Source organism: Streptomyces alboflavus, assembly GCF_000716675.1.
Classification (GTDB): Bacteria; Actinomycetota; Actinomycetes; order Streptomycetales; family Streptomycetaceae; genus Streptomyces; species Streptomyces alboflavus.
In genome coordinates this window covers 55,808-106,104 of the sequence record NZ_JNXT01000045.1, presented here as the reverse complement: position 1 = coordinate 106,104, position 50,297 = coordinate 55,808, and the positions used below count along the sequence as shown (strand labels likewise).

Annotated in this window: 45 protein-coding genes, 2 tRNA genes and 1 pseudogene (1 of these 48 cut by a window edge); 34 read left to right on the top strand and 14 right to left on the bottom strand. The window is 71.9% G+C overall.

Annotation, left to right across the window (positions count from 1 at the left end; all coding sequences use genetic code 11):
- The 5 genes from OO63_RS29400 to nudC form a co-directional block, all read left to right on the top strand.
- Window positions 1–1,933 (top strand): UrvD/REP family ATP-dependent DNA helicase (locus tag OO63_RS29400; RefSeq protein ID WP_033264576.1); only part of this gene is annotated, 1,933 nt, incomplete at its 5' end.
- Between the two features lie 122 nt (window positions 1,934–2,055).
- On the top strand, window positions 2,056–2,754 hold the full coding sequence (locus tag OO63_RS29395) for a hypothetical protein (protein ID WP_030359812.1): 699 nt from the start codon (window positions 2,056–2,058) through the stop codon (window positions 2,752–2,754).
- Between the two features lie 99 nt (window positions 2,755–2,853).
- On the top strand, window positions 2,854–6,564 hold the full coding sequence (locus OO63_RS29390; protein ID WP_031192737.1) for an ATP-dependent DNA helicase: 3,711 nt from the start codon (window positions 2,854–2,856) through the stop codon (window positions 6,562–6,564).
- A 10-nt stretch (window positions 6,565–6,574) separates the two neighbouring features.
- Window positions 6,575–7,996, top strand: a complete 1,422-nt coding sequence (locus tag OO63_RS29385) for a dipeptidase (protein ID WP_030359814.1) — start codon at window positions 6,575–6,577, stop codon at window positions 7,994–7,996.
- 88 nt (window positions 7,997–8,084) lie between these two features.
- Window positions 8,085–9,032: an NAD(+) diphosphatase gene (gene nudC, locus OO63_RS29380; protein WP_030359815.1), complete on the top strand. Its 948-nt coding sequence runs from the start codon at window positions 8,085–8,087 to the stop codon at window positions 9,030–9,032.
- 27 nt (window positions 9,033–9,059) lie between these two features.
- On the opposite strand, the gene OO63_RS29375 is transcribed toward nudC, so the two are convergent.
- On the bottom strand, window positions 9,060–9,302 hold the full coding sequence (locus tag OO63_RS29375) for a mycoredoxin (protein ID WP_030359816.1): 243 nt from the start codon (window positions 9,300–9,302) through the stop codon (window positions 9,060–9,062).
- Between the two features lie 168 nt (window positions 9,303–9,470).
- On the opposite strand from OO63_RS29375, the gene OO63_RS29370 reads away from it, so the two are divergent.
- The 5 genes from OO63_RS29370 to OO63_RS29350 all read left to right on the top strand — a co-directional run bounded on the left by OO63_RS29370 (window position 9,471) and on the right by OO63_RS29350 (window position 13,518).
- Window positions 9,471–11,687, top strand: coding sequence for an ATP-dependent DNA helicase UvrD2 (locus OO63_RS29370; protein WP_199819515.1), 2,217 nt, complete (start codon window positions 9,471–9,473; stop codon window positions 11,685–11,687).
- A gap of 162 nt (window positions 11,688–11,849) precedes the next feature.
- On the top strand, window positions 11,850–12,200 hold the full coding sequence (locus OO63_RS29365) for a hypothetical protein (RefSeq protein ID WP_030359818.1): 351 nt from the start codon (window positions 11,850–11,852) through the stop codon (window positions 12,198–12,200).
- Window positions 12,201–12,366: 166 nt separating this feature from the next.
- Window positions 12,367–12,735 (top strand): WhiB family transcriptional regulator, encoded by a 369-nt coding sequence (locus OO63_RS29360; RefSeq protein ID WP_030359819.1) that lies wholly within the window; start codon window positions 12,367–12,369, stop codon window positions 12,733–12,735.
- Complete coding sequence (locus tag OO63_RS29355) at window positions 12,732–13,055, top strand: hypothetical protein (RefSeq protein WP_030359820.1); 324 nt, start codon at window positions 12,732–12,734, stop codon at window positions 13,053–13,055. Before OO63_RS29360 ends, OO63_RS29355 begins: the two co-directional genes overlap by 4 nt.
- A gap of 229 nt (window positions 13,056–13,284) precedes the next feature.
- Window positions 13,285–13,518 carry a hypothetical protein gene (locus OO63_RS29350; RefSeq protein WP_033264575.1) on the top strand — a complete coding sequence of 78 codons (234 nt, stop codon included), beginning with the start codon at window positions 13,285–13,287 and terminating at the stop codon, window positions 13,516–13,518.
- A gap of 39 nt (window positions 13,519–13,557) precedes the next feature.
- On the opposite strand, the gene OO63_RS29345 is transcribed toward OO63_RS29350, so the two are convergent.
- Genes OO63_RS29345 through OO63_RS29335 form a run of 3 tightly spaced genes read right to left on the bottom strand, consistent with a single transcriptional unit; the run spans window position 13,558 to window position 16,633 of the window.
- Window positions 13,558–14,061, bottom strand: coding sequence for an NUDIX hydrolase (locus tag OO63_RS29345; RefSeq protein ID WP_030359821.1), 504 nt, complete (start codon window positions 14,059–14,061; stop codon window positions 13,558–13,560).
- The gene (locus tag OO63_RS29340; RefSeq protein WP_030359822.1) at window positions 14,058–15,455 is read right to left on the bottom strand and encodes an ABC1 kinase family protein; all 1,398 of its coding nucleotides are present in this window, start codon (window positions 15,453–15,455) and stop codon (window positions 14,058–14,060) included. Before OO63_RS29340 ends, OO63_RS29345 begins: the two co-directional genes overlap by 4 nt.
- 41 nt (window positions 15,456–15,496) lie before the next feature.
- On the bottom strand, window positions 15,497–16,633 hold the full coding sequence (locus tag OO63_RS29335) for a TOMM precursor leader peptide-binding protein (RefSeq protein ID WP_030359823.1): 1,137 nt from the start codon (window positions 16,631–16,633) through the stop codon (window positions 15,497–15,499).
- Window positions 16,634–16,842: 209 nt separating this feature from the next.
- Between OO63_RS29335 and OO63_RS29330 the strand changes: the two genes are divergently transcribed.
- From OO63_RS29330 to OO63_RS29315, 4 genes are all read left to right on the top strand, one after another.
- Window positions 16,843–17,436: a M48 metallopeptidase family protein gene (locus tag OO63_RS29330; RefSeq protein ID WP_033264574.1), complete on the top strand. Its 594-nt coding sequence runs from the start codon at window positions 16,843–16,845 to the stop codon at window positions 17,434–17,436.
- A 114-nt stretch (window positions 17,437–17,550) separates the two neighbouring features.
- Entirely contained in the window at window positions 17,551–19,332 is a 1,782-nt protein-coding gene (locus tag OO63_RS29325; protein ID WP_030359825.1) for a TerD family protein, read from the top strand.
- Between the two features lie 11 nt (window positions 19,333–19,343).
- Window positions 19,344–20,024 (top strand): AIM24 family protein, encoded by a 681-nt coding sequence (locus OO63_RS29320; RefSeq protein ID WP_030359826.1) that lies wholly within the window; start codon window positions 19,344–19,346, stop codon window positions 20,022–20,024.
- Between the two features lie 16 nt (window positions 20,025–20,040).
- The gene (locus tag OO63_RS29315; RefSeq protein ID WP_030359827.1) at window positions 20,041–20,796 is read left to right on the top strand and encodes an AIM24 family protein; all 756 of its coding nucleotides are present in this window, start codon (window positions 20,041–20,043) and stop codon (window positions 20,794–20,796) included.
- A 102-nt stretch (window positions 20,797–20,898) separates the two neighbouring features.
- On the opposite strand, the gene OO63_RS29310 is transcribed toward OO63_RS29315, so the two are convergent.
- Both OO63_RS29310 and OO63_RS29305 read right to left on the bottom strand, forming a co-directional pair.
- On the bottom strand, window positions 20,899–21,423 hold the full coding sequence (locus OO63_RS29310; RefSeq protein WP_030359828.1) for an NUDIX hydrolase: 525 nt from the start codon (window positions 21,421–21,423) through the stop codon (window positions 20,899–20,901).
- On the bottom strand, window positions 21,420–22,892 hold the full coding sequence (locus OO63_RS29305; protein WP_030359829.1) for a zinc-dependent metalloprotease: 1,473 nt from the start codon (window positions 22,890–22,892) through the stop codon (window positions 21,420–21,422). The genes OO63_RS29310 and OO63_RS29305 overlap by 4 nt, the downstream gene beginning before the upstream one ends.
- A gap of 193 nt (window positions 22,893–23,085) precedes the next feature.
- Between OO63_RS29305 and OO63_RS29300 the strand changes: the two genes are divergently transcribed.
- From OO63_RS29300 to OO63_RS29285, 4 genes are all read left to right on the top strand, one after another.
- Window positions 23,086–24,297 (top strand): SDR family oxidoreductase, encoded by a 1,212-nt coding sequence (locus OO63_RS29300; RefSeq protein WP_397622211.1) that lies wholly within the window; start codon window positions 23,086–23,088, stop codon window positions 24,295–24,297.
- A 150-nt stretch (window positions 24,298–24,447) separates the two neighbouring features.
- Window positions 24,448–24,909, top strand: coding sequence for a molybdenum cofactor biosynthesis protein MoaE (locus OO63_RS29295; RefSeq protein ID WP_030359831.1), 462 nt, complete (start codon window positions 24,448–24,450; stop codon window positions 24,907–24,909).
- Between the two features lie 130 nt (window positions 24,910–25,039).
- On the top strand, window positions 25,040–25,222 hold the full coding sequence (locus OO63_RS29290; RefSeq protein ID WP_030359832.1) for a hypothetical protein: 183 nt from the start codon (window positions 25,040–25,042) through the stop codon (window positions 25,220–25,222).
- An 88-nt stretch (window positions 25,223–25,310) separates the two neighbouring features.
- A complete protein-coding gene (locus tag OO63_RS29285; protein WP_030359833.1) occupies window positions 25,311–26,405 on the top strand; it encodes a YlbL family protein in 1,095 nt (364 codons plus the stop codon).
- 110 nt (window positions 26,406–26,515) lie between these two features.
- Here OO63_RS29285 and OO63_RS29280 read toward each other — a convergent pair whose 3' ends face one another.
- Window positions 26,516–27,073 carry a PPA1309 family protein gene (locus tag OO63_RS29280; protein ID WP_030359834.1) on the bottom strand — a complete coding sequence of 186 codons (558 nt, stop codon included), beginning with the start codon at window positions 27,071–27,073 and terminating at the stop codon, window positions 26,516–26,518.
- A gap of 124 nt (window positions 27,074–27,197) precedes the next feature.
- On the opposite strand from OO63_RS29280, the gene OO63_RS29275 reads away from it, so the two are divergent.
- The 4 genes and pseudogenes from OO63_RS29275 to OO63_RS29260 all read left to right on the top strand — a co-directional run bounded on the left by OO63_RS29275 (window position 27,198) and on the right by OO63_RS29260 (window position 32,541).
- Window positions 27,198–30,134: a UPF0182 family membrane protein gene (locus OO63_RS29275; RefSeq protein WP_030359835.1), complete on the top strand. Its 2,937-nt coding sequence runs from the start codon at window positions 27,198–27,200 to the stop codon at window positions 30,132–30,134.
- A gap of 77 nt (window positions 30,135–30,211) precedes the next feature.
- Window positions 30,212–30,285: transfer RNA gene (locus tag OO63_RS29270), tRNA-Met, on the top strand.
- Window positions 30,286–30,627: 342 nt separating this feature from the next.
- Window positions 30,628–32,487 (top strand): annotated as a pseudogene (locus OO63_RS44010) (tetratricopeptide repeat protein); the annotation flags it as partial.
- A tRNA-Met gene (locus OO63_RS29260) sits at window positions 32,468–32,541 on the top strand. The pseudogene OO63_RS44010 and the gene OO63_RS29260, both read left to right, overlap by 20 nt.
- A gap of 130 nt (window positions 32,542–32,671) precedes the next feature.
- Here the strand turns inward: OO63_RS29260 and OO63_RS29255 are convergent.
- Window positions 32,672–33,091 carry a Fur family transcriptional regulator gene (locus OO63_RS29255; RefSeq protein ID WP_031192735.1) on the bottom strand — a complete coding sequence of 140 codons (420 nt, stop codon included), beginning with the start codon at window positions 33,089–33,091 and terminating at the stop codon, window positions 32,672–32,674.
- Window positions 33,092–33,235: 144 nt separating this feature from the next.
- Between OO63_RS29255 and OO63_RS29250 the strand changes: the two genes are divergently transcribed.
- Window positions 33,236–34,687 carry a catalase gene (locus tag OO63_RS29250; RefSeq protein WP_030359838.1) on the top strand — a complete coding sequence of 484 codons (1,452 nt, stop codon included), beginning with the start codon at window positions 33,236–33,238 and terminating at the stop codon, window positions 34,685–34,687.
- 133 nt (window positions 34,688–34,820) lie between these two features.
- Here OO63_RS29250 and OO63_RS29245 read toward each other — a convergent pair whose 3' ends face one another.
- Both OO63_RS29245 and hisN read right to left on the bottom strand, forming a co-directional pair.
- Window positions 34,821–35,219, bottom strand: coding sequence for a CBS domain-containing protein (locus tag OO63_RS29245; protein ID WP_030359839.1), 399 nt, complete (start codon window positions 35,217–35,219; stop codon window positions 34,821–34,823).
- A gap of 211 nt (window positions 35,220–35,430) precedes the next feature.
- Window positions 35,431–36,231, bottom strand: a complete 801-nt coding sequence (gene hisN, locus OO63_RS29240; protein WP_030359840.1) for a histidinol-phosphatase — start codon at window positions 36,229–36,231, stop codon at window positions 35,431–35,433.
- A gap of 147 nt (window positions 36,232–36,378) precedes the next feature.
- On the opposite strand from hisN, the gene OO63_RS29235 reads away from it, so the two are divergent.
- Window positions 36,379–37,029, top strand: a complete 651-nt coding sequence (locus OO63_RS29235) for a TetR/AcrR family transcriptional regulator (protein ID WP_051811301.1) — start codon at window positions 36,379–36,381, stop codon at window positions 37,027–37,029.
- Here OO63_RS29235 and OO63_RS29230 read toward each other — a convergent pair.
- The 4 genes from OO63_RS29230 to OO63_RS29215 all read right to left on the bottom strand — a co-directional run bounded on the left by OO63_RS29230 (window position 36,995) and on the right by OO63_RS29215 (window position 40,674).
- Window positions 36,995–37,318 carry a DMT family transporter gene (locus OO63_RS29230; RefSeq protein ID WP_030359842.1) on the bottom strand — a complete coding sequence of 108 codons (324 nt, stop codon included), beginning with the start codon at window positions 37,316–37,318 and terminating at the stop codon, window positions 36,995–36,997. The genes OO63_RS29235 and OO63_RS29230 overlap by 35 nt on opposite strands.
- 165 nt (window positions 37,319–37,483) lie before the next feature.
- On the bottom strand, window positions 37,484–38,494 hold the full coding sequence (rsgA, locus tag OO63_RS29225; protein WP_030359843.1) for a ribosome small subunit-dependent GTPase A: 1,011 nt from the start codon (window positions 38,492–38,494) through the stop codon (window positions 37,484–37,486).
- A 15-nt stretch (window positions 38,495–38,509) separates the two neighbouring features.
- Window positions 38,510–39,826: a 3-phosphoshikimate 1-carboxyvinyltransferase gene (gene aroA / locus OO63_RS29220; protein ID WP_030359844.1), complete on the bottom strand. Its 1,317-nt coding sequence runs from the start codon at window positions 39,824–39,826 to the stop codon at window positions 38,510–38,512.
- Between the two features lie 125 nt (window positions 39,827–39,951).
- Window positions 39,952–40,674, bottom strand: coding sequence for a M50 family metallopeptidase (locus tag OO63_RS29215; protein ID WP_030359845.1), 723 nt, complete (start codon window positions 40,672–40,674; stop codon window positions 39,952–39,954).
- Between the two features lie 49 nt (window positions 40,675–40,723).
- Here OO63_RS29215 and OO63_RS29210 point away from each other — a divergent pair, with 49 nt between their 5' ends.
- The 10 genes from OO63_RS29210 to OO63_RS29165 all read left to right on the top strand — a co-directional run.
- Window positions 40,724–41,539: an SOS response-associated peptidase gene (locus OO63_RS29210; protein WP_078619430.1), complete on the top strand. Its 816-nt coding sequence runs from the start codon at window positions 40,724–40,726 to the stop codon at window positions 41,537–41,539.
- A gap of 1 nt (window position 41,540) precedes the next feature.
- A complete protein-coding gene (locus OO63_RS29205; protein WP_030359847.1) occupies window positions 41,541–42,227 on the top strand; it encodes an alpha/beta hydrolase family protein in 687 nt (228 codons plus the stop codon).
- A gap of 221 nt (window positions 42,228–42,448) precedes the next feature.
- Window positions 42,449–43,123: a sigma-70 family RNA polymerase sigma factor gene (locus tag OO63_RS29200; RefSeq protein WP_030359848.1), complete on the top strand. Its 675-nt coding sequence runs from the start codon at window positions 42,449–42,451 to the stop codon at window positions 43,121–43,123.
- The gene (gene rsrA / locus OO63_RS29195; protein WP_030359849.1) at window positions 43,120–43,428 is read left to right on the top strand and encodes a mycothiol system anti-sigma-R factor; all 309 of its coding nucleotides are present in this window, start codon (window positions 43,120–43,122) and stop codon (window positions 43,426–43,428) included. The genes OO63_RS29200 and rsrA overlap by 4 nt, the downstream gene beginning before the upstream one ends.
- Before the next feature lie 185 nt (window positions 43,429–43,613).
- The gene (locus OO63_RS29190) at window positions 43,614–44,969 is read left to right on the top strand and encodes an HD-GYP domain-containing protein (protein ID WP_051811300.1); all 1,356 of its coding nucleotides are present in this window, start codon (window positions 43,614–43,616) and stop codon (window positions 44,967–44,969) included.
- Window positions 44,966–46,306, top strand: a complete 1,341-nt coding sequence (locus tag OO63_RS29185) for an HD-GYP domain-containing protein (RefSeq protein WP_397622213.1) — start codon at window positions 44,966–44,968, stop codon at window positions 46,304–46,306. Before OO63_RS29190 ends, OO63_RS29185 begins: the two co-directional genes overlap by 4 nt.
- 164 nt (window positions 46,307–46,470) lie before the next feature.
- Window positions 46,471–47,451 carry a tetratricopeptide repeat protein gene (locus OO63_RS29180; protein WP_030359852.1) on the top strand — a complete coding sequence of 327 codons (981 nt, stop codon included), beginning with the start codon at window positions 46,471–46,473 and terminating at the stop codon, window positions 47,449–47,451.
- A gap of 106 nt (window positions 47,452–47,557) precedes the next feature.
- Window positions 47,558–48,208 (top strand): peptide deformylase, encoded by a 651-nt coding sequence (gene def / locus OO63_RS29175; RefSeq protein WP_030359853.1) that lies wholly within the window; start codon window positions 47,558–47,560, stop codon window positions 48,206–48,208.
- Between the two features lie 427 nt (window positions 48,209–48,635).
- Window positions 48,636–49,751 (top strand): terpene synthase family protein, encoded by a 1,116-nt coding sequence (locus tag OO63_RS29170; protein WP_031192732.1) that lies wholly within the window; start codon window positions 48,636–48,638, stop codon window positions 49,749–49,751.
- A protein-coding gene (locus OO63_RS29165) for a bifunctional albaflavenone monooxygenase/terpene synthase (protein WP_030359855.1) crosses the window boundary here: on the top strand, window positions 49,748–50,297 show its beginning. The gene runs 824 nt beyond the window's last position; the window shows 550 of its 1,374 coding nt (coding positions 1–550); the start codon lies at window positions 49,748–49,750; its stop codon lies beyond the right edge, outside the window. The genes OO63_RS29170 and OO63_RS29165 overlap by 4 nt, the downstream gene beginning before the upstream one ends.

Below are 50,297 nucleotides of genomic sequence, written 5' to 3'. Positions count from 1 at the left end.
GGAGTCCACCGCCCCGTCCCCCCCCCCCTCCCGCGAAGCCGAGCCCACCGTCCCCGCCTGGCTCGACACCGAGACCGCCCTCACCCTGCTCACCTCCCCCCTCGCGGCCATGGACGCCGCGGACCTGCGGCGCCTCGGCCGGGCCCTGCGCGAGGAGGAGCGGGCCGCGGGCAACCACGTCCCGCCGCCCTCCGACGAACTCCTCGCCCGCGCCCTCGCCGAGCCGGAGCGGCTGATAGCGCACGACCCCTCGTACGCGAAGGGAGCCCAGCGGCTCGGCGAGCTCCTGAGCCGGGCCAGGAAGCGGCTGGCGGACGGCGGCACCGCCGAGCAGGCGCTGTGGGACCTGTGGGACGGCACGCCCTGGCCGAGGCGTCTGGAGCGCGCCGCGCGGCGCGGCGGCGCGGCGGGCCGCAACGCCGACCGCGACCTCGACGCGGTGTGCGCCCTGTTCGCGACCGCGGCCCGCGCCGAGGAGCGCACCGGCGGGCGCGGCGCCCTGAACTTCCTGGACGAGATCGAGGCGCAGGACATCGCCGCCGACACGCTGACGCGCCGCTCGGCGCGCCCCGACGCCGTACGCCTGATGACGGCACACCGCTCCAAGGGCCTGGAGTGGCGGCTCGTGGTGGTCGCGGGCGTCCAGGAAGGCCTCTGGCCAGACCTGCGCCGCCGCGGCTCCCTCCTGGAGGCCGACCGCATCGGACGCGACGGCATCGCCGAGCCCCTGACCCCGGGAGCGCTCCTCTCCGAAGAGCGCAGGCTGTTCTACGTGGCCGCCACGCGCGCGCGGGAGCGCCTCGTCGTCACCGCCGTCAAGGCGCCCGCCGACGACGGTGACCAGCCCTCCCGCTTCCTCACCGAACTCGGCGTCGAACCGAAGGACGTGACCGGCCGCCCGCGCCGCCCCCTTTCGGTCTCCGCGCTCGTCGCGGAGCTGCGGGCCACCACCGTCGACCCGCACGCCTCGGACGCCCTGCGCGCGGCCGCCGCCCAGCGCCTGGCCCGTCTCGCGGCGCTCACCGACGCCGACGAGCGCCCCCTGGTGCCGTCCGCGCACCCGCACCGCTGGTGGGGGATGTTCGAGCCGACGGCGAGCGCGGTGCCCCTGCGGGACCGCGACAAGCCCGTCGCGCTGTCCGGGAGCGCGCTCGACCAGCTCGCCAACACCTGCGCCCTGCAGTGGTTCCTGGGCCGCGAGGTGAAGGCCGACGCGCCCGCGACGGCCGCCCAGGGCTTCGGCAACGTCGTGCACGTCCTTGCCGACGAGGTCGCGTCCGGGCGCACGCCCGCCGACCTCGACGTCCTCATGGAACGCCTCGAATCCGTCTGGGACGCCCTCGTCTTCGACGCCCCCTGGAAGTCGGACCAGGAGAAGGAGCACGCGCGCGTGGCGCTCGAACGCTTCCTCCAGTGGCACGTCAGCGGCGCCCACACGGGCCGCACCCCGGTCGCCAGTGAGCACGACTTCGACGTGACGCTCGAAGCGGGCCCCTACGAAGTACGCGTACGCGGTTCCATGGACCGCGTCGAACGCGACGGCGAAGGCCGCGCCTACGTAGTCGACTTCAAGACCGGCAAACAGGCCCCGAGCGCAGCCGACGTCGAGCGCCACCCCCAACTGGCCGTCTACCAGCTCGCCGTGCGCGAGGGCGCCGCGGACGACGTCTTCGAAGGCGTACGTCCCGACGTGGGCGGCGCGGAACTGGTCCAGCTGCGCCAGGGCGCGGCCAAGAAGGACGGCGGTGACGCGCTGCCGAAGGTCCAGGCCCAGGAGCCGCTGTCCGGCGACTGGGTCGGCGACCTCCTCGCCACGGCGGCGGGCAAGGTCCTCGACGAGCGGTTCACCCCGGTCACGGGCCAGCACTGCACGCACTGCGCCTTCCGCGCCTCGTGCAGCGCCCGCCCGGAGGGCAAGCAGGTCGTGGAGTGAGAGGCCACGCGGAAGCGGTACGAGTGGCCGACCTCACGTCCCGGACCGACGCGCCCATAGCAGCCGCACCGGCCTTCTAGAGTCGCCGTCAAGCTGAACACCCTTCCTAGGAGACAAGAGACATGGCAGCCAACCGGAACCTTCTGGCGGCCGCAGCCGCCTGTGCCGTCGCGGTCGTCGGCATCACGGGCTGCAACGACGACGGCGACAAGGACCCCTTCGAGGGGATGAGCGCCGACAAGATTGCGCAGAAGGCCATCACCGCCTCGAAGGGCGCGGGCTCCTTCAAGGTGTCCGGCACCGGCAACGAGAACGGCAAGGCGGTCAAGGTCGACTTCGCGGTCGCCAAGTCCGAGGACTGCCAGGGCAAGACGCGCTCCGCCACGGGGGGCACCGGCGAGATCATCGTGTCCGGCGGCACCTCGTACATCAAGGGCGACGACAAGTTCTGGGAGAACGCCACGCGTGGCTCCTCCATGGGCGACAAGGTCGAGGGCCGCTGGATGAAGCTCCCGGAGGGCCAGCAGAACAAGACCTGCGACAAGGACGTGATGTTCGAGTCGACGAAGCTCAAGGGCCTCAAGCGGGAGAAGGACGCCGAGGTCGACGGCGACAAGGTGGCCGTCCTCACCCGAGCCAAGAACGGCAAGACTGTCACGTACTACGTCGCCATGGACGGCAAGCCGTACTTCCTGCGGATCGACAAGAAGGACAGCGAAGGACCGGCCAAGATGACCTTCACCGACTATGGGTCCCCCGTCACGGTCAAGGCCCCGCCGGCCGGTCAGGTCGTCGAGCAGAAGGACCTGATGGGTTCCTGATCCGACGGGCCCCGGCAGCGGCGGCCACGGACACACGCGGCGGCGACGGACGAACCCGTCCTGCCCCGGATGTCAGTGGCCGCCGCTAGCCTCTCTGACGTGTCTGATCGCCTCACCGACCCCGAGCAGCTCAAAGAGCTCCTCGGCATCCCGTTCACCCCGGAGCAGACGGCCTGCATCACCGCGCCGCCCGCCCCGCAGGTGATCGTGGCCGGAGCCGGGTCGGGGAAGACGACGGTGATGGCCGCGCGCGTGGTGTGGCTGGTCGGCACCGGGCAGGTCGCCCCGGAGCAGGTGCTCGGCCTGACGTTCACGAACAAGGCGGCGGGCGAGCTCGCCGAGCGGGTGCGCAAGGCGCTGATCAAGGCGGGCGTCACCGACCCGGAGACCGTCGATCCGGACAACCCTCCGGGCGAGCCGGTCATCTCCACGTACCACGCGTTCGCGGGCCGCCTCCTCACCGACCACGGCCTGCGCATCGGCCTGGAGCCCACCGCCCGCCTCCTCGCCGACGCCACCCGCTTCCAGCTCGCCGCCCGCGTCCTGCGCGAGGCCCCGGGGCCGTATCCCGCGCTGACCCGCTCCTTCCCCGACCTCGTCAGCGACCTGCTCACGCTCGACGGCGAGCTGGCCGAGCACCTGGTGGCACCCGACCGCCTCCGGGCGCACGACGTGGACCTGCTCCGCACCCTGGCGGGCGCCAAGCTCACCAACGCCGACCTGCGCAAGGTCCCCGAGACGGCCACCGCCCGCCTCCAGCTCGCCGAGCTCGTCGACCGGTACCGCACGGCGAAGCGCGCCCGCGACCTCCTCGACTTCGGCGACCAGATCGCCCACTCCGCGACCCTCGCCCGCACCCGCCCCGAGGTCGGCGAGATCCTGCGCGAGGAGTTCCGCGTCGTCCTCCTCGACGAGTACCAGGACACGTCGGTGGCCCAGCGCGTCCTCCTCGCGGGCCTGTTCGGCGGCGGCACCGGCCACCCCGTGACGGCGGTCGGCGACCCCTGCCAGGCGATCTACGGCTGGCGCGGCGCCTCCGTGGCCAACCTCGACGACTTCCCCGACCACTTCGCGCACGCCGACGGCCGCCCCGCCACGCGCCACGCCCTCAGCGAGAACCGCCGCAGCGGCGGCCGCCTCCTCGACCTCGCCAACGGCCTGGCCGCGCCGCTGCGCGCCCTGCACGCGGGCGTGGAGGCCCTGCGGCCCGCCCCGGGCGCCGAGCGCGACGGCAGCGTGTGCTGCGCCCTGCTGCGCACCCACAGCGAGGAGATCGACTGGATCGCCGACTCCCTCGCCCACCTCGTGGCCACCGGCAAGGCCCCCGGTGAGATCGCCGTCCTGTGCCGCACGGCCGGTGACTTCGCCGAGATCCAGGCCGCCCTCGTCGCCCGCGACATCCCCGTCGAGGTCGTCGGCCTGTCCGGCCTGCTGCACCTGCCCGAGGTCGCCGACCTCGTCGCCGTCTGCGAAGTCCTCCAGGACCCTGGCGCCAACGCCTCCCTGGTGCGGCTCCTGACCGGCCCCCGCTGGCGGATCGGCCCGCGCGACCTCGCCCTCCTGGGCCGCCGCGCCCGCCTCCTCGTGCGGCACAGCGCGCCCGAAGGACCCGAGGACGCCGACCGGCGGCTCGCCGAGGCCGTCGAGGGCGTCGACCCGTCCGAGGTGATATCGCTCGCGGACGCCCTCGACACGTTTCTGGAGGCCCCCGCCGACGGCTCCGGAGACGACGGGCTGCCGTTCTCCGCCGAAGCCCGGGTGCGGTTCGCGCGCCTCGCCACCGAACTGCGCGACCTGCGCCGCTCCCTGGCCGACCCGCTCCTCGACGTCCTGCACCGGGTGCTCGCCGTCACCGGCCTGGAGGTCGAGCTCTCCGCGTCCCCGCACGCCCTGGCCGCCCGCCGCCGCGAGACCCTGTCGAACTTCCTGGACATCGCCGCGTCCTTCGCCGCCAACGACCCTTCGGCCTCCCTGCTCGCCTTCCTCGGCTTCCTGCGCACCGCCGCCCAGTACGAGAAGGGCCTCGACAACGCCCTGCCCGGCGGCGAGAACACCGTCAAGGTCCTCACCGCCCACAAGTCCAAGGGCCTGGAGTGGGACGTCGTCGCCGTGCCCGGCCTGGTCACCGGCACGTTCCCGAGCGCGCAGGGCCGTGAGAAGTGGACGGCCCAGGCCAAGGTCGTCCCGCACACCCTGCGCGGGGACGCCGACACCCTCCCCGACGTCGGCGCGTGGGACGCCAAGGGCATGAAGGCCTTCCACGCCGAGATGAAGGACCACCAGCACACCGAGGAACTGCGCCTCGGGTACGTGACGTTCACCCGCCCCCGCAGCCTCCTGCTCGGCTCCGGCCACTGGTGGGGCCCCACCCAGAAGAAGCCCCGCGGCCCGTCCGACTTCCTCACCGCCCTGTACGACCACTGCGCGGCGGGCCACGGCGAGATCGAGGCCTGGGCGGACGAGCCCGAGGAGGACGAGGAGAACCCGGCGCTGCACGAGAAGGCGGCCGACCACGCCTGGCCGCTACCCCTCGACGCCGACTCCCTGACCCGCCGCCGCGCCGCCGCGGACACCGTCCTCGCCCACCTGGACCGCCTCACGGCCGACGACGCCCGCTCGCACGAGGAGCCCCACCCCGCCGCGGGCGACCCCGTCTCCGCGTACGCCGCCGAGCCTCCGGAGTACGCGACGGACCCGGACTGGCCGCCCCCGCCGGACGACGACGAGATCGACGCCTACGAAGGCCGTGCCGACGGCTACGAAGACGATGCCGACGTCTACGAAGGCGATGCTTTCGGGGACGACGCCGCCCACGGAACGGGCGCCGAGGACCCCTCGGAGTGGGACTCCTGGTCCACGGAGCGCCCGACGTCCCCGGGGCACCCGACGTCCCCGGGGCACCCGACGTCCCCGGGGCACCCGGCATCCGCGCAGCGCCCCGCGTCCACGGAGCCCCCGACCCCGCCCCACCCCAGGCACACCACGTCCGACGAGACAGCCCTCACCAAGGACGCCATCCCGCACGCCCGCACCCCCCAGGCACCCCCGCGCCTCACCCCGGAGGAATCCCGCACCCTCGCCTCCTGGGACCGCGACCTGGACGCCCTGACCGGCGAGCTGCTGCGGGCCCGCGAGAGCGTCCGCGACGTCCTCCTGCCGACCACGCTCACCGCCTCCCAGCTCCTTCGCCTCGCCGGTGCCCCGGACGCCCTCGCGCAGGAGCTCGCGCGGCCCATGCCCCGGCCGCCGCAGCCCGCGGCCCGCCGCGGCACCCGCTTCCACGCCTGGGTGGAGGCCCGCTTCGAGGAGCTGCGGCTGCCCATGCTCGGCCCGGACGAGCTGCCGGGTGGCGGCCCCGGCGAGGCGGAGATCGCGGACGAGCGCGACCTGGAGGCGCTCAAGGAGGCCTTCGAGCGCACCGAGTACGCCCGTCGCACCCCCCACCGCGTCGAGTACCCCTTCCAGATCGCCCTCGCGGGCCGCGTCATCCGCGGCCGCATGGACGCCGTGTACAAGAACGGCGACGGCGACGACACCACGTACGAGATCCTCGACTGGAAGACCGGCCACACCCAGGACGCCGACCCCCTCCAGCTCGCCGTCTACCGCCTCGCGTGGGCCGAGCAGCACGGCCTGCCGCCTGAGTCCGTGCGAGCCGCGTTCCTCTACGTGCGCAGCGGCGAGACCGTCCGCCCGGCGAACCTGCCGGGCCGGGCCGAGCTGGAGCGGATCCTGCTCGGGGATGCTGCCGGGGCCGCCGGACAGTGGGGTGACCGGCCGCCCGACCGGAGCACTCCCGCGGGCCGATAGGCTCGTGACCATGAGCAAGACCGTCAACAGCTCTGACAGTGTCGTCAGCGCCGTCCGCGCGTACCTGGACGACCACCGTGCTGCCTTCCTCGACGACCTCGCCGAGTGGCTGCGCGTCCCGTCCGTGTCGGCACAGCCCGACCACGCACCCGACGTGCGCCGCAGCGCCGACTGGCTCGCCGCGCGGCTCACCTCGACCGGCTTCCCGACGGTCGAGGTGTGGGAGACGGCCGACGCCCCCGCGGTGTTCGCCGAGTGGCCCTCCGGAGACCCGGACGCGCCCACCGTCCTCGTCTACGGCCACCACGACGTGCAGCCCGCCGCCGTCGAGGACGGCTGGGACACCGACCCCTTCGAGCCCGTCGTCCGCGACAACCGCCTCTACGCGCGCGGGGCAGCCGACGACAAGGGCCAGGTCTTCTTCCACACCCTCGGCGTCCGCGCCCACCTCGCCGTCACCGGCCGCAGCGCGCCCGCGGTGAACCTGAAGCTGCTCGTCGAGGGGGAGGAGGAGTCCGGCTCCCCGAACTTCCGCGCCCTGGTCGAGGAGCGCGCCGAGCGTCTCGCCGCCGACGCGGTGATCGTCTCCGACACCGGCATGTGGTCCAAGGACACCCCCACGGTGTGCACGGGCATGCGGGGCCTCGCCGAGTGCGAGATCGAGCTCTCGGGACCCGACCAGGACATCCACTCCGGCTCCTTCGGCGGCGCCGTGCCCAACCCGGCGACGGCCGCCGCCCGCCTCGTGGCCGCCCTGCACGACGAGCACGCGCGCGTGGCCGTGCCCGGCTTCTACGAAGGCATCGTCGAGCTGACCGACCGCGAGCGCGAGCTCTTCGCCGAGCTGCCGTTCGACGAGGCCGAGTGGCTGCGTACGGCTAAGTCGCACGCGCCCTACGGAGAGGCCGGGCACAGCACCCTGGAGCGCATCTGGGCCCGTCCGACCGCCGAGGTCAACGGCATCGGCGGTGGCTACCAAGGCCCCGGCGGCAAGACGATCATCCCGTCGAGCGCCTTCCTGAAGCTCTCCTTCCGGCTGGTCGCCGGCCAGGACCCGGAGCGCGTCGAGAAGGCCGTCCGCGCGTGGGTGGCCGACCAGCTGCCCGCCGGCATCGGGCACACGATCACCTTCAGCGGGGCCACGCGCCCCTGTCTGACGCCGCTGGACCACCCGGCGCTGCAGTCCGTCGTCCGCGCCATGGGCCGCGCCTTCGAGCAGGACATCCGCTTCACCCGGGAGGGCGGCTCGGGACCCGCCGCCGACCTCCAGGACGTCCTCGGGGCGCCCGTGCTCTTCCTCGGCATCTCCATCCCCTCGGACGGCTGGCACGCGCCGAACGAGAAGGTCGAGCTCGACCTGCTCCTGAAGGGCGCCGAGACGAGCGCCTACCTGTGGGGCGACCTCGCGGAGCACTGGCGCGGCGCCCACTGAACCGGCGAAACGCGTCGCGCACCGCGATGCACACTGAAGAGACCCGCTCGCTGAACCACCCATTCCATCGGGGGAGTTGGAAGCACCAGTGACCACCTGGACCGACCGCGCAGCTGACCGTCCCGTCTCGCTCACCGCGCCGAGCGGCATCGACCGCGCGGCCCATCACCGTCTCGACGAGGCCTGGCTCGCCGCCGCGTGGAGCCACCCCTCGACCCGGGTCTTCGTGGTGTCCGGCGGCCAGGTGCTCATCGACGAGACCTCCGACGGCCGCACGGAACTCGTGATGACCCCGTCGTTCGAGGCGCCCCTCACCGAGGCGCACCGCTACTTCCTGGGGACCGACGACGACGGCGTGAGCTACTTCGCGCTCCAGAAGGACGCGCTGCCCGGACGCATGGACGCCTCCGCGCGCGCGGCGGGCCTCCGCGAAGCGGGCCTGCTGCTCTCCCCGCGCGACGCGGGCCTGATGGTGCACGCCGTGGCCCTGGAGAACTGGCAGCGCATGCACCGCTTCTGCTCGCGCTGCGGCGAGCGCACCGTCATCGCGGCAGCCGGCCACATCCGCCGCTGCCAGGCCTGCGGCGCCGAGCACTACCCGCGCACCGACCCCGCCGTGATCATGCTGGTGACGGACCACGAGGACCGCGCGCTCCTCGGCCGTCAGGTGCACTGGCCCGAGGGCCGCTTCTCGACCCTCGCGGGCTTCGTGGAGCCGGGCGAGTCGATCGAGCAGTCCGTGCGCCGCGAGGTCTTCGAGGAGGCGGGCGTCACGGTCGGCGACGTCGAGTACGTCGCGAGCCAGCCCTGGCCGTTCCCCTCCAGCCTGATGCTGGGCTTCATGGCGAGCGCCACGTCCTCGGAGATCGACGTCGACGGCGAGGAGATCCACGAGGCGCGCTGGTTCTCCCGCGACGACCTGCGGGCCGCCTTCGAGTCCGGGGAGGTCCTGCCTCCCTACGGCATCTCGATTGCGGCCCGCTTGATCGAGCTCTGGTACGGCAAGCCCCTGCCGAAGCCCGGCACGCTCGCCTGAGCCGGGCGCGCCGCCCGGCCCGCCGGGTCAGGCGGCGAGCTTCTGCTTCACCTGGGCCAGCGAGGGGTTGGTCAGCGTCGAGCCGTCCGGGAAGAGAACGGTGGGAACCGTCTGGTTGCCGCCGTTCGCCTTCTCGACGAAGGCCGCGGAGTCCGGGTCGTGCTCGATGTTGATCTCTTCGTACGTGATGCCCTCGCGGTCCATCTGGCTCTTCAGCCTGCGGCAGTAGCCGCACCACGTGGTGCTGTACATCGTCACAGTGCCCGGCATGTCTCTCGCGCTCCTTAAGCCTCGGGGTGCGTCACCGCACGTCGTGTGCGTAGCCGCACTGACTCGAACGTACGCGACCCGGTCACCATTCCCGCATTAGTACGACTGCGAGCGCCCCCCTGTGGACAACCGGCACAGCCGCCTCGTGGGACCTGGCAGCATGGCGGGGTGACAGCAGCAACGCACTCCACCCTCTTCCCCCGGGTCCCGGACACGGCCGACGCGGTGCTCGACGGGCTCGACCCGGAGCAGCGCGAGGTCGCCACCGCCCTGCACGGGCCGGTGTGCGTGCTCGCGGGCGCGGGCACGGGCAAGACCCGCGCCATCACGCACCGCATCGCCTATGGCGTGCGGGCCGGGATCCTCCAGCCGAACAGCGTGCTCGCCGTCACGTTCACCAACCGCGCGGCCGGGGAGATGCGCGGCCGCCTGCGCCAGCTGGGTGCCACGGGCGTCCAGGCGCGCACGTTCCACTCCGCCGCCCTGCGCCAGCTCCAGTACTTCTGGCCGAAGGCCGTCGGCGGCTCGCTGCCCCGCCTCGTCGAGCGCAAGGTCCAGCTCGTCGCCGAGGCCGCGGCGGCCTGCCGCGTCCGCCTCGACCGCAACGAGCTGCGGGATGTGACCGGCGAGATCGAGTGGTCCAAGGTCACCCAGACCGTCCCCGCCGACTACGCCGCCGTCGCGGCCAAGTCCGGCCGCGACACCCCCCGCGACCCCGCCGAGATCTCCCAGCTCTACGCGGCGTACGAGGACCTCAAGCGCGACCGCTCGGTCATCGACTTCGAGGACGTCCTGCTCCTGGCCGTCGGTATCCTCCAGGACCGCCACGACATCGCCGACCAGGTCCGCTCCCAGTACCAGCACTTCGTGGTCGACGAGTACCAGGACGTGAGCCCGCTCCAGCAGCGCCTCCTGGAGCTGTGGCTCGGCGACCGCGACAACCTCTGCGTCGTTGGCGACGCCAGCCAGACGATCTACTCGTTCACCGGCGCCACCCCCGACCACCTGCTGAACTTCCGCACCCGCCACCCGGGCGCCACCCTCGTCAAGCTCGTCCGGGACTACCGCTCGACGCCCCAGGTCGTCCACCTCGCCAACGGCCTGCTCTCCCAGGCCGTCGGCCGTGCCGCCGACCACCGCCTCGAACTGGTCTCGCAGCGCGAGCCCGGCACCGAGCCCGTCTACACGGAGTACGCGGACGAGCCCGCCGAGGCCGAGGGCGCCGCCCGCCGCATCCGCGCCCTGATCGCCGACGGCGTCCCCGCGGGCGACATCGCGATCCTGTTCCGCACGAACTCCCAGTCGGAGATCTACGAACAGGCCCTGGCCGACCTGGGCATCCCCTACCTGCTGCGCGGAGCCGAGCGCTTCTTCGAGCGCACCGAGGTCCGCGAGGCGGGCGCGGCCCTGCGCGGCGCCGCCCGCTTCGGCGGCAACGACACCCTCCTGGACGACATGGTCGACCTGCCCTCGCAGGTGCGGGCCGTGCTCTCCACCAAGGGCTGGACGACCAAGGCGCCCGCGGGCTCCGGCGCGGTCCGCGACCGCTGGGAGTCCCTGGCCGCCCTGGTGCGCCTCGCCGAGGACTTCGCCGCGGCCCGGCCCGAGGCCACCCTCGCCGACCTCGTGGCCGAGCTGGACGAGCGCGCCGCCGCACAGCACGCGCCCACCGTCGAGGGCGTCACGCTGGCCTCCCTGCACGCGGCGAAGGGCCTGGAGTGGGACGCCGTGTTCCTCGTCGGCCTGGCCGAGGGCATGATGCCGATCACGTACGCCAAGACCGCCGAGCAGGTCGAGGAGGAGCGCAGGCTCCTGTACGTGGGCGTGACCCGCGCCCGCGTCCACCTCTCCCTGTCCTGGGCCCTCTCACGGTCCCCGGGGGGCCGCCCCAGCCGCCGGGCCAGCCGCTTCCTCGACGGCCTGCGCCCCGGCTCGGGCACCGCCGCGGGGGCGCGCGCGGCGGGCGGACCCGGTGGCATCGAGCGCGGCACCGGCCGGAGCGGGGAGCCCGGTGAGGCCGGAGCGCCCCGGGAGCGCCGCCGCGGCGGCCGCAGCCCCGCGCGCTGCCGTGTCTGCGGCCGCACCCTCACCGACGCCGGTGAGATGAAGCTCATGCGCTGCGAGGGCTGCCCGTCGGACATGGACGAAGGGCTCTACGAACGGCTCCTCGAGTGGCGATCGGGTCAGGCGCGGCGCCTGGGACAGCCCCCGTTCTGCGTCTTCACGGACAAAACCTTGATCGCCATCGCGGAGGCCGTGCCGGAGGACGAGGGTGAGCTGGCCCGCATCCCGGGCGTCGTCGTCCGCAAGCTGCGTCACTTCGGCGCCGACGTCCTCGCTATCTGTGCAGGTCAGGAGCTTGCGGAGGACGACGAGGCGAACTGATTCAAACTCGTCGAAAAAATAGTTTGCGCATGCGCAAGGAAGACCCATAGGTTCTTAAGCACGGGAACGGCGGCTTCTCCGAAGCCCTGGTCCCGTGCTGTACTTGTCAGTCCGAGGAACGGTTTCGGCCGCTCCCCTAGACGCCGAGAGGAGGCGATTCCAGTGATCAGCAACAACGAGAGCTTCATCAGCACCGTCAAAATGACCGATCGCTCGGTCGTCGCTTCCTGCCTGCTCGGCTTCTCGAACCAGGGCACCGGTCTGTCCGTCGGCAACGCCGCTCCGTCTCTCGGCAGCGCCGCCGTGCGTCCGGCCGCCCCCGCCCTGCCCCTGTCGGGTCTTGAGATCCGCGAGGGCAATGAGCGACCGACCAAGGCATCGGAAGCAGTAGCGACGGCACAGGCACAGGCCTATGTCTTCGCGGCAGCCGGTGCCGGATTCCGGAACAAGACGCAGCAGCACCACACGATGTGGGCCTTCCGTGGGCTCGAACCCTGGAGTGATCCAGTCTGATCTCGATCAGACCGGCGCCTTCAGGGCCGCGGAACCCCACCCGGGATCCGCGGCCCTTCTGTTTTCCCCAGAACCGGGAGACAGAGCGAAGGGGCTGAGCAAGACCCGGTACCAGCCGCCAACCGGCCGACCCAGGCCGGCACGACCAGACGAGGAAAACACCACCGTGCAACTCGAAGCGCACGCCCCGTCCGTACCGCCTTCAGACACTCTCCCGCCGCCCGCACCCACGGAGGACCCGACCTTGACTCCCCTCACCGCGCTCACCGCGCTCGACGACGCCATCGAGAACCTCGGCGTACCCGTCCCCTGCCGTGCCTACGACCCGGAGGTCTTCTTCGCCGAGTCCCCGGCCGACGTCGAGTACGCCAAGTCCCTCTGCCGTACCTGCCCGCTGATGGAGGCCTGCCTGGCCGGCGCCAAGGAGCGGCGTGAGCCGTGGGGCGTCTGGGGCGGCGAGCTCTTCGTCCAGGGCGTGGTCGTGGCCCGCAAGCGGCCGCGTGGCCGTCCGCGGAAGAACCCGGTCGTGGCATGAGTACCGCCGGAACGATCGATCGCCCCATGACGCACGACCCCAAGAAGCAGGCCCCGATGAAGGCACCCACGAGCGAGCCCAGTGGCTCCGCCATCTCAGACTTCACCACCACCGGCGCGACCGGCTCGCGCCAGAACAGGACCCGCGAAATGCAACTCATCCCAGAAGCCCTGGCCCGTGCGCATATGCACGAACGCCTGCGTGAGGCCGAGGAGCACCGCCCGGCCGCGCGCCTGATCGCGGCTCGCCGCATGCAGCGCCGCGCCGAGCGCGCGTCCCTGCGCGCGAGGCGTGCCCTCGCCATCGCGGTCATGCAGTAGTCCCGCAGCTCCGCGAATCCGCGAGAACCGGTGCGGCCGCGCCAGAGCGGCCGCACCGGCAGGCACGACACGCACGGCGGCCCGGGACGCGCGCAGCGCCCGGGGCACCGGCACAGACGAAGCTCACCGGAGCTTCACGGAAGTACACCGCGGGGGCCGGTCCGAACGGACCGGCCCCCGCGGTGCGTTGTGCGCACCGATCTTCTGGTGGCGGCGATAAGGTCGCCGCGTGGACCAGCAGCCTCCTGAACCTGCGGACGCCCGGCACGACGTCAAGAACGGCCACGACGTCAAGAACGACATCGAGAGCGTCGTGTGCTCCCGCTGCGGCACAGTCGCCGACGGCTCGCCCCCGACATGGATCTGCTCCGTGGAGAACGGCGCCCGGCACTACTTCTGCGACACCTGCTCCCGGGACAACATCCGGGCGATCGAGGGGCGGCTCGACTCTGCCTGGTGGTGAGCCACCCCTCCGCTCGATGGCACACCCGCCCGCCTCGGCTCAGCCTTGGTGCGCCGCCACGTGAGGCTGGTACCCGAGATCGACGCCCTGCGGCACACCCGTGGCGCGCAGCGCGTCCAGCAGATCCGGGAGCTGGGGCGGCCACAGCGGCTCGGGGGCTTCGGCCAGCTCCCGCGGGGTCCACCAGCGCCAGCGCAGGATGCCGTCCTCGGCATGCGCGGCGGCGGCCTCGGGCGTAGGGGCGCGCCGTGGCCCGCGGGCCACGTAGATGTGCTCGTGCTGACGTACCGGCACACCCGCGCGGGTGAAATCGTGCTCCCAGGTGCACAGCAGGGCTCCGGGCCGCACGTCCGTCCAGCCGGTCTCCTCGCGCAGTTCGCGCAGCACGCCCTCCCTCGGCAGCTCGTCCGGATCAAGGCCGCCGCCGGGCATGGCCCAGTGGACACCCACTTCCTCGTTGTCGTACCCGAAGAGGAAGACCGCGTCGTCCGGGGCGATCACCGCAACCCGCGCCGCGCGCCGGGGTGTTCTGCGCACGGTCATGCCTCCGCCACCGCCTCCTCCACGCCCTCATCCGCCGGGCCCGCCGCCAAGTCGGCTTCCTCCTCGACGTCCTGGGCGACGAATCCCGGCAGCCACTCCTCCAGTTCCTCCCGCATCCGCACCGTCGCGCCCAGCTGACACAGGACCCCGATGGTGCTGAGCGTCACGCGGTGGATCAGGAGATACGACGGAGGGAGGTTCAGCCGCTTGCCCAACTGGTGGGCGGGGGAGCGGGGGTCGGCCACCCGGGCCGCCTGGCTGCGCATCCAGCCACGGGTGAACGTGAACTCCTCCGCCACCGCGGGCTCGATGATCGGCAGCAGATAGTCGAGGACGGCCTCCGGCTCCAGGTCGACCGTCTCCTTGACGAAGCCCTCCTCGCACAGCATGTCGTAGACCGCGTCCGCCTCGCCCTCGACGGTCATCCGCAGCGAGTCGCCGATCGTTGGGGGCAGTCCGCCGGGCAGCCGGTCCACCGTGCCGAAGTCGAGGACGCCGAGCCGCCATTCGCCCTTCTCGCCGGTCAGCAGCCGGAAGTTGCCCGGGTGCGGGTCGGCGTGCAGCAGGCCTGTGCGGGCCGGCCCCGAGAAGAGGAAGCGCGTCAGGAGCTGGCCGGCGCGGTTCTTCTGCTCCTGCGTCCCCTCCGCGATCACCTCCGACAGCGGCACCCCGTCCATCCACTCCGTCACCAGGACCTGCTCGCTCTGGTGGACCACGTCCGGCACCACGACATCCGGGTCGTCCGCGAACTCCTCGGCGTGGGCGCGCTGGGCCTGTGCCTCCAGGCCGTAGTCCAGCTCCTCGGAGACGCGGTCGCGCAGTTCGGCGATGAGCGGCTTGATGTCCATGCCCGGGATCAGCGGGCCGAGGACCCGGGCGAAGCGGCTCAACTGGTTCAGGTCCGAGAGCAGCGCCTCGCCCGCGCCCGGATACTGCACCTTCACCGCGACATCGCGGCCGTCCTCCCACACCGCCCGGTGCACCTGGCCGATCGAGGCCGCCGCCGCGGGCTTGTCCTCGAACTCCTGGAAACGATCACGCCAGTCCGCCCCGAGCCGCTCCGCGAGCACCGCGTGCACCGTGCGCGTCGGCATCGGCGGCGCCGCTTCCTGAAGCTTCGTCAGCGCCGCCCGATAGGGACCCGCCACCTCTTCCGGGAGCGCCGACTCGAAGACGGACAGCGCCTGCCCGAACTTCATGGCGCCGCCCTTCAGCTCGCCGAGGACCTTGAACAGTTGCTCCGCCGTGCGCTGTTGCAGCTCCCGGCCGACGATCTCCGCCGACTTGCCGCCGATGCGTTTGCCGAGCCCCCAGGTCGCCCGCCCGGCGAAGCCGAGCGGCAGCGCGGCCAGCTTGGCGGTACGGGTGACCGCCTTCCGGGGAAGATCAGACATGCGCCCCTCCAAATCCCAGACAGCCGCGCCCTTTCGGACGCTTACTCGGCCATTGTCTCGTGCGGCTCTCGATCCACGGAGGCGCGCTCCCCCTTTACTTGCTCACTCGCCCCACAGGGGCACGAACGATGCGTCCGCGCGCGGTGTCTGCGCCAGTCGAAGCCGGGCGTCGAGGTCTCCCAGCGCGCCCCCGCGAGGGCCGGCTCCGCCCCGTCGAGGAAGGCGAGCGCGTGCGCGGCGGCCAGCCCCGCGACCGTCGCCGCGAGGGCCAGGTCACAGGCCGGGACCTGGCGGCGACGGCCCGAGCGCCACTGGGCCAGCATGCGCGGCCAGGCCGCGTCGGCGTCGGCGCGGTCCAGGGCGAGGCAGCCCGCGCAGGCGGTCGCGCCGGGCAGGACCAGCGGGCCGACCACGCCTGTGCCCTCGATCACCCCGGCGTACAGATGCGGGGTCCCCGCAGCGATCAGGGGCTCGGCGGCGGCCGGGTCGGGAGCGAAGGCGTCCAGGCCGTCGCGCGGGGCGAGGACGACCAGGGACCAGGCACGCTCGCCGTCGCCCCGGTCCTCGGGGTGGCGGGGCGGACGTCCGGGCGCCGCGCGCCGTGCGGCCGTTCTCGCGGCGGCGTCCCTTCGCTGTCCCACCGAATCCGGCGGCACCCCGCCCGGAGCGACGTCCCACGGCTCGACACAGCCGCCGTCCATCACATCGACCTCGCCGACCCCCGCCCCGGACAGGACCGAGGCGACGACCGCCCCCACCCGGCCGCCGCCCTTGACGCGCACGCGGGTGGCCCGGCGCGCGGCCATCGTGCGGACGGCCTGGTTCGGCTCCGGGGTGACGACCGACAGCGCGGCGAGGTCGGGGCGCAGCCGGTCCATCACGTCCGTGCGGGCGCGCAGGGCGTCGGCCGCCGGGCCCCCGCCTGTCGCGTCGTCGAGCAGTCCGGCGCGGGCCAGCCGGTGCAGGAGCCGGTCCACATGGCCGTCCGGCAGTCCTATCCGCTGTCCCTCCGCGCGCAGCAGGGGCAGCCCGCGGGTGCCGTCGAGGAGAGAGAGGAAGCTGCCCGTCGCGGTGTCCACGGGCCCGAGGACCCGGGCGTGTGCCCGCGTCGCCCCGAACTGGACGGTGTTCAGGTCGCGCCAGCCCCGGCGCAGGCTCGGTTTCAGGATCGGATGCATCGTTCGGCCCCCCGTCGGTCCGGCCGGACGTCGTGGTCGTCGTCGTTCGGCCGCTCGAATGCCAGAATGCCCGGCCCGCGCCGGACGTGCGCGCGGTTGTCCACAGGCGCTGAGTACTTGTCGTACTAATGCAGCGCATGGGGAGTGGATCGGGACCGAACCGTCCCGGAGGCGGGACTTCCCCCACGCCAAGCGGGTAACGTCATGGCGTGCCCGCCGACCCACTGCATCGCGGAAGCCCACAGCGCAGCGCGACCAGCCCGCCGCCATCAGGCTCGGCGGCGAGCGCGGTCGAGGTGCGAAGGAGCGCCCGCCGCCGCAGAACGGTCTCGGCGTACCGGGAGGGCGACCGGACCGTCGTCCTGATCCCCGCCCGGATGTCCGAGGCGGAGGAGCAGCGCTGGGTGGGCGTCATGCTGGACAAGCTGGCGGCACAGGAGAGCAAGCGGGTCCTGGGCGACAGCGAGCTGTCCGAGCGGGCCCTCAGGCTGTCCGAGCAGTTCTTCGACGGCCGGGCCCGGCCCAGCTCCGTTCGCTGGGTGACGAATCAGAACACCAGGTGGGGCTCGTGCACGCCGTCGGAGGGCAGCATCCGGCTCTCCCACCGGCTGCAGGGCATGCCCGAGTACGTCGTGGACTACGTCCTGCTCCATGAGCTCGCGCACCTCCTCGTGCCCGGGCACGGGCCCCGGTTCTGGCGCCTCCTCGACGCGTATCCGCGCACCGAGCGGGCCCGGGGCTACCTCGAAGGGGTGGTCGCGGCGGACCGGCTGCCGCACCTTCCGGCTGCTCGCGAGGAGTGAGGGGCGCCTGGTGCGCCGGTTGTGTACCGGGTCTGTACCGACGTCGTCCACTGTCGGACGGAGCGGTTAGCCTGGCGCGACGCAACCACTCGGGATGGGGGACGGTCGTTACGTATGGCCAGGGAATTCCAACGCGGCCACAAGGCCAGGATCAGTGACCTCACCGCGGGGACCGATCTGTACGTAGGCGTGCACATCGCTGCCCCAGGGGTGACCTTCGACATCAGCTGCTTCGGCCTCGACGCGAGTGAGCGGCTGTCGGACGACCGTTACTTCATCTTCTTCAACCAGCCGAAGTCTCCGGAGGAGTCGCTTCAGCTCCTGGGCGCCCAGGCCGGTGACGACGAGTCCTTCCGCGTCACGCTGGACCGGATCCCGCCGCAGATCCAGAAGCTGTCGTTCACCGCGGCGATCGATGGCGCCGGGCAGATGTCGCAGCTCGCCTCCGGGTACATCCGGATCGTGGCCGGCGGCGAGGAAGTGGCCCGGTACTCCTTCAACGGCTCGGAGTTCTCCACCGAGCGCGCCCTGATGCTGGGCGACTTCTACCTGAAGGACGTCTGGCGCTTCGCCGCGATCGGGCAGGGCTTCGACGGCGGCCTCGACGCGCTGATCAGGAACTTCGGCGGCGAGGTCGCCGAGGAAGAGCCCCCGGCCCCCGAGCCGCAGGCCGCCCCCGGCTTCGCGCCGCCCGCCGGCGGTGCCGCGCCTGCCGCCGCGGCGCCGCCCGCGTTCGGCGCGCCCGCGGGTCCCGCCACGCCGCCCCCGGCGCCGGTTCCGGCTCCCGCGCCCGACCCCGCTCCCGCCCAGCACTTCGCGCCCCCCGGCGGTGCGACCCCGCCGCCCGCCCCGGCCCCCGACCCCTCGGTGCACGCCGCGCAGACCATCGTCGCGCCGCTCAACCAGCCGGGCGGCGCCGTCCCGCCCCCGCAGGCCCCGAGCCCGTACGGCCAGCCGGGCCAGACGCCGCCCCCGCCGCCGGGCTACGGCCAGCAGCCCTCCGCGCCCCTGCCGCCCGGCTACGGCCAGCCCTCGGCACCGCCCCCGCCGGGCTACGACCAGCAGCAGCCCTCGGCCCCCCTGCCGCCCGGCTACGGCCAGCAGGCCGCCGCGCCCGCGCCGCCCGGCTACGGCCAGCCGCCGGGGGCGCCCATGCCTGGCCAGGTCCCCGGCCAGGCCCCGGCCCCGTTCGGCCAGGCAGCCCCGGGCGGAGTCCCGCAGGGCGCCCCGCAGACCGCCGGTGTGGCCGCCGCGCTCCAGAAGTACCGCGAGGCGGGCACGGGACAGCGCTGGACGCAGCAGAACGAGAAGCTGGTCCGCGTCGACCTCGGTGTCGGCGCCCAGCCGGTGCTCGCCCGCCAGGGCAGCATGGTGCTCTACCAGGGCAAGGTCGAGTTCGGCTACAAGGGCGCGGGCTTCCAGGGCCGCATCGTCGGCAACGCGACCGGTCAGGAGATGCAGCTCATGCGCTGCTCCGGACGCGGCCAGGTCTTCCTCGCGGAGGAAGGCACGCACCTGCACCCCATCGAGCTCCAGGGCGACGCGATCTGCGTCTCCGCGGAGAACGTCCTCGCCTTCGACGAGACGCTGCAGCACGAGGTGCGCCGCATCGAGGGTCACGGGATCCCCGGTGGCGCGCTGTTCGTCATGCAGTTCCAGGGGACCGGCACGGTCGTCGTGAAGACGCACGGCATGCCCGTCGTGCTGCCGGTCACGCCGACGACGTTCGCCGACTGCCACGCCGTGGTGGCGTGGTCGGCGGCCGCCCAGGCCATCGTGTCCAGCCAGGTCAGGCTGCGCGGCAACGCGTCCGCGGGCTTCACGGGAGAGAGCGTGAACCTCCAGTTCCGTGGCGCGCCCGGCAATTTCATCGTCGTCCAGCCGTTCGAGGTCTGAGGGAGCCCGTCATGAACCAGCAGCTCGCGGGCTTTGCCCCGGCACCCGTCGCCGCCCGCATGGAGAACCACGGCCACCACATGGTCAAGGTCGCCATGCAGACCGGGAACGACCTCCTCGCGCGCGTGGGGTCGATGGTCGCCTACGAAGGCTTCGTGCAGTACGAGCCGAACCCGCCCGCCGTCCGCCAGATCGCGCGCGACTGGATCACCGGCGAGGGCGCCCCCCTGATGAAGTGCTCCGGAGACGGCCTGCTCTACCTCGCCGACTACGGAGCCGATGTCGTCATCATCAACCTGGCGGGCGACTCGCTCTCCGTGAACGGCACCAACCTGCTCGCCTTCGACGCGAGCCTCCAGTGGGGTGTCGAGCGGGTCAAGGGCCTGGCGAAGTTCGCCGGGCAGGGCCTGTGGAACATCAAGGTCTCCGGCCAGGGCTGGGTGGCGCTGACCTCCCGCGGCACGCCGATCGTCGTCGACTGCGGCCGCGGCGAGGACGAGACGTACGTGGACCCGGACGCGCTGATCGCCTGGTCGCCGAACCTGAAGGTGAAGGGCAAGCGCAGCTTCAGGGCCGGCTCCCTGATCGGGCGCGGCAGCGGCGAGGCCTACCAGATGGGCTTCTCCGGAGAGGGCATCGTCGTCGTACAGCCCAGTGAGGACAGCACCGACCGCCTCCGGATCCGGAGCTGAGGGGGAGCAACACACCATGCAGAGCTCGCTTTTCGCGCATGCTGAGCAGCAGACTCAGGAGCGCTACTCCGTCCAGAACCCGCAGCTCCTGCGGGTCGCCCTGGAGGGCCACGACGACGTGCTCGCCCGCAAGGGCTCGATGGTCGCCTACCAGGGGCTCATCGAGTTCGACGCCGAGTTCCAGAGCCGGGGCCAGCAGCGCGCCCGCGCGCACACCGGCGAGGGCCTGGACCTGATGCGCTGCCACGGGCAGGGCACCGTCTACCTCGCGAACCTCGCGCAGTACATCCACCTGGTGGACGTGGACCAGGACGGCCTGACGGTGGACAGCGCCTATGTCCTCGCCATGGACTCGTCCCTCACCCACCAGGTCATCGCGGTGGACAGCCAGTACGGCATCTCCGGCTCCGGGAAGTACCAGCTCAACATCACCGGGCGCGGCAAGGTCGCCCTGATGACGTCGGGCCAGCCGCTGATGCTCCAGGTCACCCCGGACCGGTACGTCAACGCCGACGCGGACGCGATCGTCGCCTGGTCCAACGGGCTGCGGGTGCAGATGCAGGCCCAGACGCACTCCTCGGGCGTCTGGCGGCGCCGCGGCAACACCGGCGAGGGCTGGGAGCTCAGCTTCATGGGCCAGGGCTACGCCCTCGTCCAGCCCAGCGAGATGCTGCCGCCGCAGCACGCCAACATCGGGCAGGGCGCGCGTGCCCAGTTCGGCATGGGGCAGCAGGGTGCCCGGGGGCAGAACCAGGGCAACGTCTGGAACTGAGCGTGTCCCCGGGACGGGGATCATGAGCAGGTCGTGGGGAACTGCGGGCCAGTTGTGGCTGGTCGCGCAGTTCCCCGCGCCCCTTTCAGGGGCATACGTCCGCTACAGGCGTGCCCTGGTCGCCTCGACGAGTCGCACGACCGATTCGTCGGCCACGTCCGCCACCTCGCCGTAGGCGAACCAGCGCAGGTCCAACGATTCGTCGCTGATCGCCTCGGTCGCGTCCGCCGGGGCCAGCGCGGCGTACTGCACGTCCAGGTGCTGGGTGCACGGGCCGGGGATCGGGTGCCGGTCGAGGCGGACCGGGCCACCGGGCAGCAGCGACAGGCCCGGGACGCCCGACTCCTCGGTGGCCTCGCGCAGCGCGGCGGCGGCCAGGGAGGCGTCGCCCGGCTCGCAGTGGCCGCCCATCTGGAGCCACATCCGCAGCTTCTTGTGCAGCGTCAGCAGCACGCGCCCGCGCGACGGGTCGATCACCAGGGCGCTGGCCGTCACATGCCCGTCCGTGCAGGCCTTCCACAGGCCGTCCTCGGGGTGCGCGGACAGGTGGTCCAGGTAGTACTGGCGGAGCTCTTCCTGGTTCTCGTAGGCCTTCAGTACGAGAACGGCGTCGTCGTGCAGGCTCACTTGCCGTCGTCGTCCTTGCCCTCGCCGGAGCCGCCCTCGGCCGGGCCGCCGTCCGTGGCGTCGCCCTTCTTGAGGTCCGGCTTGCCGGACGTGCCGCCGCCCGCGGCCTCGCCGAGCATCTTGTCCAGCTCGGAGAAGTCCAGCTGCTCGCGGTGCACGAAGCCGTCCGGGTCGTCCAGGTCCGACGCCGTCGGGAGCATGTCCGGGTGGGCCCACAGGCCGTCACGGCCGTCCACACCGCGCGCGTCCGTGAGCGAGGCCCACAGGCGCGAGGCGTCCCGCAGGCGGCGCGGGCGGAGCTCCAGGCCGATCAGGGTGGCGAAGGTCTGCTCGGCGGGGCCGCCGGTGGCCCGGCGCCTGCGCAGCGTCTCGCGCAGCGCGTCCGCGGACGTCAGACGGGGCTTGGCCGCCGCGTGCACGACCGCGTCCACCCAGCCCTCGACGAGCGCGAGAGCGGTCTCCAGGCGGGCGAGGGCGGCCTTCTGCTCGGCCGTGTCCTCGGGCTGGAACATGCCCTGCTGGAGCGCCTCCTGCAGCTGCTCCGGGTTCTGCGGGTCGAACTGGCCGACGACGTCCTCCAGCTTGGAGGTGTCGACCTTGATCCCGCGCGCGTACCCCTCGACGGCGCCGAACAGATGCGAGCGCAGCCACGGCACGTGCGCGAAGAGGCGCTGGTGGGCCGCCTCGCGCAGGGCGAGATACAGGCGCACCTCCTCCATCGGCACGCCGAGGTCCTTGCCGAACGCCTCCACGTTCACCGGCAGGAGCGCGGCCTTGCCCGCGGGGCCGAGGGGGAGCCCGATGTCCGTCGAGCCGACGACCTCGCCCGCGAGGACGCCGACGGCCTGGCCGATCTGCTGGCCGAACATGGCGCCGCCCATGGAGCGCATCATGCCGATCAGCGGGCCCGCCATGGCCTGCATCTCGTCCGGCAGGACGTCGCCCATGGCGAGGCCGACCCGCTCGGCGACCGGGTCGACGAGCTCCTTCCAGGCCGGCAGGGTCGCCTCGACCCACTCGGCGCGGCTCCAGGCGACGGCGCTGCCCGAGCCCGACGGCAGGGACGTCGCGTCGTCCAGCCACAGGTCGGCCAGGCGCACGGCCTCCTCGACCGCGGTCCGCTCGGCGGGGCCGACGCTCGCGTCCTTGGTGCCGTCCGCCGTGCCCTGGGAGACGGTCTGGCGGGCGATGTCCTTGGCCATGTCCCAGTTCACGGGACCGCCCTCGTACGAGAGCATCTGGCCGAGCTGCTGGAACGCGGCCCCCAGGTCGTTCGGATTCATCGATCCGAACATCGCGGCGAAGGGGTTGTCACCCCCCGCGCCGCCCGCTCCCAGCGGCCCGAAGCCGAACGGGTTGGCAGGGCCGCCGGAACCCTGTCCCCCTCCGGGGGTGTCCTTCTTCTTGCCCTCGTCGCCGTTCTCCGGCTCCTCCGGCGGAAGGCCGAATCCGAATGGGGTGTCACTCACGGGGTTCCTCGGCTCGTAAGGCCACCGGATCTTGGGTCCGGCGGCGGCTGCCCGACAACACCACCCAGCGTAGACACCGCGGCGGGTTCGGGCCTCGGTGCTCCGCCGCCCCGGGGGCTGCGGCAGGATGGTGCCACCTGGTACGTACGCGTCAGTTTGCGTCTGTACTGAAGACAACCGCTGGAGACGCCCGGTGAGTTCCCCAGATCCACAGGTTCGCGCAGCGCGAAACCCCGAAGACCCGACGCCGCCAGAGGCAGGCGGAGGGCCGGACTCCGAGACGGCGCAGGAGACGGCACCCGCTGTGGTGCCGCTGCGCGACGGCTCGCCGTCCGCCTCCCCGTCCTCCTCGCGCGGCCCCGTCGTCGCCGTCACCGGCGCGGCCGCGGGCGTGGGCGCGCTCCTCACCGAGCGCCTGGCCGCGTCCGAGGAGATCAAGCAGGTCGTGGCCATCGACGAGCGCCGCGGTGAGTGCGCACGGGCGCAGTGGCACATCCTCGATGTCCGGGACCCGGCCATCGCCGAGAAGCTGCGCGGCGTGGACGTCGTCGTGCACCTGGCGCTCGACCTCGACCTGGAGACCGACGCCGCCGCCCGCACCGCGTACAACGTGCGCGGCACACAGACCGTCCTCACCGCGGCCGCCGCCGCGGGCGTCCACCGGGTCGTCCTGTGCACCTCCGCGATGGTCTACGGAGCGCTCGCCGACAACGAACTGCCCCTCTCCGAAGACGCCGAATTGCGGGCGACCGCGGAGGCCACGGGCGTCGGTGACCTCCTGGAGATCGAGCGGCTCGCCCGCCGGGCGCCGCGCGCGCATCCCGGTCTGAACGTCACCGTGGTGCGGCCCGCGATCCTCGTCGGCGGCACCGACACCGCGCTGACCAGGTACTTCGAGTCGCCTCGGCTGCTGGTCGTGGCCGGGTCGCGGCCGGCCTGGCAGTTCTGCCACGTCGACGATCTGTGCAGTGCGCTGGAGTACGCCGTCGTGGAGAAGGTCGACGGGGATCTGGCCGTCGGGTGCGACGGGTGGCTGGAGCAGGAGGAGGTCGAGGAGCTGAGCGGGATCCGGCGCATGGAGCTGCCGTCCGCCGTCGCCCTCGGGGCCGCGGCCCGGCTCCATCGGATCGGGCTCACGCCGTCCCCGGCGGGGGATCTCGCCTACACGATGTACCCGTGGGTCGTCAGTGTCAGTCGGCTGCATGATGCCGGGTGGCGGCCGCAGTGGACCAACGAAGAGGTGCTCGCGGAGCTGCTTGAGGAGGTCGCCGGGCGGCGGACTGTTGCCGGGCGGCGGCTGGGGCGCAAGGACGCGACGGCTGCGGGGGCCGCGGGGGCGACGGTTGCTCTGTTGGGTACGGCTGCGTTGGTGCGGCGCGCTCGGAAGGCCCGGCGGCGGCTTTAGCGCTCCGCCGGGTCGGGGTACTGCCCCCGGAGGGGGCATCGGCGGTCTGTAGGGACGTCCAGCGGTCTGTAGGGACGTCCAAGGGAAGGGTGGCCGGGACGGGGGAAACGGCTATTCCTGGATGTCAGTGGTGTGGGGCACGATGGGTTCATGGCGCGTAATCCGATGGACCACCCCGGTGAGCAGGCTGCTGCCGAGCCGATTCGGCTGCTGGCGATCCGGGACACCCCGCTCTCGCTCGACGAGGTCTTCCAGGCCGTCGGGGACGACTCCGCGGGCGGGACGGCGCTGTTCGTCGGGACGGTGCGCGACCACGACGGCGGCGCCGACGTGGACGAGCTGGGGTACTCAAGCCACCCCAGCGCCGAGGCCGAGCTGCGCCGCGTGGCAGAGAAGGTCGTCGCCGACTTCCCCGTGCGCGCCCTGGCGGCCGTGCACCGGGTCGGTGACCTCGCCGTGGGCGACCTCGCGGTCGTGGTCGCGGTGTCCTGCCCGCACCGGGCCGAGGCCTTCGCGGCCTGCCGCAAGCTGATCGACGACCTCAAGCACGAGGTGCCGATCTGGAAGCACCAGCGGTTCTCCGACGGCCAGGAGGAATGGGTGGGCGCGTAGCGCTGTGGTGAGGGGCGTAGGCCAGGGGGCTCCGGTTGCGTAACCCGACCCCTGCCGTGAGCGTTGACGGAGCGGATGGTTAATCTGCTGATCAGTCAGTTTTGGTCGCTCATGGGGTCGGGAGGTCGACGTGGCGTCGCTTGCCTGGTTGCTGATTCCGCTTCTGGCGGCGGTCGGTGCCGGTCTGTGGGCCGTTTGGGCCAACCGGAACCGCAAGAGCGGCAGGACCGGTGACATCAGCGAGCTGAACGGCTACGCGGCGTTCCGCGAGGCGATGGAGAAGTCCCACTCGGGCTCCGACACCCCCGCCTGATCCCCACCCGATCCCTGGCGCGCCCGCGCCCGATCCCGTACGGACGCCCCAGGGATGCACCCACAGGACCGTCCCGTACTGTCGTTCCATGCCACGCCGCACTGCGACGATGCTCGCCTCCACCCTGATGCTGATCGCGCTGCTCTGCGCCGGAGTGCTCATCAAAGTGCCGTACTCGGAGATGTCACCGGGCCCGACGGTGAACACCCTGGGGGACCACGACGGCGAGCCGGTGCTGCAGATCTCGGGCCGCAAGACGTACCCGACGAGCGGTCACCTGAACATGACGACGGTCAGGGTGACCAGCGCCGACTACAAGATGAACCTCCCGGAGGCCGTGTACGGCTGGCTGGCGCACGACAACATCGTCGTGCCGCACGACACGCTGTACCCGAACGGCAAGACCGAGCAGCAGTCGACGCAGGAGAACGCGGAGGAGTTCAGCCAGTCCCAGGAGAGCGCCAAGGTCGCCGCCCTGAAGGAACTGAAGATCCCCGTGAAGTCCCAGGTGGTCGTCTCCACCGTCTACAAGGACAGCCCGGCCGAGGGCAGGCTGCACGCCGGTGACGTCATCAGGAGCGTCGACGGCGAGCCCGTGAAGCAGTTCACGGACGTCGCCGAGCTCGTCAGGAAGCACAAGCCCGGCGAGCAGGTCGTGTTCGGCATCGTCCCCGTCAAGGAGGCGGCCGCCGCGGAGAAGGCCGACAAGCGGCCGACCGCGACCGAGCAGGTGAAGATCACCACGACGAAGGCCGAGGACGACCCCAAGGTCGCGATGGTCGGCATCAAGGCCGGGACCGACCACACGTACCCGTTCACCATCGACATCAAGCTCGCCGACGTGGGCGGGCCGAGCGCCGGTCTTATGTTCGCCCTCGGCATCGTCGACAAGCTGACACCGGGCGACCTCACCGGCGGCAAGTTCGTCGCGGGCACCGGCACCATCGAGGACAACGGCAAGGTCGGACCGATCGGCGGCATCGAGATGAAGACCGTCGGTGCCCGCGACAAGGGCGCCGAGTACTTCCTGACGCCGAAGGACAACTGCGCGTCCGCCGCGAGCGACGTCCCCGACGGGCTCACGCTGGTCAAGGTGAACACCATCAAGGACGCCGTGAAGTCGCTCAAGGCCATCAGCGAGGGCGACACCGCCGACCTGCCGAAGTGCACCACCAAGGGCTGACCCGACAGCGGTGGCCGGGGCGGCCGACGCCGGCCCCGGCCACTTAACGCGCGAGCAGCGTCAGCGAGCCGCTCCGCGGACGGATCAGGAAGCTGCTCCGCCTGCTCCGGCTACTCCGCGAACGTCGCCGCCAGCGCCTCCGCGAGCCCCGGAACCAGGTCCGAGCCCGTGAGGACGTCCGTCGCCGCGTCCTTCTCGCGCAGCCGCAGCGCCGACTCGCGGGCGCCGTCACGCAGCACCGCGACGGTCATGCGGACCTCCTGGCGCTCGGGGTGCTTGGCCACCCACTTCGCGAGCTGCTTCTCGCTCATGCCCTCGGGGACGGAGGCCTCCGCGGACGGCGGGAGCATCAGGCGCTCCACGCTCAGGGCGCAGCCGGCGACCGAGTCGGGCCAGGCGATGGTGCCGAGGAACTCGTCGAGCGGGGAGCCCGCGGGCAGTTCCTCCTGCTCGATGGGGGTCAGGGGCGCCGCGGCCGCGGCGTCGGCCAGGCCGAGGCGGTCCGCCAGGGTCGGCTCCTGCACACGGAGCCGGGCGGTGTCGACGAGCGCGAAGAGCCGTGCGGGCTGATCCCAGCCGAGACCGGCGACATAGTCGTCGATTTCGAGCACTGCGCGGGTGAGGGGACTCGCGGCCATCGGTGGGCCGGAGGGGGAAACGTTGGGCATACCCAATATCCTGCCTCGTTCGGACCCGGGAACGGGAACTGAGTAAAGCATCGGTAAGTTGCATGAGTGGGCTCTACGATCGCGGGGCCCGTTTCAGCCAGCCACAGCTACAGCGAACTTCGAGGTGCGCACCTTGGCTTTCCAGATGCCGGACCGCGGCGGAGGCCCGACGGGGCCACGGATCAGAGTGGGCCGACCGTCCCGTCGTGTCCGGACCCTGCTCATGACGCTCGGCGTCCTGGCCGTCCTGGCCATGGCGTTCGTCATGTTCGCGGGATTCTGGACGGACTGGCTCTGGTACCGCTCCGTAGGCTATTCATCCGTCTTCACCACGACCCTGTGGACCAAGATCGGACTGTTCTTCGTCTTCGGTCTCATCATGGCGGCCGCGGTCGGCGTGAACATCTGGCTGGCGCACCGGCTGCGCCCGCCGCTGAGCGCCATGTCGATGGAGCAGCAGAGCCTCGACCGGTACCGGATGGCGATCGCGCCCTACAAGAAGTGGCTGCTGATCGGCATCACGGCCCTCGTCGGCCTGATCGCGGGCGCGTCCGCCGCCGGCCAGTGGCGCACCTGGCTGATGTGGGTCAACGGCGTCCCCTTCCACCAGAAGGACCCCCAGTTCCATCTGGACGTGTCCTTCTTCGCCTTCGACCTGCCCTGGTACCGCTTCCTGCTGGGCTTCGGCTTCGCCGCCGCGGTGCTCTCGGTGATCGCCGCAGCCCTGACCCACTACCTGTACGGCGGGCTGCGCATCACCAGCCCCGGCGGGCGGGCCACGGCCGCGGCCACCGGTCACCTCTCGGTGCTCATCGGCATCTTCGTGGCCCTGAAGGCGGTCGCCTACTGGCTCGACCGGTACGGCCTCGCGGTGAAGTCCAGTGACTTCAAGGCCACGGGCAACTGGACGGGCCTGCGCTACGTCGACGCGAACGCCTACCTGCCGGCGAAGACCATCCTGTTCTGCATCGCCGTCATCTGCGCGCTGCTGTTCTTCGCGACGCTGTGGCGGCGCACCTGGCAGCTGCCGGTCATCGGCTTCGGCCTGATGGTGCTCTCCGCGATCCTCATCGGCGGGCTCTACCCGGCCATCGTGCAGAAGTTCCAGGTCCAGCCGAACGAGCAGGCCAAGGAAGCCCCGTACGTCGAGAAGAACCTGGAAGCGACGCGTAAGGCGTACGACATCGGCGGCACCGATGTGAAGAAGTACCCGGGCGTGAGCAGCACCAAGGACACCTCGAAGCTGCGGGGTCCCGCGACCGACGCCGCCAGCTTCCGCCTGCTCGACCCGAACATCGTCTCGCCGACGTTCCAGCAGCTCCAGCAGATGAAGGCCTACTACGGCTTCCCGTCGAACCTGGACGTCGACCGCTACAAGGACAAGGACGGCAAGGAGCAGGACACCGTCGTCGGCCTGCGCGAGCTCGACCTGGACGGCGTCCAGAAGAACAACTGGATCAACGACCACTTCCGCTACACCCACGGCTACGGCGTCGTCGCGGCCAAGGGCACCGATGCGAAGGGATCGGGCGAGCCGGTCTTCACGGAGTCCGACCTGCCGTCGAAGGGCAGCCTGCCGCCGTACGAGCAGCGCATCTACTACGGCGAGAAGACCACCCAGTACTCCATCGTCGGCGGTCCGCAGAAGGAGATCGACTACTCGGACGACAGCGGCGAGAAGACGACCAGCTACAAGGGCAAGAGCGGCGTCAACCTTTCCAACCCGCTCAACAGGGCGGCGTACGCGGTGTCGTTCGGCGAGCCGCAGATGCTGTACTCCGGAGCGATCGGCGAGGGCTCGCGGATCCTGTACAACCGCACGCCCAAGGAGCGTGTCGAGGCGGTGGCCCCCTGGCTGACGATCGACGGTGACGCCTACCCGGCGGTGGTCGACGGCAAGATCCAGTGGATCGTGGACGCGTACACGACGACCAACGGCTATCCGTACGCCTCGCGCACCACGCTCGGCGACACCACGGCCGACTCGCTGACGGCGAAGAACAACCAGCGCGCGGTGGTGGCCCAGCAGAACCAGGTCAACTACATCCGCAACTCGGTGAAGGCGACCGTCGACGCGTACACCGGTGACGTCAAGTTGTACGAGTGGGACACCAAGGATCCCGTTCTGAAGACGTGGCGCAAGGCCTTCCCGGACACGGTCAAGGACAAGAGCGAGATCTCCCCGGCCCTGATGGACCACCTGCGCTACCCGCAGGACCTGTTCAAGGTGCAGCGCGAGCTCCTCACCCGCTACCACGTGAAGGACGCCGACACCTTCCTCAGCGGCAGTGAGGTGTGGGAGGTCCCGAGCGACCCGACGAACCAGACGTCCAGCGCGGTCCCGCCGTACTACCTGAGCATGAAGATGCCGGGTGCCAAACAGCAGGACTTCTCGCTGACGACGACGTTCGTGCCCAACAAGCGCAACAACCTCAGCGCCTTCATGGCGGTCAACGCGGACGCGCGGTCGCCTGACTACGGCAAGATGCAGATCCTGAAGATGCCGACGGACAGAACGGTCGACGGACCGAAGCTGGTGCAGAGCCAGTTCAACTCCGACAAGGACATCGCGGAACAGATCAGGCTCCTCAAGGGCGGCGACTCGGAAGTCGACTACGGCAATCTGCTGACCGTGCCCCTGGATGGCGGGCTGCTGTATGTGGAACCGGTCTACGTCAAGGGCGGCGGGCTCAAGTACCCACTCCTGAAGCGGGTCCTGGTCACCTACGGAGACAAGATCGCCTTCGAGAGCACCCTGGAGAAGGCCCTGAACGTGGTCTTCGGCACCGAGGGAGCGACACCGGTCGAGCCACCGGACAAGCCGGGCAGCGGTGAGAAGGACAAGCCCGACAAGCCGAAACCGCCGACGTCGGACAACCCCGCCCTCCAGAAGGCCATCGACGACGCCCAGAAGGCGATCGACGACGGCAAGGAAGCTCTCAAGAACGACGACTGGGAGGAGTACGGCAAGGCGCAGGAGAGGCTCCAGGAGGCACTGGAGCGCGCCGAGGACGCCCAGCCGAAGAAGAAGAGCGACAAGGGTGGCGACGGGAGCGGTTAAGGGCACCTCAGCAGGCCCGTAGCGCGCGACAGCGCACGGGCACCACCTCGCGCCGTGGTACGGTTGCAACACAACGGCGCGGGGTGGAGCAGCTCGGTAGCTCGCTGGGCTCATAACCCAGAGGTCGCAGGTTCAAATCCTGTCCCCGCTACTCACAGCGAAGGCCCGGATCCTCTAGAGGATCCGGGCCTTCGTCATGCGCCGGTGCGGTCCGGGTGAACAGGGCCTATACCGGTGGCCCATGCCATCGGTGTGGGGTTCGTGCGAAGAGTGGTCCGGGCGGGGGGAGTTGGGCAAAGCTGTGTTTCACTTATCTCTCTGTGGGCATGTCGACAAAACGCTGAAGTGACCTCACTGGCTGCGGTATACCAGGTGTACCCAGGTTGCAGGTGGTGCGACGATGGACGTTATGGGGGACAAGGCAACTCTGTTGGAGAGTGGGCGGTTTGCGCAGCCGGCCGAACGGGAGGATCCCGGGTCGGCCGCTGAGGAGATGCGGCACCGGATCGCGGCTGAGGCCGGAGACGTGGACGCGATGAGCGTTCTCGGCAGCCTGCTGCTGCGCCGCGGTGATCTCGACGGTGCCGAATCCTTGCTGCGGGCCGCGACCGCGGCCGGTGACCGTGCCGCCGCCAACAACCTCGGCGTCCTTCTGCATCAGCGTGGATATGTCGACGAAGCGGCAGGGTGGTGGCGCATCGCCGCCGTCGCCGGTTCCGCCGCCGCGGCACACGCGCTCGGCCGGCACCACCGCGAGCGCGGCGACGAGCCCGCCGCCGAGTACTGGCTCAGGCAGTCCGCCGAGCAGGGCCACACGCTGGGGGCGTACGCCCTCGCCGACCTCCTGGAGCACCGCGGTGACGTGGGCGCCGAGCGCTGGATGCGTACGGCGGCCGAGCGCGGCCACCGCGAGGCCGCGTACCGCCTGGCGCGGGTGCTCGACAAGCGCGCGGAGCGGGAGGGGCCCGGGGAGTCCGGAGTCCGGACCGGGACGGGTCTGCGCCCCGCGCTCTCCGGTCAGCCGGGTCAGCCTGTGCGCCCCGGCGCGGGCGCGCGGACCGACGGCGCGAAGCCCGGTCTCGTACGCCCCGACATGGGGGCGCGCATCGGCACCATGCGCCCTACCGGTGGTGCACGCGCCGGTGACGCGCGCTCTGACAACGGACGCAAGGAAGGTGTCCGAGCGGGCGGCGCCGAGGCCCGGCGCGGCGACCGCGGGCTCTCGCTCACCGACGAGGCCGAGCAGTGGTACCGCCAGGCGGCCGCGCGCGGACACCGCAGGGCCGCCCTGCACCTGGGCGCGATCCTGGAGCGGCGCGGCGACCTCAAGGAGGCCGGGCGCTGGTACCTGACGTCCGCCAAGGACGGCGAGGCGCGCGCCGCCTGCGCGCTCGCCTTCCTGCTCCGTGACGCGGGCGACGAGGAGAACGCCGCCGTGTGGTGGCTCAGGGCCGCCCAGGACGGCGACGGGAACGCCGCCAACGCCCTGGGCGCGCTGCACGCCGAGCGCGGCGAGACCCAGACCGCCGAGCGCTGGTACCGAGCGGCCATGGACGCGGGCGACAACAACGGCGCGTACAACCTCGGCCTGCTCTGCGCCGAGCAGAAGCGCACCGCGCAGGCCGACCAGTGGTACCGCCGCGCCGCCTACGCCGGGCACCGCGAGGCCGCCAACGCGCTCGCCGTGCTGCTGCTCCAGGGCGGCGACGCGGCGGGCGCGGAGCCGTGGTTCTCCAAGGCCGCGGAGGCCGGCAGCGTGGACGCGGCGTTCAACCTCGGGATCCTGTACGCGAGCCGGGGTGACGACACCGCGGCCCTCAAGTGGTACGAGCGGGCCGCCGCGGCCGGGCACACCGAGGCCGCCCTCCAGGTCGGCACGGCGCGGCTGCGCGACGGCGACGAGCGGGACGCGGAGCGGCACCTGCGGTGCGCGGCGGGCGGCGGCAGCGCGGAGGCGGCCTACCGGCTCGGCACCGTGCTCGACGCGCGGCGTCCGCCCGCGGGGCCGCCCGCGCTCGGGGAGCCCGCCGCGCAGAAGACCGAGTGCGAGGAGTGGTACGAGCGCGCGGCCGAGCAGGGGCACCGGCGAGCCCAGGTGCGGGTCGGGATGCTCGCCGCGGGCCGGGGCGACGTGGTCGAGGCCGCGCGCTGGTACCGGCTCGCCGCGGAGGCCGGGAGCCGGAACGGGGCGTTCAACCTCGGGCTGCTGCTCGCCAGGGAGGGCAGTGAGCCGGAGGCCGCGCTGTGGTGGACCCGGGCCGCCGACGCGGGGCACGGGCGGGCCGCGCTGCGGCTCGCGCTGCTGTACGCGCGGCGGGGGCAGCTCACCGAGGGGCGGGGTGGAGCAGCTCGGTAGCTCGCTGGGCTCATAACCCAGAGGTCGCAGGTTCAAATCCTGTCCCCGCTACTGAAACCGAAGGCCCGGAATCGTTCAGCGATTCCGGGCCTTCGGCATGTGCGCCGCGCGCCTGTGCGCGCCGAACGCGCGAAGGCCCGGCACCCACGGTGCCGGGCCTTCGTACGAGAAGAAGCGGGTCCTACGCCGTCGCCACGCAGTTCGGGCACACGCCCCGATACGTGACTTCCACGTCCGAGATCGTGAAGCCGAAGCGCTCCGAGTCGGGGAGCGCCGACAGCGGGTTCCCCGTCGGGTGCACATCGCGGATGGCGCCGCAGCGGGCGCACACCAGGTGCTGGTGCGGCCGGTGCGCGTTCGGGTCGTACCGCTTGGCTCTGCGGTCCGTCGAGACCTCGAGGACCTCGCCGAGCGAGACCAGCTCGCCCAGGGTGTTGTAGACGGTCGCCCGGGAGATCTCCGGCAGCTTGTCGACGGCGCGGGCGTGGACCTCGTCCGCCGTCAGATGCACGTGCTCTCCGTCGAGGACCTCGGCCACGACACGCCGCTGCGCGGTCATTCGCCAGCCGCGTCCGCGCAGTCGTTCCAACAGGTCACTCATGCAGCCAGCCTAACAGGCAAGGGGACCAGGTCCCGAACGGGTGTGACTTTGGATGCTTACTTGACTTAGACATTGTCTATCGTAGGATCGAGTTCGGCATAAGCCAAGGGACAGGACTTGCACCAAATGACGCAGGAGGCGCACGTGACGCAGGGACCCCTCACGACCGAGGCAGGCGCACCGGTCGCGGACAACCAGAACAGCGAGACCGCGGGCGTCGGCGGACCGGTCCTGGTGCAGGACCAGCTGCTGCTCGAGAAGCTGGCGCACTTCAACCGCGAGCGCATCCCGGAGCGCGTCGTGCACGCCCGGGGCGCGGGCGCCTACGGCACCTTCACGGTGACCGCGGACGTCACGAAGTACACGCGCGCCGCGTTCCTCTCCGAGGTCGGCAAGGAGACGGAGACCTTCCTCCGCTTCTCCACGGTGGCCGGCAACCTGGGCGCGGCCGACGCGGTGCGCGACCCGCGCGGCTTCTCGCTGAAGTTCTACACCGAGGAGGGGAACTACGACCTCGTCGGCAACAACACCCCGATCTTCTTCATCAGGGACGCCATCAAGTTCCCGGACTTCATCCACACCCAGAAGCGCGACCCGTACACGGGCTCGCAGGAGGCCGACAACGTCTGGGACTTCTGGGGCCTGAGCCCGGAGTCCACGCACCAGGTGACGTGGCTGTTCGGCGACCGCGGCATCCCGGCGTCGTACCGGCACATGGACGGCTTCGGCTCGCACACGTTCCAGTGGAGCAACGAGGCGGGCGAGGTCTTCTGGGTCAAGTACCACTTCAAGACGGACCAGGGGATCAAGAACCTGACCGCCGCGGACGCCGAGGTCCTCGCGGGCAAGGACCCCGACTCCCACCAGCGCGACCTGCGCGAGTCCATCGAGCGCGGCGAGTTCCCGTCCTGGACCGTGCAGGTGCAGATCATGCCGGCGGCCGACGCGGCGAAGTACCGCTTCAACCCCTTCGACCTCACCAAGGTCTGGCCGCACGCGGACTACCCGCCGATCGAGATCGGCAAGCTGGAGCTCAACCGCAACCCGGAGAACGTCTTCGCGGAGGTCGAGCAGGCCATCTTCAGCCCCGCCCACTTCGTGCCGGGCATCGGCCCGTCGCCGGACAAGATGCTCCAGGGCCGGCTGTTCGCGTACGGCGACGCCCACCGGTACAGGGTCGGCATCAACGCCGACCACCTCCCGGTGAACCGCCCGCACGCCACCGAGGCGCGCACCAACAGCCGGGACGGCTTCCTCTACGACGGCCGCCACAAGGGCGCGAAGAACTACGAGCCGAACAGCTTCGGCGGCCCCTTCCAGACGGACCGCGCGCTGTGGGCGTCCACGCCCGTCAGCGGCGGCACCGGCAACCACGAGACCCCGAGCCACGCCGAGGACGACGACTTCGTGCAGGCGGGCAACCTCTACCGACTGATGTCGGAGGACGAGAAGGCGCGCCTGATCGAGAACCTCGCGGGCAACATCGCGGGTGTCTCGCGCGACGACATAGCGGAGCGCGCCATCGACAACTTCCGCCAGGCGGACGGTGACTTCGGCAAGCGCCTGGAGACCGCGGTCCAGGCCCTTCGGGGCTAGCGCCCCTCCCCTTTTGCGCCTAAACCGGCGCCGCTCTCGCGGACCTGGTTCCTCGGCGTGGGGGTTGCTCAATTGATGGCTGCGGTTTCGTGCGGCGCCTGTGCGGATCTCATCCGCGCAGGCGCCGTTGTGCTCAGGCCAGAGCCGCCGCCTGGCGGCGTATCGGTGCCCAGCAGCGGATGATGTCCCGTACGGAGACGATGCCCACCGGCTCGTCGCCGTCGAGCACGATGAGGTGCCGGAACCCGCCGTGCGACATCGCGTCGGCGGCGTCCTCCAGGGTCCAGGTCGGCGCGGCGAAGACGACGTCGGTCGTCGTGTGGGTGCCCGCGGTCTCGGTGTCGGGGTCCTGGCCGAGGCCGAGGGAGATGAGGACGTCGCGCTCGGTCAGGATGCCGAGGCCGTAGGTGTCGGTGTCGAGGACGACGGCCGCGCCGACGCGGCGGGCCGACATCAGCCGGGCCGCCTGCCGGAGGGTGTGGGCGGGGCCGATGGTGAGGACCATCGTGCTCATGGCGTCGCGGACGAGCATGGGTTGGAGCCACCTCCTTGGCGAACCCGTGGTCCGCGCGATGCCGAAGGATTGCCTCCGTTTCACGGCGGAGGGGACCTTCCCGTCATCGACTTGGAGAACGGGTTCACAAGTTCACAAGTGGGAGAACTCTCAGAGTCGCAGGCGCGCGGGGCGGCAACAAGAGGGCGTGCGGGGTCAGTTCGCGGGGCGCCGAAAGCGCCGCCGCACCTCAGTAGCGCTGGTTGAGGTAGCCGAGCAGCTCGTCGTGGAGCAGGCCGTTCGACGCCGCCGCGTTGCCGCTGTGCGGTCCTGGGGTGCCGTCGATGCCGGTGAAGCTGCCGCCCGCCTCGGTCACGACGATCGCGTTCGCCGCCATGTCCCAGAGCGAAAGCTCCGGCTCGGCGCACAGGTCGACGGAGCCCTCGGCGACCATCATGTACGGCCAGAAGTCCCCGTAGCCGCGGGTGCGCCAGCAGGCCCGGGTGAGGTCGAGGAAGCCGTCGAGACGCCCCTGGTCCTCCCAGCCGCTCAGCGAGGAGTACGCGAGCGAGGCGTCCTGGAGCCGCGAGACCTTGGAGACCCGCAGCCGCGTCGCGGACGTCAGGCTGCGGCCCGTGTACGCGCCGCCGCCCTTCGCGGCCCACCAGCGGCGGCCGAGCGCGGGCGCCGAGACCACGCCGACGACCGGCTGATAACCGCCCTCGCCCGCCTCCATGAGGGAGATGAGCGTGGCCCAGACGGGTACGCCGCGTACGTAGTTCTTGGTGCCGTCGATCGGGTCGATGACCCAGCGGCGGGGGCCCGTGCCCTCGATGCCGTACTCCTCGCCGAGGATCGCGTCCCGCGGCCGGGCCCGCTGGAGCTGGCCGCGGATCAGCTCCTCGGCGGCCTTGTCGGCCTCGCTGACCGGCGTCATGTCCGGCTTGGTCTCGACCTTGAGGTCGAGGGCCTTGAACCGGTCCATGGTCGCGGCGTCGGCGGCGTCCGCGAGGACGTGGGCGAGGCGCAGATCATCGTGGTAGTCGGGCATGGGTGAACAGTATCGATCTCGATTCGGACGGGCCACAGCGCGTATCGGGCGGTGCCCGCAGGAACCCTTGACAGTGCCCGCGGGCGAGTCAACTCTGGCGAACAGGACCGCAAGGGCCGTCCAGGTCCGGGGCAGCGGGAGGCGACGATGCCTGCAGCGCGGGAGTCACTGCTGGACGCGGCCTACACCGCGCTGGCCCGCAGGCCGTGGGCCGGGGTGCGGATGGTCGACGTGGCAGCCGTCGCCGGGGTGTCCCGGCAGACCCTCTACAACGAGTTCGGCAGCAAGGACGGCCTCGCCAGGGCGCTGCTCCGGCGCGAGACCGACGCGTATCTGCGGGGCGTCGAGCGGGCGCTGGCGCAGGCCCGCGACCCCGTGGACCGTCTTGCCGCGGTGAGCGCGTGGACGATCGGGGCGGCGCGCGACAACGTCCTGGTACGGGCCGTGCTCACCGGCTTCTGGGGCGAGCGGCTTCCGATGCCGAGCCGGGCGGCCGTGTCCAGCTCCCCGGTCCCGGCCCAGCGCCGCGCCGACGCGGGCGTGCCCACCCCCGCCGAACTCCTCGCCCAGGTCAGGGACCGCGCGATGGCCGCACTCACCGAGCGCGGCCGCCCCTCGGAGACGGAGGAGCTGGCGCGGGCGTGCGAGAGCGCGGTGCGGGTGGCGCTGTCGTACGTGGTGGCGCCCGCGGGGCGGGAGGAGGATCCGGCGCGGCTTGTGCGCAGGGTGATCGCGGGGGCGGCGGGCCGTCAGCCGGCCGGCGTCAGTGCGCCGAGCCCGACAGCTGGAGGCCGATGACGCCGACGATCACCAGCGAGATGGAGACGATCTTCAGCGTGGAGACCAGGTCACCGAGGAAGATCATGCCGTAGATCGCCGTGCCCGCGGCCCCGATGCCGGTCCAGACCGCGTACGCCGGCCCCACGTCCAGCTTCTTCAGGGCCAGCGTGAGCAGCCCGAAGCTGCCGAGTGCGAAGGCCGCGAACGCGATGGTGGGCCAGAGACGGGTGAAGCCGTGGGACAGCTTCAGGCAGACCGCGAAGCCCGTCTCGAGGATCCCGGCGACGATGACCAGCAGCCACGCCATGGTTGTGCCTCCCACGTCCGTACGTTCCGTGACCGCTTCACCAAAGCTTGATTCAATCTTGGTGCGATTATGCACTTACCGGAGCGACGGGGGCGTAAACAACGCGGAGTTCAGAGCCGATCAGCTGCCGTCGTGTCAGCCGCCATCGTGTCAGCCGCCGTCGCGTCAGTCGCCCTCGTGCCGTTCGCGCGTCGCGAGCAGCCGCCGCAGCGAGTACAGCCGCGCCGGATCCGCGTGCCCCTCGGCCACCCACGCGTCGAGCGCGCAGTCCGCCTCGTCGTGGCTGCACGCGCGCGGGCAGTTCTCCGTGCCGGGCTCCAGGTCGGGGAAGGCGTGGATGACGCGGGACGGGTCGACGTGGTGCAGGCCGAAGGAGCGCACGCCCGGGGTGTCGACGACCCAGCCCTCGTCGTCGGGCAGCGGCAGCGCCAGGGCGGAGGTGGTGGTGTGCCGGCCGCGTCCCGTCACCGCGTTCACATGGCCGGTGCTGCGCCGCCGCTCGGGCGGGACCAGGGCGTTCACGAGGGTCGTCTTGCCGACGCCGGAGTGGCCGACGAACGCCGTGATCTTCCCGGCGAGTTCGGCGCGGACGCGGTCGGCGGCGTCGCCGTTCTCCAGCTCCTCGCGGTTGGTGACGACGTAGGGGATGTCCAAGTCGCCGTACAGCTCGAGGAGTTTGTCCGGGGGCGCGAGGTCGGACTTGGTGAGGACGAGCAGCGGGGTGAGGCCGCCGTCGTAGGCCGCGACGAGGCAGCGGTCGATCATGCGGGGGCGCGGCTCGGGGTCGGCGAGGGCGGTGACGATGGCGAGCTGGTCGGCGTTGGCGACGACCACGCGCTCGTAGGGATCGTCGTCGTCGGCGGTGCGGCGCAGCACCGAGGAGCGCCCCTCGATGCGGACGATGCGGGCGAGCGTGTCCTTCTTGCCGGAGAGATCGCCGACGATGCCGACGCGGTCGCCGACGACGGCGGCCTTGCGGCCCAGCTCGCGGGCCTTCATCGCGACGATGACGCGGTCCTCGACGAGGCAGGTGAGACGGCCGCGGTCGACGGTCAGGACCATGCCCTCGGCGGCGTCCTCGTGCTTGGGGCGGATGTGGGTGCGCGGGCGGTTGCCCTTGCGGTTGGGGCGGACGCGGATGTCGTCCTCGTCCGGGTTCTTGCCGTAGCGGCGCATGGTCGTGATCGCCTGTCAGTTCCCGAGCATTCCGGCCCACAGCTCGGGGAAGTCGGGCAGCGTCTTGGCGGTGGTCGCGACGTTCTCGATCTGTACCCCGGGCACGGCGAGGCCGATGATGGCGCCGGCGGTGGCCATGCGGTGGTCGTCGTAGGTGTGGAAGACGCCGCCGTGCAGCGGGCGCGGGCGGATGTGCAGGCCGTCGGCGGTCTCGGTGACGTCGCCGCCCAGCTCGTTGATCTCCTTGGTGAGCGCGGCCAGGCGGTCCGTCTCGTGCAGCCGCAGGTGGGCGACGCCGCGCAGGGTGGAGGGGGAGTCGGCGAGGGCGGCGACGGCGGCGATGCCGGGGGTCAGCTCGCCGACCTCGCTGAGGTCGACGTCGATGCCGTGGATCGAGCCGGAGCCGGTGAAGGTCAGGCCCTGCTCGGTCAGCTCGCAGGAACCGCCCATCTCGGTGAAGATCTGGCGCAGCGCGTCGCCGGGCTGGGTGGTGCGGGCGGGCCAGTCCGGGACGGTGACGCTGCCGCCGGTGACGAGGGCCGCGGCCAGGAACGGCTGGGCGTTGGACAGGTCGGGCTCGACGGTCAGGTCACGGCCGAGCAGGGCGCCGGGGGTGACCCGCCAGACGTTCGGCTCGCCTCCCGCCTCGGGGGTGTCGACCTGGGCGCCGCACGCGCGCAGCATGTCGACGGTCATCCGGATGTGCGGCATGGAGGGCAGGGCGCTGCCGACGTGGCGCACCTCCACGCCTTGGTTGAAGCGCGGGCCCGAAAGCAGCAGGGCGCTCACGAACTGCGACGAGGAGGAGGCGTCGATCTCCACCTGGCCGCCGTCCAGGGCGCCGCCGCCGTGCACCGTCAGGGGCAGGGCGCCGCGGTTGTCGTCGTCGATGCGGGCGCCGAGGGCGCGCAGCGCGTCGATCACGCCGTGCAGGGGGCGCTCGTACGAACGGGGGTCGCCGTCGAAGCGGATCGGGCCGTCGGCGAGGGCGGCGACCGGCGGCAGGAAGCGCATGACCGTGCCCGCGTTGCCGACGTCGACCGTGGCCGGGCCGCGCAGGCCCGAGGGGATCACACGCCAGGCCTCACCGGAGCCGTCCGGACCGACGCCTTCCTCGATGCCCACCCCCATGGCGCGCAGCGCGGCCGCCATCAGGAGGGTGTCGCGGGAGCGCAGCGGGCGGCGCAGCCAGCCCGGCTCGGCGGCGAGCGCGGCGAGGACGAGGCCACGGTTGGTGACCGACTTCGAGCCCGGCACGTGGACCGTCGCGGCGACGGCTCCGCTCGCGTGCGGGGCGGGCCAGAGGGCGGTGTGTGTCGGGTTCACGGTCATGCCCACACTTTAGTGTCTCGCGCCGACCACAGATCTTGATCAGAAGTGGCGGAACCCAGGCGGAACAGAGAACAGGCGGGGAATGCCGGGCCACCACCGCGTGACCGCGAGCCGTCCGCCCGGCGTCACACCGTGAGCATCCAGCGCGCTCCCCCTATGAGCGAGCACAGCGACACCGCGTGGAACAGGAACAGCCACATCCCGGCCGGGACGTGCGTGAGCCGCGACAACTGGTCCGCGTCGGAGTCCCCCGCGCCCCCGTGCCTGCGCTTGGCCTGCAGCTCGAAGGCGGGACGTACGCCGCCGAGGAGCAGGAACCACACCACGGTGTACGCGAAGGCCGCCTGCACGTCCGTGTCCGCGAGCCAGGAGACACCGAGGAACACCCCGCCCGAGATGATCACGGTCAGTGCGCCGTAGGCGTTGCGGATCATCACCAGCATGGCGACGAGCAGGGCCGTGGCGACCCACAGCAGCGCCGTGATGCGGCCCTCGCCGAGCAGCGCGGCGCCCGCGAGGCCGAGCAGCGGCGGCGCGGTGTAGCCCGCGGCGGCGGTGAGGATCATGCCGAGGCCGGTGGGCTTGCCGCGGCTGACGGTCAGGCCGCTGGTGTCGGAGTGCAGCCGGATGCCGTCGAGGCGGCGCCCGGTGAGCAGGGCGACCAGGCCGTGGCCGCCCTCGTGGGCGATGGTGACGGCGTTGCGGGAGACCCGCCAGACGGCGTGCGGCAGGACGGCGGCGAGGGCGACGGCCGCGGTGACGAGCACGAGCCACTGCTCGGGGGCGGCCTGGGTGCCGGTGAGGCGGTCCCAGAGGTCGCTCAGGCTGGCGGAAGCGGTGGGGTGCATTGCTTCGTTGGCTCCCTGTCGTAGGCCGCAGCATGGCAGTGTGGCACGTATGTGCGGACGGTATGCATCGAGTCGTGGACCAGAGGATCTCGCAGGAATCTTTGAGATCGAGAAGTGGGAGCCGGAAGAGGCCCTGGAGCCCGACTACAACGTCGCTCCCACCAAAGAGGTCTACGCCGTCCTCGACCGCCCTCTTAAGGACGCTGAGGACCGTCGTCCGGTTCGTCAGCTGCGCAAACTGAAGTGGGGACTCGTACCGTCCTGGTCGAAGACGCCCGAGGGCGGCGCGCGGATGATCAACGCGCGCGCCGAGACGGTGCACGAGAAGCCGTCGTACCGCCGGGCCTTCACCACCCGCCGGTGCGTGCTGCCCGCGGACGGCTATTACGAGTGGGTGACCGGCCAGGCCGAGCGGGACCTGGAAGTCGAGGGGAAGAAGAAGCGGCCCCGCAAGCAGCCGTACTTCGTCACCCCGGCCGACGGGTCGGTGTTCGCGATGGCCGGTCTGTACGAGTTCTGGCGGGACAAGACGCTCCCCGACGAGCACCCGCTCGCCTGGTGGGTGACGTGCTCGGTGATCACCACGGAGGCCGAGACCGCCCCGCTGGCCGTCGGCCCCAAGGAGGGCCCGCAGGCCCTCGCGGACATCCACCCGCGCATGCCGCTGATGCTGACCCCCGACCGCTGGGACGCCTGGCTCGACCCCGCCCGCACGGACGTGGACGACCTGCGCTCCCTCCTGGAGCCGCCGCCGCACGGGCTGATGCGGGCCTATCCCGTGTCCACGGCGGTGAGCAGTGTGAAGAACAACGGTCCGGAGCTGCTGACGGAGCTGGAGGGTCCGGAAGAGGGCACACTCTTCTGACGTGACCAAGAGCGAGTCGGCCGGTACGGCCAAGAGCAGCGTCGGCACGGCCAGGAGCGAGACCGTCGAGACCGACGCCGGAACGGCCCGGATCACCTGGCACCCGGCGAAGAAGAAGGCGCGGCTCGTCCTCGCCGTCAGCCATGGCGCGGGCGGCGGCATCGAGGCGCGCGACCTCCAGGCCCTCGCCGCCGAGCTGCCCGCGCACGGCGTGACCGTCGCCCTGGTGGAGCAGCCGTGGCGCGTCGCCGGCAAGAAGGTGGCGCCCGCCCCCAAGACCCTCGACGTCGGCTGGCGCGGCCTGTGGCCCGCGCTCACGAAGCCCGGCCTCCCGGTGATCGCGGGCGGCCGCAGCGCCGGGGCCCGGGTCGCCTGCCGCACGGCCGCCGAACTGGGCGCCGTCGCCGTGCTCGCGCTGAGCTTTCCGCTGCACCTGCCCGGCAAGCCGGAGAAGTCCCGCGCGGACGAGCTCCTGGGCGCTGGGGTGGCGACCCTCGTCGTCCAGGGCGGCAACGATCCCTTCGGCAGGCCGGCGGAGTTCCCCGCCGACGGCGCGTACGAACTCGTCGAGATCCCCTTCGGCGATCACTCCTTCGCCGTGCCGAAAAGGGCGGACATCGGACAGGACGAGGCAGTGAAACGCATCACGGACGCCGTCGCGCGGTGGGCGGGAATGTTGGGTGCGTGACGGCTGTTGTCGCCAGCAGACCCCGACAGCCGTTCGTACGAGAGGGAGCCCACCGCATGGGACCGACCATCTGCCCGAACCGCTCCACCACCTCTGACCTGGAGTGGACGGTGCTGAGCGCGCCCAAGGCCGCTCCTATTCGGGCGGCGCGCGGAGGGGGTCGTCGTCTATCCTCCGATTCGAGTGGGGCCGCTTTCGGACCCGCCACGTCGTTGGAGGAGGTGGGTCCGGTCACTGGGACCGACGCAGGGACCGAGAACGGCCACGCCGAGCAGTCCGGGCAGCCCGAGGAGACGGCCGCGCAGCGCACGGCCCGCTTCGAGCGGGACGCCCTGACGTTCCTCGACCAGATGTACTCCGCGGCGCTGCGCATGACGCGCAACCCGGCGGACGCGGAGGACCTGGTGCAGGAGACCTACGCGAAGGCGTACGCGTCGTTCCACCAGTTCCGCGAGGGCACCAACCTCAAGGCGTGGCTGTACCGGATCCTCACGAACACGTTCATCAACTCGTACCGCAAGAAGCAGCGCGAGCCCCAGCGCAGCGCCGCCGAGGAGATCGAGGACTGGCAGCTCGCGCGCGCCGAGTCGCACATGTCCACGGGTCTGCGCTCGGCCGAGTCGCAGGCGCTGGACCACCTGCCGGACTCCGACGTGAAGAACGCGCTGCAGGCGATTCCGGAGGAATTCCGCATCGCCGTCTATCTCGCGGACGTAGAGGGCTTTGCGTACAAGGAGATCGCCGACATCATGGGTACACCCATCGGTACGGTGATGTCCCGTCTTCACCGCGGCCGCCGCCAACTCCGCGGCATGCTGGAGGACTACGCGCGTGACCGCGGCCTGGTCCCGGCCGGTGCCGGAGAGTCGAACGAAGCGAAAGGCTCGGGCTCATGAGCTGCGAAGAGCCGCACGAGACTGACTGCAGTGAGGTCCTGGATCATCTCTATGAGTTCCTGGACCACGAGATGCCGGACAGCGACTGCACCAAGTTCGAGACGCACTTCGAGGAGTGCTCTCCGTGCCTGGAGAAGTACGGCCTCGAGCAGGCGGTCAAGAAGCTGGTGAAGCGCTGCTGCGGCCAGGACGACGTGCCCGCCGACCTGCGGGCCAAGGTCATGGGCCGGATCGACCTGATCCGCTCGGGCCAGGCGGTGCCCGACCAGGACCTGACGGCGACGCCGGTGGACGGCACGGCCTGATCTGAGCTGTCTCGCCCCCCGGGTCTTGATCCGGGCGGCGTAATTCGGCCGTCGTACGTTCGTTTCTCTTCTTTCTCACGCGCTTTCTCACTCGAAGGTGCTAATTCGCGGCTGCGAGCCGTGGCATGCCAGAACCCCGTTCTAGTCTCCGGATCTCCGGACCTGGATCGGGGGAGGAGGCGGCCATGCGCTCGGTTCCGGCACGGGCCCGCGGATACGTCCTGTGCGTCGCCCTCGGCGGCGGCGCCTGCGTCGCGCCCGCGCTCGGCCCGGGCACCCGGTGGACCGTCGTCGCGCTGCTCGCCGCCCTGTACGCCGGGGGCGAGCGCGCCGTGCGGCACGGCGTCGCCGCCCGCACGTTCTTCCCCGTCCTGCTCGCCGGCGTCTTCCTGCTGCCGCCCGCGGCCGCCGCCCTCGTCGCCGTGCCGGGAGCCCTCTGCGCCCGCGTCGAGCGGCGCCCGCGGTGGCTGCGCCGGGCCTGGCGCGCGGCGCAGCTCGCCCTGGCCGCCTGGGCCGCCGGACAGGCGTACGCGGCCCTCGAAGGCCCCGGGGCCGCGTCGGCGCCCCACTTCCCGTACGTCCTGCTGCCCGCCGCGGCCGCCGTGCTCGCCTTCGCCGGGGTCCTCGCCGCGCTCGACGGCGGCATCCTCGTGACGGCGGAGCGGGTGCCCGCGCGGACGGCCTGGCAGGGCACGCTGCCCCGCTCCCTCGCGCCCGTCGCGGTGCACGGCCTCGCCGGGCTGATGATGGCCGTCCTGTGGCAGAGCCCCTACGGCCCGCCCGCGGCCCTCCTCGTCCTGCTCCCGATGGGCGTCTCGTGCTGGGTGTTCGCCCAGTACCACCGCGAACGCGCCGCCCACCAGGCCACCATCCGCGCCCTCGTGCAGGCCGTCGACATCAAGGACCGCTACACCCGCGGCCACAGCGAGCGCGTCGGCCGCGCCGCCGTCCTGATCGCCCGCGAACTCGGCATGCCCGACGAGCGCGTGGAGGTCCTCCGCTTCGCCGGGATCCTGCACGACGTCGGCAAACTCGGCGTCCCCACCCGCCTTCTGCGCAAGGAGGGGCCCCTGACACCGCAGGAGCGCCGGGTGATCGAGCTGCACCCCGAGTACGGGCACGAGATGGTCCGCGGCATCGGCTTCCTCGGCGACGCGCGGGCGGCGATCCTGCACCACCACGAACGCATCGACGGCAGCGGCTACCCCTACGGCCTGACCGGCACCCAGATCCCCGAGTCCGCCCGCGTGGTGGCCGTCGCCGACGCCTTCGACGCCATGACCTCGTCCCGCTCCTACCGCCGCGCACGCCCCGTCCCCGCCGCCCTCGCCGAACTGCGGCGCTGCGCCGGGGCCCAGTTCGACGCGGCGATGGTCGGGGCGCTGGTGCGGGCCCTGGACCGGCACGGGTGGGACTCGGAGGTGACGGCGGGGAGCGCCCCGCTGGACGACGTCCCGCCGGACGGCCCCGCGCCCGCCCCCGAAGCCCGCCCCGGCGCCGCCCCGCACCTCCCCGAAGCGTTCCGCCCCCTCCGCCGGTGACCGCCCGCCGTGGGCCGCGGCTGCCCGCCGCCGTGCCGGGTGCGGTGCGCGGGGCCGCCGGGCTCGTCGCCGCCGGGGCGCTGGGGGCGACCCTCTGGAGCGGGGCCGAGGAGCCCGGGGTCGCGCTGGCCTTCGGGGTGCTCATAGCCGTCGGGGAGCTGGCGCGGTGGGGGAGCGGCGCGGAGCGGGAGCCCGCGCCGCTCGGGTCCGCGGGCGCGCTCGCGTACGCCCTGCTCGGCGAGTGCGGTGGGCGGCCGACGCACCACGGGGTGCTGCAGGTCGTCGCCGTCGTCGTCGCAGCGGGCCTGGTCGCGGCCGTGCCGCACGTGGCGCTCGGCCGCGGCCCGTCCCCCGACCACATCGCCCGCCGGGTCCTCGCCGTGGCCTTCGCCGCGCTGTGCTTCCAACCCCTGTACAACTCCGGGCGGTTGGAGGCCCTCGCCGGACACGGCCCCGGGTACGCCGCCGTCATCGTGACCCTCCTCGCGCTCACCGCCCTGTGCGACGCCGTGCTCGCCGCCGCCATGGCGCACGCCAGGTCGGGGTGGCCGTTCGGGCCGCTGCTGCGGGACGAGCTGCGGGGCATGGCCGGGATCGGGTCCGCCGTGTGCGCGACGGGGGCCGTGATGGCGCTCGCGGTCGCCGTGGCCGGTCTGTGGGCGCTGCCCGTCTTCAGTCTGCCGCTGCTCCTGACCCAGCTGGCCTTCCGCCGGTACGCGGCCGTCCGGACCACCTACCGGCAGACCATCGCCTCCCTGGCCCGCGCCACCGAGATCGCCGGGTACACCCCGGCAGGACACGCGCGCCGCGTCGCCGACCTCAGCCGCGCCACCGGCCGCGAGCTGGGCCTCTCCGGAGCCGACCTGGGCGTCCTCGAGCACGCCGCCCTGCTGCACGACATCGGCCAGCTCTCCCTCGTCGACCCCGTCCCGGCGGGCGCCACCGCGGCCCTGCCGGAGGCCGAGCAGCGCCGGATCGCCCTGCTCGGCGGCGCCGTCGTACGCCAGACAGGTGGCGCCGCCGACGTCGCCGTGGTCGTGGAGCGCCAGGCCGATCCGTTCCGCGACCAGCCGCTCACCGCGCGCATCGTGCGCGTCGCGAACGCATACGACGAGATGGCTCGGGAACACGGGCCACAAGGGCCGCTCAGCGCACTGGAGCGGCTGCGCCTCGGCACCGGCAGGGAGTACCAGCCGGAGGTCGTGGAGGCCCTGGCACGGGTGCTCGCGCGAGGCCGCGGGCGGCCGGGTGAGCGGCGGCAGGTCCCCGGGCCGCCGGAGCCGTCCCAGGAGGGCCCCGACGGGCTTGGCAGGGGGCCCGCGGGGGAGCGCGGGTGACGGCGTGGTGGTGTGTGCCACGGGCCGTCTGACCCCGCGCCCAGCTGGGTAACCCATGGGTAATGAGCGGCCGTCCGACGGTCCGTGGTTGGATGCGAAGGAAGCGCGGAAGCGCGACAGCACGGCAGCGGGGAAACCCCGACAAGAGCTGGCAGGCGGGAATCGTGAGGATCTTCGGCAAGGGACGGCACCGGCCCTCCGCCTCCTGGCGGCAGGCCACCGACCGGGCGTTCACGCTCATCGGCGACGGCCGCTACGAGGACGCGGGCGCACTCCTGACACGCGCCGCCGATCTCGAACCCTGGCTGTCGGAGTCCTGGTTCAACCTCGCGCTCCTGCACAAGTTCCGGCACGACTGGGAGCAGGCGCGGGCCGCGGGCCTCAGGGCCGTGGCGCTGCTCGACCGCTCCGCCGGGGCCCCCGACTGGTGGAACGTGGGCATCGCGGCGACCGCGCTCCAGGACTGGCCGCTCGCGCGCCGCGCCTGGCAGGCGTACGGCCTGAAGGTGCCCGGCGGTGTCGCCGCCACGGGTGAACCCATGGGCATGGAGCTGGGCAGCGCGGCCGTGCGGCTCTCGCCGGAGGGCGAGGCGGAGGTCGTGTGGGGCCGCAGGCTGGACCCGGCGCGGATAGAGGTGCTCTCCATCCCGCTGCCGTCCTCCGGGCGCCGCTGGGGCGAGGTCGTCCTGCACGACGGGGTGCCGCACGGTGAGCGGACCACGGCCGCCGGGCACGCGTACCCCGTCTTCGACGAGATCGAGCTGTGGGCGCCCTCGCCGGTGCCCACGTGGGTGGTCCTCTTGGAGGCCGCCACCGAGGAGGACAGGGACGCCCTGGAGCGGCTCGCCGCCGACGCCGGGTTCGCCGCCGAGGACTGGTCGTCGTCCGTGCGGCTGCTGTGCCGGATGTGCTCGGAGTCGCGGATGCCGAGCGACGAGGGGGACGGGGAGCACCTGGACCCCCACGACCACAGCGAGCCCGGGCACCCGGGTCCGCTCGGGCACCGCAGCCCGGGGGCGCTGTGGGTGCCGGAGCGCGAGTGCGGTCTTGCCGCGCCGGCCGGGCTGGTGCGGGGACTCCTGGACGGCTGGGTGGCCGACAGCCCGGACTCACGGGACTGGCGGGACCTGGAAGAGGTCTGCTAGCCCCTGGGCGCAGCGGGCCCGTCCGGTGAGTGCGGACGCCGTACCCTGTACGGGCACCACAGGCAGCGGTTCCCAGGAAGTCCCAGGAAGAAGGCATACGGCGGACATGGCGCAGGACACTGAGCAGAGTTTCACGGGTGGAGTGCTCCCGGTCGACGACGAGGGCTTCGTCGTCGACACCGAGGACGCCGAGGAGCGCGAGACGGCCCACCGCGAGCGCGGCACGTCCCGGCCGATCACGGTCGTCGGCAACCCGGTCCTGCACAAGGAGTGCAAGGACGTCACCGCCTTCGACGACGACCTCGCGAAGCTCGTCGACGACATGTTCGCCAGCCAGCGCACCGCGCAGGGCGTGGGCCTTGCCGCCAACCAGATCGGCGTGGACCTGAAGGTCTTCGTCTACGACTGCATGGACGACGACGGCGTCCGGCACGTCGGCGTGGTGTGCAACCCCGTGCTCGAGGAGCTGCCCGCCGACCGGCGCCACCTCGACGAGTCGGGCGAGGGCTGCCTGTCCGTGCCCACGGCGTACGCGGACCTGGCCCGCCCGGACTACGCGGTCGTCACCGGTCAGGACGAGCAGGGCAACGCCATCAAGGTGCGCGGCACCGGCTACTTCGCCCGCTGCCTGCAGCACGAGACGGACCACCTGTACGGGTATCTCTACATCGACCGTCTCTCCAAGCGGGAGCGCAAGGACGCGCTGCGGCAGATGGAAGAGGGCACACCGCGCTACCCCGTGGTGCCGAATGACTGAAGTGCGCACCGGTTGAGGCGCACGAGCAGTACGTGACAGCAGCGGCCCCTGGTCGGGAACACCCCACTGACCAGGGGCCGTTGGCGTACCCGTGCAGAACCGGACAGGACTAGCCCACGATCGGACGCCGATGATCCAGATTCAGTCACGTAAGGGGATGTTCTCGGCACACCGGGGTAGTGAATGGCGCAAATCTGTTCCCTGAACGGTCAGTTGTGGTGCTGAATGGAAAGCGCGGGGATACGCAACGGCGCGCGCCCGGCACGGCGGGAGGGGCGTGTGTCCTCAGGCGGTCGAGAGGGGTTTGTTCGTGCCTGCTTCCTCACACAGCACTTCGCAGTCGGACCGGACGGCACGGGTACCGACAAGGCTTCCGGCATATGCGGCGGAACGCGTCCCGCGGCAACGCCGCAAGCCGGCCGGGCCGATGCGTCCAGCCGTTCGAACGCGGGCGGTATCCGTACCGCCCCCACTGGCCCTTCCGGTGGTGGAGTCGGAGTTTCCTCGTCATCTGCATCCGTATTGGCCAAAGCTTCAGGAGAACTCGCGGGCATGGCTCCTGGAAAAGCGGCTCATGCCCCCCGACAAGGTTGCGGCATATGCCGACAGCCTTTGCTACACCGACCTGGTCGCCGGGTACTACATCGGCGCCCCTGACGAACTGCTCGCCGCCATCGCGGACTTGAGCTCCTGGTTCTTCGGCTGGGACGACCGGCACGACCGCGACGCGGTGCACGGCAGGACGGCGCAGTGGCGGCGGCTGTGCCAAGGGCTGCACGCGACCCTGGAGCACCCACGGCAGCAACTGACCCATCCGGACCCACTGGTCGCGGGCTTCGCGGACTGCGTCCTGAGGCTCTACTCGCACCTCGGGCCACGCTGGAACGCGCGGTTCGCCCGGCACTTCCACCCGGTGATCGACGCCTACGACCACGAGTTCGGCAACCGGCGCACCGGGACCGTCCCGGCCGTCGAGGCGTACGTGGAACTGCGCCGCCTCACCTTCGCGCACTGGGTGTGGATCGATCTGCTCGAACCCACCGCGCGCTGCGAATTGCCGGACGCCGTCCGCAAGCACCCGGCATATCGCGCGGCGGCGCTCGCGACCCAGGATTTCTCCGCCTGGTACAACGACCTCTGCTCGCTCCCCAAGGAATTGGCGGGCGACGAGGTGCACAACCTCGGGATATCCCTCATGCAGCACGAGGGACTCTCGCTCCAGGAGACGGTCGCGGAAGTCCACCGGCGCGTGAGCGACTGCGTCGGTGATTTCCTGGCGGTGGAGCCTGAACTCCTTCTGCTGGCCGACGAAATGGCGGCGGACGGCGCCTACGGAAGGCGCATCGGAGCCGCGCTCCAATCCTGTGTCTTCAATATGCGGAACTGGTTCAGTTCCGTGTACTGGTTCCACCACGAATCCGGCAGGTATCGCGTCGAGAGTTGGGACGACAGGTCCCTTCCCCCGTATGTCTCCGACGCCTCAGCCCCCGAATTCCCGAGCACCGACCTGGCAGAAACCGATCCCTCTGGTGGTGAAGAATGACCGTCGAATCCACGGCCTCCGCGATACCCGCGACCACCGCACCGCTGCGCACCCCACCGCTGGTGCAGGGCGGAGCACCGGTTCTCGGCCACGCCTGGAACCTGGTGCGCGACCCGCTCGGCTTCCTCGCCGCCCTGCGTGACCATGGAGATCTCGTCCGGATCAGGCTGGGGCCGAAGACCGCGTACGCGGTGAACGATCCCGAACTGGTCGGGCGGATGCTCAAGAGCCCGGAGTACATCGTCGGCGGGCCCCTCTGGGACACCCTGGAGGTCCTGCTCGGCAAGGGCGTGGCCACCAGCAACGGCCAGGTGCACCGCCGCCAGCGGCGCATGATGCAGCCCGCATTCCGGCCCGAGCGCATCGCCGACTACGCGCGCGTGATGGCCGAGGAGGCACAGGCGACGGCGGCCCGCTGGGACCACGGCAGCACGGTGGACGTGAGCGCGGAGATGTTCCGCACCGCCGTCCGCATCGTGTCCCGCTCGCTCCTGGAGGTCGACTCGATCGGCGAGAAGGCGGACCGCATCAGCGACTCGCTGCACA

Coding starts and splice junctions, on each gene's coding strand:
- OO63_RS29395 (WP_030359812.1), top strand. CDS start 2,056: ATGGCAGCCAACCGGAACCTTCTGGCGGCCGCAGCCGCCTGTGCCGTC.
- OO63_RS29385 (WP_030359814.1), top strand. CDS start 6,575: ATGAGCAAGACCGTCAACAGCTCTGACAGTGTCGTCAGCGCCGTCCGC.
- OO63_RS29375 (WP_030359816.1), bottom strand. CDS start 9,302: ATGCCGGGCACTGTGACGATGTACAGCACCACGTGGTGCGGCTACTGC.
- OO63_RS29355 (WP_030359820.1), top strand. CDS start 12,732: ATGAGTACCGCCGGAACGATCGATCGCCCCATGACGCACGACCCCAAG.
- OO63_RS29345 (WP_030359821.1), bottom strand. CDS start 14,061: ATGACCGTGCGCAGAACACCCCGGCGCGCGGCGCGGGTTGCGGTGATC.
- OO63_RS29340 (WP_030359822.1), bottom strand. CDS start 15,455: ATGTCTGATCTTCCCCGGAAGGCGGTCACCCGTACCGCCAAGCTGGCC.
- OO63_RS29335 (WP_030359823.1), bottom strand. CDS start 16,633: ATGCATCCGATCCTGAAACCGAGCCTGCGCCGGGGCTGGCGCGACCTG.
- OO63_RS29325 (WP_030359825.1), top strand. CDS start 17,551: ATGGCCAGGGAATTCCAACGCGGCCACAAGGCCAGGATCAGTGACCTC.
- OO63_RS29320 (WP_030359826.1), top strand. CDS start 19,344: ATGAACCAGCAGCTCGCGGGCTTTGCCCCGGCACCCGTCGCCGCCCGC.
- OO63_RS29315 (WP_030359827.1), top strand. CDS start 20,041: ATGCAGAGCTCGCTTTTCGCGCATGCTGAGCAGCAGACTCAGGAGCGC.
- OO63_RS29295 (WP_030359831.1), top strand. CDS start 24,448: ATGGCGCGTAATCCGATGGACCACCCCGGTGAGCAGGCTGCTGCCGAG.
- OO63_RS29285 (WP_030359833.1), top strand. CDS start 25,311: ATGCCACGCCGCACTGCGACGATGCTCGCCTCCACCCTGATGCTGATC.
- OO63_RS29280 (WP_030359834.1), bottom strand. CDS start 27,073: ATGCCCAACGTTTCCCCCTCCGGCCCACCGATGGCCGCGAGTCCCCTC.
- OO63_RS29255 (WP_031192735.1), bottom strand. CDS start 33,091: ATGAGTGACCTGTTGGAACGACTGCGCGGACGCGGCTGGCGAATGACC.
- OO63_RS29245 (WP_030359839.1), bottom strand. CDS start 35,219: ATGCTCGTCCGCGACGCCATGAGCACGATGGTCCTCACCATCGGCCCC.
- hisN (WP_030359840.1), bottom strand. CDS start 36,231: ATGCCCGACTACCACGATGATCTGCGCCTCGCCCACGTCCTCGCGGAC.
- OO63_RS29235 (WP_051811301.1), top strand. CDS start 36,379: ATGCCTGCAGCGCGGGAGTCACTGCTGGACGCGGCCTACACCGCGCTG.
- OO63_RS29230 (WP_030359842.1), bottom strand. CDS start 37,318: ATGGCGTGGCTGCTGGTCATCGTCGCCGGGATCCTCGAGACGGGCTTC.
- rsgA (WP_030359843.1), bottom strand. CDS start 38,494: ATGCGCCGCTACGGCAAGAACCCGGACGAGGACGACATCCGCGTCCGC.
- aroA (WP_030359844.1), bottom strand. CDS start 39,826: ATGACCGTGAACCCGACACACACCGCCCTCTGGCCCGCCCCGCACGCG.
- OO63_RS29215 (WP_030359845.1), bottom strand. CDS start 40,674: ATGCACCCCACCGCTTCCGCCAGCCTGAGCGACCTCTGGGACCGCCTC.
- OO63_RS29210 (WP_078619430.1), top strand. CDS start 40,724: ATGTGCGGACGGTATGCATCGAGTCGTGGACCAGAGGATCTCGCAGGA.
- rsrA (WP_030359849.1), top strand. CDS start 43,120: ATGAGCTGCGAAGAGCCGCACGAGACTGACTGCAGTGAGGTCCTGGAT.
- OO63_RS29190 (WP_051811300.1), top strand. CDS start 43,614: ATGCGCTCGGTTCCGGCACGGGCCCGCGGATACGTCCTGTGCGTCGCC.
- def (WP_030359853.1), top strand. CDS start 47,558: ATGGCGCAGGACACTGAGCAGAGTTTCACGGGTGGAGTGCTCCCGGTC.
- OO63_RS29170 (WP_031192732.1), top strand. CDS start 48,636: ATGCGTCCAGCCGTTCGAACGCGGGCGGTATCCGTACCGCCCCCACTG.